The organism is Bdellovibrio svalbardensis (genome assembly GCF_029531655.1).
GTDB classification, from domain to species: Bacteria; Bdellovibrionota; Bdellovibrionia; order Bdellovibrionales; family Bdellovibrionaceae; genus Bdellovibrio; species Bdellovibrio svalbardensis.
Genome location: NZ_JANRMI010000003.1, coordinates 1 through 57,671 on the forward strand (window position 1 = coordinate 1; position 57,671 = coordinate 57,671).

General features: G+C 45.8%; 57 protein-coding genes and 1 tRNA gene (1 of these 58 running past the window's edge). 12 read left to right on the forward strand and 46 right to left on the reverse strand.

Translation table 11 applies throughout. The features are described from left to right. Positions 1–121: 121 nt before the first annotated feature. Both NWE73_RS10075 and NWE73_RS10080 read right to left on the reverse strand, forming a co-directional pair. Positions 122–197, reverse strand: a tRNA-Ala gene (locus tag NWE73_RS10075). 152 nt (positions 198–349) lie between these two features. After that, positions 350–865 carry a hypothetical protein gene (locus NWE73_RS10080; protein WP_277578192.1) on the reverse strand — a complete coding sequence of 172 codons (516 nt, stop codon included), beginning with the start codon at positions 863–865 and terminating at the stop codon, positions 350–352. A 278-nt stretch (positions 866–1,143) separates the two neighbouring features. Between NWE73_RS10080 and NWE73_RS10085 the strand changes: the two genes are divergently transcribed. Then, entirely contained in the window at positions 1,144–1,395 is a 252-nt protein-coding gene (locus tag NWE73_RS10085) for a cupin domain-containing protein (protein WP_277578193.1), read from the forward strand. A 266-nt stretch (positions 1,396–1,661) separates the two neighbouring features. Here NWE73_RS10085 and NWE73_RS10090 read toward each other — a convergent pair whose 3' ends face one another. After that, positions 1,662–2,975: a replication-associated recombination protein A gene (locus NWE73_RS10090; RefSeq protein ID WP_277578194.1), complete on the reverse strand. Its 1,314-nt coding sequence runs from the start codon at positions 2,973–2,975 to the stop codon at positions 1,662–1,664. Between the two features lie 142 nt (positions 2,976–3,117). Between NWE73_RS10090 and NWE73_RS10095 the strand changes: the two genes are divergently transcribed. After that, on the forward strand, positions 3,118–3,375 hold the full coding sequence (locus NWE73_RS10095) for a hypothetical protein (RefSeq protein ID WP_277578195.1): 258 nt from the start codon (positions 3,118–3,120) through the stop codon (positions 3,373–3,375). Between the two features lie 52 nt (positions 3,376–3,427). Here the strand turns inward: NWE73_RS10095 and NWE73_RS10100 are convergent, their stop codons facing one another. From NWE73_RS10100 to lepB (NWE73_RS10170), 15 genes are all read right to left on the reverse strand, one after another. Then, positions 3,428–3,988: a hypothetical protein gene (locus NWE73_RS10100; protein WP_277578196.1), complete on the reverse strand. Its 561-nt coding sequence runs from the start codon at positions 3,986–3,988 to the stop codon at positions 3,428–3,430. A 9-nt stretch (positions 3,989–3,997) separates the two neighbouring features. After that, on the reverse strand, positions 3,998–6,151 hold the full coding sequence (pilQ, locus tag NWE73_RS10105; RefSeq protein ID WP_277578197.1) for a type IV pilus secretin PilQ: 2,154 nt from the start codon (positions 6,149–6,151) through the stop codon (positions 3,998–4,000). A gap of 24 nt (positions 6,152–6,175) precedes the next feature. Next, on the reverse strand, positions 6,176–6,883 hold the full coding sequence (locus NWE73_RS10110) for a pilus assembly protein PilP (protein ID WP_277578198.1): 708 nt from the start codon (positions 6,881–6,883) through the stop codon (positions 6,176–6,178). Beyond that, complete coding sequence (pilO, locus tag NWE73_RS10115) at positions 6,880–7,461, reverse strand: type 4a pilus biogenesis protein PilO (RefSeq protein ID WP_277578199.1); 582 nt, start codon at positions 7,459–7,461, stop codon at positions 6,880–6,882. Before pilO ends, NWE73_RS10110 begins: the two co-directional genes overlap by 4 nt. Next, complete coding sequence (locus NWE73_RS10120) at positions 7,458–8,063, reverse strand: PilN domain-containing protein (protein WP_277578200.1); 606 nt, start codon at positions 8,061–8,063, stop codon at positions 7,458–7,460. The genes pilO and NWE73_RS10120 overlap by 4 nt, the downstream gene beginning before the upstream one ends. Then, positions 8,063–9,115 carry a type IV pilus assembly protein PilM gene (gene pilM / locus NWE73_RS10125; RefSeq protein ID WP_277578201.1) on the reverse strand — a complete coding sequence of 351 codons (1,053 nt, stop codon included), beginning with the start codon at positions 9,113–9,115 and terminating at the stop codon, positions 8,063–8,065. Before pilM ends, NWE73_RS10120 begins: the two co-directional genes overlap by 1 nt. A 129-nt stretch (positions 9,116–9,244) precedes the next feature. Further along, positions 9,245–10,036 carry a prepilin peptidase gene (locus NWE73_RS10130; RefSeq protein WP_277578202.1) on the reverse strand — a complete coding sequence of 264 codons (792 nt, stop codon included), beginning with the start codon at positions 10,034–10,036 and terminating at the stop codon, positions 9,245–9,247. Next, positions 10,029–10,799: an ABC transporter permease gene (locus NWE73_RS10135; protein WP_277578203.1), complete on the reverse strand. Its 771-nt coding sequence runs from the start codon at positions 10,797–10,799 to the stop codon at positions 10,029–10,031. The genes NWE73_RS10130 and NWE73_RS10135 overlap by 8 nt, the downstream gene beginning before the upstream one ends. Then, on the reverse strand, positions 10,792–11,535 hold the full coding sequence (locus NWE73_RS10140) for an ABC transporter ATP-binding protein (protein ID WP_277578204.1): 744 nt from the start codon (positions 11,533–11,535) through the stop codon (positions 10,792–10,794). Before NWE73_RS10140 ends, NWE73_RS10135 begins: the two co-directional genes overlap by 8 nt. 6 nt (positions 11,536–11,541) lie before the next feature. After that, a complete protein-coding gene (gene phnD, locus NWE73_RS10145; RefSeq protein ID WP_277578205.1) occupies positions 11,542–12,435 on the reverse strand; it encodes a phosphate/phosphite/phosphonate ABC transporter substrate-binding protein in 894 nt (297 codons plus the stop codon). Next, positions 12,432–15,641, reverse strand: coding sequence for a carbamoyl-phosphate synthase large subunit (gene carB / locus NWE73_RS10150; protein WP_277578206.1), 3,210 nt, complete (start codon positions 15,639–15,641; stop codon positions 12,432–12,434). Before carB ends, phnD begins: the two co-directional genes overlap by 4 nt. A 17-nt stretch (positions 15,642–15,658) precedes the next feature. Beyond that, complete coding sequence (locus NWE73_RS10155; protein ID WP_277578207.1) at positions 15,659–16,306, reverse strand: hypothetical protein; 648 nt, start codon at positions 16,304–16,306, stop codon at positions 15,659–15,661. After that, positions 16,303–17,367, reverse strand: coding sequence for a glutamine-hydrolyzing carbamoyl-phosphate synthase small subunit (carA, locus tag NWE73_RS10160; protein ID WP_277578208.1), 1,065 nt, complete (start codon positions 17,365–17,367; stop codon positions 16,303–16,305). Before carA ends, NWE73_RS10155 begins: the two co-directional genes overlap by 4 nt. A gap of 10 nt (positions 17,368–17,377) precedes the next feature. Beyond that, positions 17,378–18,277, reverse strand: a complete 900-nt coding sequence (locus NWE73_RS10165; protein ID WP_277578209.1) for an aspartate carbamoyltransferase catalytic subunit — start codon at positions 18,275–18,277, stop codon at positions 17,378–17,380. A gap of 35 nt (positions 18,278–18,312) precedes the next feature. Beyond that, positions 18,313–18,990 (reverse strand): signal peptidase I, encoded by a 678-nt coding sequence (lepB, locus tag NWE73_RS10170; protein ID WP_277578210.1) that lies wholly within the window; start codon positions 18,988–18,990, stop codon positions 18,313–18,315. Between the two features lie 258 nt (positions 18,991–19,248). On the opposite strand from lepB (NWE73_RS10170), the gene NWE73_RS10175 reads away from it, so the two are divergent. From NWE73_RS10175 to NWE73_RS10200, 6 genes are all read left to right on the forward strand, one after another. Beyond that, complete coding sequence (locus NWE73_RS10175) at positions 19,249–20,862, forward strand: tryptophan halogenase family protein (protein ID WP_277578211.1); 1,614 nt, start codon at positions 19,249–19,251, stop codon at positions 20,860–20,862. After that, positions 20,862–21,764 (forward strand): cation:proton antiporter, encoded by a 903-nt coding sequence (locus tag NWE73_RS10180; protein WP_277578772.1) that lies wholly within the window; start codon positions 20,862–20,864, stop codon positions 21,762–21,764. The genes NWE73_RS10175 and NWE73_RS10180 overlap by 1 nt, the downstream gene beginning before the upstream one ends. Before the next feature lie 337 nt (positions 21,765–22,101). Then, complete coding sequence (locus NWE73_RS10185) at positions 22,102–22,731, forward strand: 2OG-Fe(II) oxygenase (protein WP_277578212.1); 630 nt, start codon at positions 22,102–22,104, stop codon at positions 22,729–22,731. Next, on the forward strand, positions 22,728–24,071 hold the full coding sequence (locus NWE73_RS10190) for a hypothetical protein (protein ID WP_277578213.1): 1,344 nt from the start codon (positions 22,728–22,730) through the stop codon (positions 24,069–24,071). The genes NWE73_RS10185 and NWE73_RS10190 overlap by 4 nt, the downstream gene beginning before the upstream one ends. Positions 24,072–24,303: 232 nt before the next feature. Continuing rightward, a complete protein-coding gene (locus tag NWE73_RS10195; protein WP_277578214.1) occupies positions 24,304–24,453 on the forward strand; it encodes a hypothetical protein in 150 nt (49 codons plus the stop codon). Between the two features lie 14 nt (positions 24,454–24,467). After that, positions 24,468–25,271, forward strand: a complete 804-nt coding sequence (locus NWE73_RS10200) for a helix-turn-helix domain-containing protein (RefSeq protein WP_277578215.1) — start codon at positions 24,468–24,470, stop codon at positions 25,269–25,271. A 37-nt stretch (positions 25,272–25,308) separates the two neighbouring features. Here NWE73_RS10200 and NWE73_RS10205 read toward each other — a convergent pair whose 3' ends face one another. The 7 genes from NWE73_RS10205 to hpf form a co-directional block, all read right to left on the reverse strand. Then, positions 25,309–26,085, reverse strand: coding sequence for a hypothetical protein (locus NWE73_RS10205; protein ID WP_277578216.1), 777 nt, complete (start codon positions 26,083–26,085; stop codon positions 25,309–25,311). Positions 26,086–26,272: 187 nt separating this feature from the next. Further along, positions 26,273–26,983, reverse strand: a complete 711-nt coding sequence (gene lepB, locus NWE73_RS10210; RefSeq protein ID WP_277578217.1) for a signal peptidase I — start codon at positions 26,981–26,983, stop codon at positions 26,273–26,275. A 5-nt stretch (positions 26,984–26,988) separates the two neighbouring features. After that, entirely contained in the window at positions 26,989–27,792 is an 804-nt protein-coding gene (lepB, locus tag NWE73_RS10215; protein WP_277578218.1) for a signal peptidase I, read from the reverse strand. Between the two features lie 4 nt (positions 27,793–27,796). Continuing rightward, positions 27,797–29,596, reverse strand: coding sequence for a translation elongation factor 4 (gene lepA, locus NWE73_RS10220; RefSeq protein ID WP_277578219.1), 1,800 nt, complete (start codon positions 29,594–29,596; stop codon positions 27,797–27,799). A gap of 102 nt (positions 29,597–29,698) precedes the next feature. Beyond that, on the reverse strand, positions 29,699–30,862 hold the full coding sequence (gene metK / locus NWE73_RS10225) for a methionine adenosyltransferase (RefSeq protein WP_277578220.1): 1,164 nt from the start codon (positions 30,860–30,862) through the stop codon (positions 29,699–29,701). A 163-nt stretch (positions 30,863–31,025) separates the two neighbouring features. Further along, complete coding sequence (locus tag NWE73_RS10230; protein ID WP_277578221.1) at positions 31,026–31,649, reverse strand: hypothetical protein; 624 nt, start codon at positions 31,647–31,649, stop codon at positions 31,026–31,028. A 91-nt stretch (positions 31,650–31,740) separates the two neighbouring features. Continuing rightward, positions 31,741–32,091: a ribosome hibernation-promoting factor, HPF/YfiA family gene (gene hpf / locus NWE73_RS10235; protein WP_277578222.1), complete on the reverse strand. Its 351-nt coding sequence runs from the start codon at positions 32,089–32,091 to the stop codon at positions 31,741–31,743. Positions 32,092–32,433: 342 nt separating this feature from the next. Between hpf and NWE73_RS10240 the strand changes: the two genes are divergently transcribed. Further along, positions 32,434–33,123 (forward strand): substrate-binding periplasmic protein, encoded by a 690-nt coding sequence (locus tag NWE73_RS10240; protein ID WP_277578223.1) that lies wholly within the window; start codon positions 32,434–32,436, stop codon positions 33,121–33,123. A 24-nt stretch (positions 33,124–33,147) separates the two neighbouring features. On the opposite strand, the gene NWE73_RS10245 is transcribed toward NWE73_RS10240, so the two are convergent. Both NWE73_RS10245 and NWE73_RS10250 read right to left on the reverse strand, forming a co-directional pair. After that, positions 33,148–33,927, reverse strand: coding sequence for a hypothetical protein (locus NWE73_RS10245; protein ID WP_277578224.1), 780 nt, complete (start codon positions 33,925–33,927; stop codon positions 33,148–33,150). Between the two features lie 171 nt (positions 33,928–34,098). Next, positions 34,099–34,953 carry a hypothetical protein gene (locus NWE73_RS10250; RefSeq protein WP_277578225.1) on the reverse strand — a complete coding sequence of 285 codons (855 nt, stop codon included), beginning with the start codon at positions 34,951–34,953 and terminating at the stop codon, positions 34,099–34,101. Positions 34,954–35,063: 110 nt separating this feature from the next. On the opposite strand from NWE73_RS10250, the gene NWE73_RS10255 reads away from it, so the two are divergent. Both NWE73_RS10255 and NWE73_RS10260 read left to right on the forward strand, forming a co-directional pair. Continuing rightward, on the forward strand, positions 35,064–36,527 hold the full coding sequence (locus NWE73_RS10255) for an AAA family ATPase (RefSeq protein ID WP_277578226.1): 1,464 nt from the start codon (positions 35,064–35,066) through the stop codon (positions 36,525–36,527). 92 nt (positions 36,528–36,619) lie between these two features. Then, positions 36,620–38,182, forward strand: coding sequence for a S8 family serine peptidase (locus NWE73_RS10260; RefSeq protein WP_277578227.1), 1,563 nt, complete (start codon positions 36,620–36,622; stop codon positions 38,180–38,182). Between the two features lie 29 nt (positions 38,183–38,211). Here the strand turns inward: NWE73_RS10260 and NWE73_RS10265 are convergent, their stop codons facing one another. From NWE73_RS10265 to NWE73_RS10355, 19 genes are all read right to left on the reverse strand, one after another. Continuing rightward, positions 38,212–38,781 carry a 5'-methylthioadenosine/S-adenosylhomocysteine nucleosidase family protein gene (locus NWE73_RS10265; RefSeq protein WP_407652952.1) on the reverse strand — a complete coding sequence of 190 codons (570 nt, stop codon included), beginning with the start codon at positions 38,779–38,781 and terminating at the stop codon, positions 38,212–38,214. After that, complete coding sequence (locus tag NWE73_RS10270; RefSeq protein ID WP_277578229.1) at positions 38,777–39,274, reverse strand: adenine phosphoribosyltransferase; 498 nt, start codon at positions 39,272–39,274, stop codon at positions 38,777–38,779. Before NWE73_RS10270 ends, NWE73_RS10265 begins: the two co-directional genes overlap by 5 nt. Positions 39,275–39,603: 329 nt before the next feature. Next, the gene (gene rpoN / locus NWE73_RS10275; RefSeq protein WP_277578230.1) at positions 39,604–41,043 is read right to left on the reverse strand and encodes an RNA polymerase factor sigma-54; all 1,440 of its coding nucleotides are present in this window, start codon (positions 41,041–41,043) and stop codon (positions 39,604–39,606) included. 53 nt (positions 41,044–41,096) lie between these two features. After that, positions 41,097–41,819 carry an LPS export ABC transporter ATP-binding protein gene (gene lptB / locus NWE73_RS10280; protein WP_277578231.1) on the reverse strand — a complete coding sequence of 241 codons (723 nt, stop codon included), beginning with the start codon at positions 41,817–41,819 and terminating at the stop codon, positions 41,097–41,099. Next, entirely contained in the window at positions 41,816–42,832 is a 1,017-nt protein-coding gene (gene lptC / locus NWE73_RS10285; RefSeq protein ID WP_277578232.1) for an LPS export ABC transporter periplasmic protein LptC, read from the reverse strand. Before lptC ends, lptB begins: the two co-directional genes overlap by 4 nt. Before the next feature lie 172 nt (positions 42,833–43,004). Beyond that, a complete protein-coding gene (locus NWE73_RS10290) occupies positions 43,005–43,604 on the reverse strand; it encodes an ExbD/TolR family protein (protein ID WP_277578233.1) in 600 nt (199 codons plus the stop codon). Further along, positions 43,604–44,080 (reverse strand): ExbD/TolR family protein, encoded by a 477-nt coding sequence (locus NWE73_RS10295; protein WP_277578234.1) that lies wholly within the window; start codon positions 44,078–44,080, stop codon positions 43,604–43,606. Before NWE73_RS10295 ends, NWE73_RS10290 begins: the two co-directional genes overlap by 1 nt. Before the next feature lie 9 nt (positions 44,081–44,089). Then, positions 44,090–44,755, reverse strand: coding sequence for a MotA/TolQ/ExbB proton channel family protein (locus NWE73_RS10300; RefSeq protein ID WP_277578235.1), 666 nt, complete (start codon positions 44,753–44,755; stop codon positions 44,090–44,092). Positions 44,756–44,848: 93 nt separating this feature from the next. Beyond that, entirely contained in the window at positions 44,849–46,942 is a 2,094-nt protein-coding gene (locus NWE73_RS10305) for an AgmX/PglI C-terminal domain-containing protein (protein WP_277578236.1), read from the reverse strand. Beyond that, positions 46,939–47,274 (reverse strand): hypothetical protein, encoded by a 336-nt coding sequence (locus NWE73_RS10310; RefSeq protein WP_277578237.1) that lies wholly within the window; start codon positions 47,272–47,274, stop codon positions 46,939–46,941. Before NWE73_RS10310 ends, NWE73_RS10305 begins: the two co-directional genes overlap by 4 nt. Positions 47,275–47,308: 34 nt before the next feature. Then, positions 47,309–48,178, reverse strand: coding sequence for a tetratricopeptide repeat protein (locus NWE73_RS10315; protein ID WP_277578238.1), 870 nt, complete (start codon positions 48,176–48,178; stop codon positions 47,309–47,311). Continuing rightward, complete coding sequence (locus NWE73_RS10320; RefSeq protein ID WP_277578239.1) at positions 48,178–51,378, reverse strand: tetratricopeptide repeat protein; 3,201 nt, start codon at positions 51,376–51,378, stop codon at positions 48,178–48,180. The genes NWE73_RS10315 and NWE73_RS10320 overlap by 1 nt, the downstream gene beginning before the upstream one ends. A gap of 2 nt (positions 51,379–51,380) precedes the next feature. Beyond that, a complete protein-coding gene (locus NWE73_RS10325; RefSeq protein WP_277578240.1) occupies positions 51,381–52,964 on the reverse strand; it encodes a tetratricopeptide repeat protein in 1,584 nt (527 codons plus the stop codon). Further along, complete coding sequence (locus NWE73_RS10330) at positions 52,961–53,782, reverse strand: outer membrane beta-barrel domain-containing protein (RefSeq protein ID WP_277578241.1); 822 nt, start codon at positions 53,780–53,782, stop codon at positions 52,961–52,963. Before NWE73_RS10330 ends, NWE73_RS10325 begins: the two co-directional genes overlap by 4 nt. A gap of 13 nt (positions 53,783–53,795) precedes the next feature. Then, positions 53,796–54,527 (reverse strand): outer membrane beta-barrel domain-containing protein, encoded by a 732-nt coding sequence (locus NWE73_RS10335; RefSeq protein ID WP_277578242.1) that lies wholly within the window; start codon positions 54,525–54,527, stop codon positions 53,796–53,798. 3 nt (positions 54,528–54,530) lie between these two features. Then, entirely contained in the window at positions 54,531–55,010 is a 480-nt protein-coding gene (locus tag NWE73_RS10340; RefSeq protein ID WP_277578243.1) for a KdsC family phosphatase, read from the reverse strand. Positions 55,011–55,226: 216 nt separating this feature from the next. Next, positions 55,227–55,634, reverse strand: coding sequence for a hypothetical protein (locus NWE73_RS10345; RefSeq protein WP_277578244.1), 408 nt, complete (start codon positions 55,632–55,634; stop codon positions 55,227–55,229). Between the two features lie 151 nt (positions 55,635–55,785). Continuing rightward, positions 55,786–56,997 carry a hypothetical protein gene (locus tag NWE73_RS10350; protein WP_277578245.1) on the reverse strand — a complete coding sequence of 404 codons (1,212 nt, stop codon included), beginning with the start codon at positions 56,995–56,997 and terminating at the stop codon, positions 55,786–55,788. A 12-nt stretch (positions 56,998–57,009) separates the two neighbouring features. Then, positions 57,010–57,339 (reverse strand): hypothetical protein, encoded by a 330-nt coding sequence (locus NWE73_RS10355; protein ID WP_277578246.1) that lies wholly within the window; start codon positions 57,337–57,339, stop codon positions 57,010–57,012. 196 nt (positions 57,340–57,535) lie between these two features. Between NWE73_RS10355 and NWE73_RS10360 the strand changes: the two genes are divergently transcribed. Continuing rightward, positions 57,536–57,671 carry the 5' portion of a DUF7844 domain-containing protein gene (locus NWE73_RS10360; protein ID WP_277578247.1) on the forward strand. Its footprint extends 1,781 nt past the window's final position, so the window shows 136 of its 1,917 coding nt (coding positions 1–136); the start codon lies at positions 57,536–57,538; its stop codon lies beyond the right edge, outside the window.

Below are 57,671 nucleotides of genomic sequence, written 5' to 3' on the forward strand. Positions count from 1 at the left end.
CAATATCGTTTGCCGCTTTTCAGCGGCGCCGAGGAACAGACTTTACTCTGTTTTTTGTCCCCGTCAACATTCTTTTTTTTATTTTTTCGTCGTAAGACAAAAGTCCAAAAGAAAGAAAACTTGGTGGAGGCAACAGGGATCGAACCTGCGACCTTCTGAATGCAAATCAGACGCTCTCCCAACTGAGCTATGCCCCCAAAGTGGAGATGGTTTTCGCGCAACCCCCGCAAAAGGTCAATGGCTTTTTTTCGAAAGTTTAATGACTCATTGCAAACTGCTTAATAAATAAACGAGGTTTTTGGCCTCGTTTATTGCAAATTTGAATTTAAGTATTTGATTTTACTGAATTCTAGGCGCTGGCTTTGAATTTTGACGCAAGTAGTCTGTTTAACCACTTACGTTCAGTACTTAAGTCAAAACCCACCTTTTCGCCACCGGCGATGATCGCCATGTAGACCTTTTTAAGGATCTCAACCTCTGTATCCAATCCATTATCAGCCCCCATTGATTCCTCAATAGCTTCATAGACACTGACTAGATCTGGGGTTGTTACCACTTTAGGGATTCTGCCCATATCCAAACCTAATGTTTCGATAGGTTTGAATCCTACAAGTGTCTCTGTAAGAAGGACTTTTGATCCATTCTTAAAGTTCACCTGAATGAACGGCTTTCCCTCTGAATCTGCACGGTGAAGAACTTCACCGAGATCTTGAGAACTGAAAGTAAATAGTTTGCTGTCCAGATCCTGACGAATCTGCACTCGACCCGACTCATTGATCTTCGCACGAAGACCCTTTGATGAGTCGACAAAATTCAAGATGTGATCTAGCTCAGCGTGTGTCGACTTTGACTTAGAGTTACTCAAAATATCCCCCCCCTAATATTAGGGTCCTTCCAACAATAGAGGTATCGACAATCTATGGAGCTACTTAACGGGAAAACAAAAAAAGATGAGAATCAGGTCTCTTGCCCTGTCGCAATTTGAATAGAAAATCGCAAAGTCGTTTCAAGACGAGATCATTTGCGGTGTGACTTGTTTCTCCCGTTTCGATTTGAGATAACAATATTCGATATTAACAAGGCAGAGATATGATCATCACACGTTGGCAAGCACCTATAATACCAAGCAGAGAACAAGTTTATATGATTCTTGAATCAGAAGGCTTAGAGCCCTATGAGGAAATCTACGAGCCACAGACAAAGGTTCCGGATCATCGCCACCCTTTTGCTGAGGTACGAATTATCGTTTCTGGAGAAATGCTTTTTAACATCTCTGGCAATCAGTTTGTCTTGCGTCCTGGTGACCGCGTGGAAATTCCTGCGAATACAAAACATGCACACACAGCGCATGGAACTGTGCCTTGTGTTTGCATCTGCGCACTGAGAGCTATTTAGTTAGTTGGAAATGATCGACGACTGATCGAAAGGTCAGTCGTATACGCTGAGCTTGTTAAATTCCAAACAAGATTCCCCAAAAGAGCCCCCGTCATAATATGACATCACTTAGTAAGCTGAATACTTGTCACCCAAGATCAACTCCGATCCACACATCCCTCTGTGGGTGTAAGCAATGAGCATCTTTCACGCGTTTTTAATGCGACGAACTTCAGTCAGGAACTCCGCCATTTTCAGTTAGCATGTCTGAGTTGAAAGCTTTGCCGCTACTGTCCTTCAGTGCGGCGGTTTTTCATCCAATTTAAATATTCGCGTATGGTTTTTTCGAAGCCGTGAGTTGTGGGCTCATAGAGCTTTGTATCTTTAATTTCTTCAGGCAAATAACTTTGCTCGGCCCATCCTGTTGGATAGTTGTGCGGATATTTATAGTCTTTGCCGTAGCCAAGTTCTTTGGCCAGAGCGGTCTTTGCGGACCTTAGGTGCAGCGGCACCGGTAAAGTTCTGGTTTTTTCCACGAGCTCTCGCGCATGATTTAAAGCCATATAAGAAGCGTTGGATTTGGGACATGAGGCAAGGTAAGTGGTCACCTGAGCCAGAGTGATTGCGCCTTCGGGCAGCCCGATGGCTTCAACAGCTTGAAGTCCCGACATCGCCACAGAGATGGCTCTGGGATCAGCATTCCCGACATCTTCGGAGGCAGAGATAATTAAACGTCTTGCGACGAAAACAGGATCCTCTCCGCCATCCAACATTCTCGCTAAGTAGTAAACTGCGGCATCGGGATCGCTTCCGCGAATACTTTTTATGAACGCCGAAATCAGGTCGTAATGCATCTCGGAGCTTTTGTCATAGCCGAGGGGGTTTTGCTGAAGAAGCTCGCGCATCTCATTGACGTCGAGAAGCTCTCCCGCAGAATCTTTTGTGAAATTATAGAGAATCTCGAGACTATTAATAAGTCTTCGCGCATCTCCGTCGGAGTATTGCAAAAGATTCTCTATGGCTTCTGGGATCAGAATCTGATCGAGAGGTTTTTTATAGTGAGCTCCCGCGCGTTCAACAATCTGTCTAAGATTTTGTTCACTGAGGCGCTCAAAGACAACCACGCGGCAACGACTTAGGAGGGCGCGATTGAGCTCGTAGCTGGGGTTTTCGGTCGTAGCCCCCACCAGAACGAGATCCCCTTTTTCCACGAAGGGAAGAAGAACGTCTTGCTGAGACTTGTTAAAGCGGTGAATCTCATCAACAAAAAGAACGGTTTTTTGTTGAAACTGCAATCGGCGGTCTTTTCCCTGCTCCCCCACCTCACGCAGCGCCTTTGCACCCGTGTCTACGGCGTTCAAATTTACAAAGTGCGCGTTGAAGTGTTGTGACAGCGCGAGTGCAAAGGTGGTCTTTCCAGTGCCTGGAGGGCCCCAAATAATGAGACTTGGCAAATATCCTTTACGCAGCATCTGCCCCAGTTTTGAAGAGGCGCCGATGGTTTTTTCTTGGCCAATGATTTCATCGAGATTCTTCGGCCGAAGGATCTCTGACAAAGGGGAGGAGGAAAGCGCGGATGCGGAGGCTGAAAACAAGTCCATGCCTGCCTTATAGACCAACATTGCCAGAAAAGATACCTCGCTCAAACCAATTATGCTCGGTTTTATGACAAACACCGTTGCTGGAGGATTTACTTTGGAGGTATTCTCCCCCTCGGGAAAGCAGTTTAACCAAGGAGCCTTTATGAAGTTTCAATGTTTACTCACAGGCGTTTTTTTACTCAGTCTTTCAGCCCATGCCGCGGACAGCACTCCTAAATCCAGCTCTAACTTTTCAGATTCCACCAAGGTCGAAGTGGTGGCATTGCCAGATGCGACTGGAAATATGACTCTAACGAATGTCGTGCAAATCAAACAGCAAGATGGAACTATCTGCTATGCCATCGTGCAAATTGGAAATAGCTCTAGCTATCCAAATTCTATCTCTTGCTTGCGCCCATAAAAAAAGCTGCGTTTTTTAGGCGCAGCTTTTTTAGTTTCATTTTTAAAAATCTTTAGAAGGCGTTTTGAACGTTGAAAATAGTGGTCGTTTTAACGGGCTCCTGTTCATCACTTCCAGCGGCTTGTTCGTAGCCTAGGATTTCCATTGTCGCCGTGGTGAAAAATGGAGTCACCGAACTGATACCTCCGCAATAAAGAGGACAGTTGGTTGTAAAGGTCTCTGTCCCCGCTGGGACTTTCGAGTCATGGATTGTACCTGTTCCCCACCAATTGGCGTCATTACTCAAAGCTGCCAACGCATCGCCCCCCACCTTGCACTCAAAGGGAGCGCTGGAACCCGGGATATTCATCGTGATTGTGATCAAGCTGATATAGAGGTCCTTATCCACATTCTTCTTTGTGAAGGTGATGCGTGGGATTCTAAAATAAGCCGCTGAGATGTCTGCACTGGGAGTGGTGCCCGAGGTGGCTTGCTTGATTGCCAAACAGCTTGTGGCCGGGCTGGGAATCAGCTGTGCCGTTGATACGGAGGAGCTGACGGAAACACTCTCCTCCCCTGCGGCACAGGCGGTTAAGAAGCTTGCTAGGAGACCGAGCAGAATGAATGCTTTCATGGTGACCTCCTATAGATCTTTCGTTGTAGAGCCACCGTCAACTTGTCCCATAATTCTTGGGGTGATGAAAATCAACAGTTCAGATTTAGTCTTACGGATACTCTTGGTTTTAAACAACCAGCCAACCACTGGGACCTCACGGAACCATGGAACTCCCGTTTCACCATCTGTCGCATCGCTTTGGTAGATACCACCGATAACAGCGGTTTGACCGTTCTTCACAAGAACACGTGTGTTCGCTTCACGAGAATTTACTGAAAAGCTTCCCAATGCGGCATCCACGACAGCTCCTTGGAATTGTCTGTTTACTGCAATTTTCATTATAACAGATCCATCAGAAGTTACCTGTGGAGTAACCTCTAATTTGAGGGTCAATGGCTTAAACTGGAACGATGTCTGGTTTGATGTCCCATTAATCGTCACCTGCTTAACTGGCACCTCAGTAGTTTGATTGATGTCAGCCTTTTCATTGCTCATTGTAAAGATACGTGGAGATGCCAATACCTTCACTTTATTCTCGGATTCAGACAAGGCTAACGCCGCTGTAATACTTCCGAAAACGTCCAGTGTACCGATATCAAGACCGAAATCTAAGTTGGTACCACCGGAACCCTTGCCTGGATTGACTGCAAACTTAGGAGTCATGTTCACCGGGCCACGACTTGAGTTGCCCAGTTTGATTGTTGATCCCGAAGACGACCAGCTCACACCGATGTCGCGAGCGAAGTCTTCCTGAGCTTCTACGATCTTACCTTCAATCAAGACTTGTTGTGGCTGAGTATCAAGACTTGAAATCAACTTAGCGATTCTTTCCAAGTTGTCTTCAATATCTGTGACAACGAGAGCGTTCGTACGCATATCGCCGACCACTTTACCGCGATCGCCGAGGAAGTCTTTGATCTTCTTTTCGAGCTCATCCACTTTCGCGTAACTGATTGGGAACATGCGAACTTTAAGAGGCTCTAGATTTTTACGAGCGGCTGCCAACTTGTTTGCATCATCCTCTTCGGCTTTCAAGTCTGCAAGAGGAGCAATACGCAAAACGTTTCCTTGGCGAGTGTAGCCCAATTTACGTGCGCGCATGATCACAACCAAAGCTTGGTCCCAAGGCACCTGGCGAAGTTTGAGGCTGACGTTGCCTTTAACTTCGTCGGAAAGAACCATGTTCACGCCGCTTTCTTCTGTGATGAAGTTCAAAGCGTCACGGATGTCCATGCTGTTTGTTTCGATGGAAATTTTCTTACCGTAGAATTGACTGTTACCCGCCAAAAACTCTGTCAGGCTTTGATTTGGCAAAATCTGTGACTCACCTGATTCTTGATTCTCATGGTCAACCACTGGCTGAGGTGCGGAACCTGATGCCACGATCAAAAGGCTGCTTCCTTCTGTCTGCACCGCTGGTTCTGAAACTCCTTCGCGCATTTGGATAACGAAACGAGCTGTTGTAGACCCTGGATTCTGGTAGGCATCGATAGCACCTACCGCCCCTTTGATATCGCGGGTGTTCAATGAGCGCTTCAAACGATCAGGAAGAATCGCATTATCCACTTCAACGATGTATTGATGAAGATCCGGATTCGTACGTGTTGTGAAAGTCAAAGGACGATCCCCTTGAACGATCACAGTTCCACCTGTTTCGTTGGCCTTAAATTTCAAATCTGTGATTGTTGCAGGAGTTGCGGCATTTTGCGCCACTGGCTGTGCTGCTGGAATAGATTCCTGCATAGGAGCAGGAACTGTTCCATGAGCTGGTTCCTGGGTTGGAACCGGAGCCGGAGCATCTGCAATGCCGCTGTTCGCAAACGGATCTTCCGTTGGCGCAGCCTCTTCAATGACTGGAGCCGGTGGTTGCTGAGCTTGCTTTTCAGCACCGGCTTGACTGACTTCCTCTTCAATTGCCAAATCCTGGTCTCCTGCGGGAGCCTCTGCCGGAGGAGGTTCAGATTTCGCCTTCGCTTGTTTGTCTTCTGGAGTCTCATCAAAGTCTGAGAATTCATCAGTCGCGCCAGAAGAAGATCCGCCATCAGCAGAAGCAACTTCAGCAGTAGAATCAGTATCATCAAGGGACAGATCGTCGCCGCCACCACGAGAAGGATGACTTGCACAAGAAGTCAAAGTGGCAATCATTGCACTTACGATCATAAATCTAATGAATCCGTTCATTAGTTCCTCCTTACAAAGAGAATTTTATTTTTTAAATTCCATCACGCGGGTTTCTTTAGTGGCTTTGCCGTCATCGTATTTCGTTTCTACGACGACAATTTCACCCTCGCGTATAGCCGCAACAAATCCTTCACTGCGACCAATTTTTGAGTTCTTAACAACAGTATAAACTGCACCATCCGGATCTTTCACCATCGCTCTTGGGGTTTTGACATCCCACAAGATTCCCACGATCTGCAAACGATCCACTTCCCAACGCTGCAAAGGCTCCAAAGGAACTTCTGTTTTTTCCACTTTCCCTGTAGGACGCGCCATACGGAAAGGCTTGAATGGATCTCTTTTACCCGTTGGATCATAGATGTATTCATCACGCGGCATTGTTCCCGTTGTCGCTTGAGGCGCTGTCACTGAATCGCCCAATGGCATTTCTTCAGTCGGCGTCGGAGGCGGTGGCGGAACTTGCTGAGCCTCTCCAGCCTTCGGGGCTGAAGGGGGAACTGCTGGCGGAGCTGCTTTACCTGGTGTCGGACTAGCCGCAGGTTTCACCCCCGTTTTTGCCGCAGGAACTTGCGTTGCTTCAACTTCTTTCAAAAACTCTGGAGGAAGATCTCCCGATGAAGGAGCTTCCTGAGAGTGAGCCGGAGCCATGAACTTCATGCTCACCGCAAAGGCAAGCCACAGTCCCAACGAGGCTACTAAAATGTAAGACATCATCCATCTTACCGACTTCACTGTTTCTCCGCTTTAGGCTTTTCAGGGGCGAGCTTATAACCCACCACTTGCCCGTCAAATTTCAATTTTTTCGCACCGGTTCCTGGATCAGTAATCGTAATATCTTTCACTCGAGACATGCGCTCAGCGGAAGAAACCAAGAATACAAATTGAGCCAGCTCCGAATAAGTTCCCTCAAGGCTGACCTCGACGGGTACTTCTTCCACAACCTCTTTACGGATATTATCACCCGGCTTTTTCGATTTAACATTCACACCGGCATTCCGGGCAAAACCATCGATCGATTTATTAATATCAATCGAGTACAAAGCTGATGGCAACCGACGCGAGATCTCTTGATACTGAGTGCTCAAGCGACCGACCTTATCTTGCATTTCACGTACTTGCTTCAAAGTCGCATCTGTATCTTTCTTTTTCGCCTCTTCAGTTTTTAGCTGCTCATTAATTGTGGCAATTTGACCATCAACTACGGCGCCGTCGTCATAAAGAGTGAAATAGAAAAAGCCACAGATCGCCAGACCGATGATAAAAGATTTGCCAAATGTATAAGCAGAAATTGTTTCAAAAAACTTATTCATAATGGCTTCTCCAACAGACAGCTAATCTCAAACTTTTTGAGACTGACCCCATCAACCAGAGACTCGCTTGAGTTCACCAGATTTACGTCCATCAAAAAGACACTTTTTGTCAAAGCCTCTAGAAAACCAGAGACCTCAAAATCACTGAGCGCAAGTCCTTGCACAGTCACTTTTTCCGGAGTGATTTTAATTTGTGTGATCCACGCCTTTTCAGGTATCACTTGTTGCAGCAGATCCAGGACCCGAATTTCACGATGACGATCTTTTGAGATCTTATCCAAAGCCGCAATACGGGCTTCGATCAAAGCTTCGTCTTCTTTAAACTTCTTAATCTCTGCAACTGATGCACTTTGCTTCGCATTGTAGGCTGTCAACTCATTCAACATTTGCGTCTTGGCGTTGAGTTCGCTTTGCTTTTGCGGAACATTTTGCTCTTGATAAGCATAAAGCGCCAAGGCCGGGATCAACATGATCACAAGACGCTTTAAAGCCTCCTTGCGAGTTTCTTCCGGCGATAAGAATCCATCCGTTGAAATTCCCAAAGAAGCATTAACTGAAGCTGTTGTTCCTACACCGGAGGATGCTAGATTGATTTTAATCATTAGCTATCCCCCACTTCACGAAGGGCTAAACCCGTAACAACCCCGGCAAATGAACTGATTTGCTCAAGATATTCTGGAGAGAACTTTTTAGGATTTGCCTTCACTCTAATAAACGGATTGAACTGCTGCATTGGAATTCCTGTCACACGTGCGACAGTGTCAACCAAGCCCGATGTTGAAGAGCTTCCACCTGTATAGAAACAACGATTCAATGTAAGGCCATTTGTGGTGGCACTTAAGAAATCCAAACTACTGCGAATCTCTTCAGTCACGGCTTCATTCGTCGCGCTGATCACTGCATGCACATCGTCTGGAACTTCTCGCTTTGAAACCGCACTCAGCTTTAAAGCTTCAGCTTCTGGAATAGTCACACCCATCGCTTTATGGATCTCATTCGTGTAGTTGGCACCACCCACAGGGATATCACGGCAGAAAATCACTTCGCCGTTTTGAATCACCACGAAGTTTGTGATGGAGGCACCAAAGTTCAAGATCCCAACAACTTCACCTGGAAGTTTTCCATAGTTCAATTCAAAAGAGTTCGCCAGAGCAAAACCACTCACGTCGAGCACGCCACAAGTCAGCCCGCTGATCTCGATAACTTGAGTGTATTGAGTGACTAGTTCATTTTGAGCGGCGATCAAAAGGACGTCCATCGTGTCAGGCGAGCTGCTTCCTGCCAGAATATGATGGGCTAAGCTGATGTTATTGATATCAAAAGGAATATATTGTTCAGCTTCAAAACGGATTTGGTCTTTGACCATCTTTTTATCCATTTTTGGAATCGTGATTTTCTTAACGATAACCGCAGTTCCCCACATCGCCGTCGCAATGTTTTTTCGCTTGGAACCAACTTCATTAATCAAAGACTGAACAGCCAATCCGACGGAAGCAATGTCGACAATTTCACCGCCAGAAACGGCGTTCGGAGGAGTTGGCGCAAAACCAAAAGAAAGCAGTTGGGCTCCTTTTCCAGAGAAGTCCATTTCAGCCAATTTGATTGAACTCGTACCGATATCGAGTCCGATGACTTTCTTTGATTTAAAAAACATTACCTAGTTGCTTCCCCAGTTGTGTTCCACGCTGACAATTTTAAAGACCAACGTCTTTAGACGCAGGTCTAACATATTAAAATTATTTATGGTCTGGAATAGAATGTCAAACAAGGGTCTAGCTAGAAGTTAGATTAAGCCCGGAAGAAAAAGGTCTAGGTACCACAATGCGATAGTCTGGCCGCCAAACAGGTAGATCACCGCACCTAAGGCGAGGTAAGGACCGAAGGGAATTACAGTCTTTAGTCCAGCCTTTTGTTTTCGGGCAGCGATGATACCAATGACACTTCCAATGATGGCAGAAGACATTATAACAAACGGAATGGCCTTCCAACCCAACAAGGCACCGATCCAGGCAAGGAGTTTAATATCTCCCCCACCCATGCCTTCCTGCTTAGTCATCAGATAGTATACATAAGCCATTCCCCACAAAAAACCACCGCCCATGAGAACACCCCAAAAGGCTTCCATGAATTCACGCTGAGGGTTTAGGGCCGCCCCAATCAATCCAATCACGATCCCCGACAACGTAAACTCATCAGGCAAAATCATGTGATCCAGGTCGATAAAAGTGCAAACCACGAGGCCGAATATGAAGATTAAGTACTCGGGCAAGTTCCAGGTCCAACCCGCATAATGATAGCTCAAAGCAAAGAGAACACCGGTGATAATTTCAACCAGAGGATAACGGAAGGAAAACTTCGCACCGCACTTTCGACATTTCCCTTTGAGAATAAACCAACTCAGAATTGGAATATTATCGTACCACTTGATCGGAGTCTTACAGCTGTAACAATAGCTGCGCGGCTTAACGATGCTTTCCTCTTTTGGAAGACGCAAAATGATAACATTGGCGAAACTTCCAAAGATTGCACCCAGGACAAAAAACATCACATAAAAAAAGGTATCCAGCTCAGACAATGTCTTTTCTCCTGAAGAAGAAGTTAGTGAAAACAAGATAAATCAGGAACCAGCCAAGCATATGCCCGAGCATCCATAGAATATTCGCAAAAGGAATTCCATTTTCGAGGAAGTAATCTGATTTCCAGTTCAAACGGTACAGATTCGGCACGACCCAATGAAGAGCTTTCACTGCGGTCACGAAAATTGCCTCTTTGCTTTTTTCGGCAAAGAAAGCCAGATCGGAAAGCCAGTGACCCAGCAAGAAAATGACAAAGCCCGATGATAGCGCCAAAACGGGTCTAACCACAAGACTGAGGCCGATCACCAGGCAAAGCAATACGGCGCTTTCCATCCACAGGCTCAAGCAGATCTCAAAGAAAGTCCCCCACCTTTGAGGCTCGTTCCACAGGCCCAACAAGAGTGCCAACAGAATTCCCAAAGAAGTGACCAGGATCACATTCAAAGCGAGGACACCAAAAATTTTTCCTAAAATAAACTGATCTCGGGTCACAGGGCGGGAAAGAATCAACAAGCAGGTCTGCTTTTCAATCTCTTTAGCCAAAAGATAGGCCCCTGAAAACAACGAGACCCCCAAAAGAGCGACCTGAATTCCCAGGAAACCAAAGTCTGCCAGAATTTTTCGCTGTTCTGCCAACGATAAAGCACCCAATAAAAAACTGAGGGCAAAAAGAATCACGGCAATGACGACAACAACAAGGAAAACTCTTTCACGAAGCATTTCACGCAACGTGGTCTTAGCCAAAGTGAGAACTTTAAACATCCATGGCCCCCTTGTTTTTCAAAACTTGGAAGGCCTTTTCGAGGCTTTGGAATTCAGACATGAATGTCGGCAAATCCCCTTTATAGAGAATCTGTCCTTTATTGATAACTACAAGATCCGAACAAAGCTCTTCCATGTCTTGCAAGAGATGGCTGCTGAAAAATAAGGTCATTCCTCGCTTTTGCTCTTCACGAAGAATGTCTTTAACCATCGCACGACCATCAGGATCCAGTCCCGACATGGGCTCATCTAGAATCAAAAGATCGGGACGAGTGAGAATAGCCTGAGCAATTCCCACCCTTTGCAGCATGCCCTTTGAATAGGTGCGCAAGCGACGATCTTTTGCTTCAAGAAGATCCACCTTGCGCAGGCTTTCTTTCGCGCGTTCCGCGAAGTCTTTGGTCACGGATCCATAGCAAAGGTTCCAGTGCAGCTTCAAAAACTCTTCGCCGGTGAGGAATTCGTAGAGGTAAGGACGTTCAGGCAAATAACCGATACGGGTTTTGACTTCATTCCCAATTTCCTGACCAAAAAAACGAATGGTTCCACTGTCAGGGTGAATGAAATCAAAAAGACATTTAATAGTCGTGGTTTTACCCGAACCATTGCTTCCAACGAAGCCTGTTGTTTGACCTTCTCGAAGAGAAAACGAGACATCGCGCAAAACGTGACGGTCTTTTTCAAAAAGACCCCCGCGAAAGGTTTTATTAAGTCCTTCGACTGTTAATGCTGCCATTCTTGCTTAAGGTTTTAGCTCGATATTAAGAGCCTTCACCATCTCCTTAACAGGATCATACTGTTTAGAAGTGGCAGGCATCAAGGTCTGCGTCCCCAAAATTTCAGAATAAATCTTTTTATCTGTCGCTTGATCAAGAATATCAATCAGCGCAAACATCAAAGTATGGGTGATCTTAGGATATTCATCATAGAAATCCTGACGAACACAGAAGGGATCGTTAGGAATCGGTGCACTTTTCCAAATAATGCGGTATTTTTGCTTCGCTCCAAACTGAATCCAAGCGCCTTCTTTACCCTGCTCATCATCACTGAAAACAGCCGCTGCATCGACCTTATGAGCTTCCAATAATTGAACGGATGCACTGTGATTGCCACTGAAAATCACTTCTTTGAAGGACTTGTCATTCAGTCCTTTTTTCTGCAGAGCCACTTTAGGATAAAGATATCCAGAGGAAGACTGCTCATCGACAAAGGCGATGGTTTTACCCTTCAGATCTTCCAACTTTTTAATTTTGGATTTCACCGGAACAATCACCGTCGCATAATAATATGGATGATTCCATACTTTCTTAAGGAGCACTTTGGCTTGAGCTTGCTCTTCCGCGTGTACATAAGTCGATGAAGAGAAGAAAGCAAAATCCACTTTTTTCGTCTTCATCGCCTCAACCAAGCCAGCATAGTTTTTGGAAACGTAAATGTTCACGGGAATATTGATCTTCGCTTGAAGCTCTTTTGCCAAAGCCAAACCCTGCTCGCGTAAAATCTCGGGATTGCCACCAGGAATCACACCAATAGTGATTTCCGAAGGAGCTTTTTCCACAGCAGCCACCAAAGTTTGAGCTTGAGCGCTGGAAAAGAAGAGAACCGATGCTAGTGCGAGAAGAGTTTGCTTAATCAAAATGCCTCCATCGAAGGTAACGCTTCGACTGATGATGACTCATTTCTGGCATTTTTCAAGGCAAGAACAAAGGCCTCGGCCGCATCACTTTCAGTGAGGCATGGAATATTGTAGTCCGTGCAAGCTCGACGAATGTCGAAGCTGGCTTCAATAGCACGGCGACCTGAAGTCGTGTTAACTACAAAGGCCACCTCTCCCGAACGAATTTTATCCACACAATGAGGACGCCCCTCATCCACCTTCTTCAAGGACAGGCAGTTGACTCCTTTATCGTTGAAGAAGGACGCGGTTCCGGTGGTCGCAGAAACTCCGTAGCCCATACGCTGAAGTTCACGCGCCAATGGCAACATCATATCCTTGTCTTTATCTCTGAGTGAGAAGAAGACCTGACCTGATTTTGGAAGTCTTATGTTACTTGAAAGAAAGGCCTTCGCTAAAGCTTCGGAGTAGTCCTTGCCTCGCCCCATGCTTTCACCCGTAGACTTCATCTCTGGCCCTAGAATCGAATCTGCTTCAGGGAACTTCTTGAACGGAAACACCACACCTTTTACGGAAACCGCCGGCGCGTTTCTCCAATTCAAACCTTCGAGATGAAGATCTTTCTTTTTCTTGCCCAACATCGCCGCCACGCCCAAATCAATCAGTGGAATGCCTGTCGCTTTTGCCACGAAGGGAACCGAACGTGAACTTCTTGGATTGGCTTCGAGAATATAAACGATATCATTTTTTACGGCCAATTGAAGATTGAGATGCCCGATCACACCAATGCGATTTGCCAGCTGAATACTTAGGTCTTCGATACGCGCCGAAGTTTCTGGCTTCAAACGTTGCGGCGGAAGAACCCCCATCGAATCGCCGGAGTGCACTCCCGCAGCTTCGATATGCTCAACCACGCCACCAATCAGAGTCCAATCGTCTCCGCGCACCAAATCCACATCCACTTCCAAAGCACCGGCCAGGAATTGATCCATCATGCAAGGTTTGTCGGGTGAAATATAATCTGCGTGTCTTTGGAAGTAAGAAATCAGCTCATCGCGATTTTCAATCACCTCCATGCGGCGACCGCCCAAAACATAACTTGGACGGCAGATCATGGGATAATCCACTTTTTTTTCATTCATCAAAGCGTCTTCCAAGGAACCTGACATCGCAGAATTTGGAATCGCAAAATTCAGTTCTTGGCAAATCTTCGTGAACAAACCGCGATCTTCCGCCAAATCAATTGTGGCCAAGGAAGATCCAAGAAGTTGATAGCCGGCCTTCACCAAATCAGGTGCAATGTTAATCGGGGTTTGCCCACCCAATTGAGCAACAAAGCCTCGAGGCTTCATAAAGCGCATGATTTCGATCAAACTCTCAGCCGTCAAAGGCTCGAAGAATAAGACATCAGATGTGTCGTAGTCGGTCGAAACGGTTTCTGGGTTTGAATTCACCATAACAACTTTGCTGCCATTTTTTTGGAATGCCTTTACGCCGCGGACACAGCTGTAGTCGAACTCAATCCCCTGACCGATGCGATTCGGACCGCTACCGATAATAACAACAGCGTCCTTTGCCTCAATCGAAGCTGAAACCGTCGACCAGTAAGATGAATAGAAGTAAGGCGTCGAAGACTCAAACTCTCCAGCACAAGTATCCACTTGGAGGTAACTAGGGAAAAGTTTGTTTTTTTCTCGCAGCTCACGCATTTGAATTTCAGTTTTACCAACCAAAAAACCCAACCGGGCATCCGTGAATCCTTTGCGCTTCCCTGTTCTTAAAAGGTCTTGATTGTCTTCGTTAAATTCATTTTTGAATTTTTTCTCAAACTTAATCAGACCTTCAATTTGCTCTAAGAAATAGGGATTAATGCCGGTCAGTTCTTCAATCTCTGCCACGGTTTTTCCATCACGGAACGCTTGGAAAAGATGATAGATACGATGACTGTTGGGATAGGAAACTTTGCCGATCTCCAATTCAACTTCTGATATAGCTTGAGGGTCTTTTTCCAGGCTGGACAACGCTTTCATCAAGGACTCTTGCAAAGTGCGCCCAATGCCCATCACTTCCCCGACGCTTTTCATTTGTGTCGTCAAAGAGTCTTTGGATCCTTGGAATTTTTCAAAGGCAAATCTTGGAATTTTAATAACAACATAATCCAACGCAGGTTCGTAGCAGGAAGGAGTGACTTTGGTGATGTCATTCTTCAATTCCTCAAGGCTATATCCCAAGCACAGAAGGGCTGCGATTTTTGCAATCGGAAAACCTGTCGCCTTGCTTGCCAGAGCGGAAGAGCGACTTACACGCGGGTTCATTTCAATAACCACGCGTTGGCGGGTTTTCGGATGAACAGCGAACTGAATATTCGCTCCCCCCGTTTGAATGCCCACTTCATTGATGATCTTGCAAGCTTCATCACGCATCGCCTGATATTCGTGATCACTCAGGGTCTGCTGGGGCGCCACAGTGATGCTGTCGCCGGTATGAACTCCGCAAGGGTCAAGATTCTCGATGCTGCAGACAACGACGAAGGTGCCCTTATAATCGCGCATCACTTCCAGTTCATACTCTTTCCAGCCAAGAATACTTTCCTCAACAAGGACTTCTGAAGTCGGGCTTTCATGAAGCGCGCCCACGAGCATTTTCTTATATTCTTCTGGAGAATAGGCAATCCCGCCGCCACCACCACCCAAGGTATAATTGGGGCGAAGGATCATCGGATAACCGAGATCGTCAGCAACTTGCAAACCATGCTCGAAGGTTCTGACCAAATGACTTTTCGGATATCCGGCGCCAATTTTATCCAAAAGACCACGGAAGATTTCGCGATCTTCGCCAGCTTTGATAACTTCCGGCGTGGCCCCGAGCAGTTGCACCTTATATTTTTGCAGAATGCCCTTGGCATGAAGCTCAAGAGCCAAATTCAGAGCCGTTTGTCCGCCCAGAGTGGGAATGACTGCATCAGGCCGTTCTTTATCGATGATTTTTTCCAGATAATCGACCTTAAGAGGCTCGACATAAACTCTGGTGGCGACTTCAGGATCAGTCATGATCGTCGCTGGATTGGAATTCACCAGAATGACTTCAAGCCCCTCTTGCATAAGAGCTTTGCAGGCTTGAGTGCCGGAGTAATCAAACTCGCAGGCTTGTCCAATGACGATGGGTCCGGAGCCAATAATTAAAACTTTCCTGATATTGGCTCTATTTACGTTATTGGATCTCGGCACTCTTCCTCCTCGATAGATTAAATCCCTAATTTACCCTCATTGGAGTAAATCATTTCGGGTCTTACGTGTTTATACTGTTCAAATTTGTATCTCATCTTGATCAGTCTCAACATCATCACATCCGGATCCAAATCTGGATCTTTGCGATGGCGTTTAACTTCGCTCAAGATGAACTTCTTGGCACTTTCCGGATGGAAGCAGAAGCCGCGTGTGAAGATAAAAGAATCTCCCACAGGAATCAGGCGCACTTCAAAAACCTCATCAGGATCAAAACCAAAAACAAAAGGAGATGCTTTCACGACCAATTTTTTGTTCGCAAGCAAGTCTTTGATATATACATCGCCATTTTTAATTTTGATAAATTCGAACAAAGAGTGGCGGTGCTTCTTCAAAATTTCGATAATATTCAGCTCTTCTTCAGAGAATCGAAGTTCGCGCACCAAGTGGCAAGCTTCAAGCGGAGTTTGCTTGTAGCCCAGAAGTTCTCTGGTGAAAAAGTACCAGTCATAGAACTGTGCCATGCGAGATTCAAAATGCTCTGAATTTTCGTCTAAAGTGCCTGCATTGGCGAAAAATTCGCTCTTTGCTGTCGCCAGCTCGTCCTTAAAGGCCTCACCGACAAAGTGATTGAGAATCTTTTCTATTACTTTTTCATATTCGTTCATAACATCCGCTCTACAAAATAGCTAAATAGCCCAGATGCTTCATGCGGTCCTGGGCAACTTTCCGGATGATATTGTATTCCCAAACACTTTCTTTTTTCACTATAAAAACCTGCCACACTGCCATCATTTAGATTTAATTGAGTCACTTTAACGTCAGCAGGCAGGCTTGACTGTTCGACCGCGTAACCGTGGTTTTGACTGGTCATGTAAATTTGCTGTAGCAGACTGTCCTGAATCGGGTGATTGCTGCCACGATGACCAAATTTCATCTTGTAAGTCTTCCCACCCAGGGCCAGACCCAAAATTTGATGCCCCATGCAGATTCCAAAAATGGGTTTCACTCCTAAAAGCTCTTTCACCGTGCCGATCGCCACTTTGACATCGGCCGGATCGCCGGGACCATTTGTCAGCATGATGCCATCTGGCTTGTAGTCCATGATCTCTTGAACTGAGGCTCGACTGTTGAAAATCTTGATTTCAGAGCAGCGATTCTGCAATTCACGCAAAATGTTTTCTTTGCTGCCAAAATCCAAAACTGCAACCCGAGGTCCCACCAAGTTGTCGCCCTTGCGGACTTCCGCTTCCTTGCGCGATGCCTGGTAGACCCAGTCTTTATCGATGGTTTTTTTCGCAGCAATCAGCGTCCCGGCTTTTTGCTTTGCTTCGTCTTCTGAAGCGGCTTCGACCAAAGCTCCCCACGGAGTTCCTCCGCTGCGAAGTCTTAAAACCAGCGCACGAGTATCCATTTCAGTTGCCAACGGAATGCCATTTGAAGTGAGGCGAGATTTCCAAGCATGGTCGCGTTCACTGTCTTGCACTTCCAGACAGATAAATCCTTCAATCCACAATTTGCGAGACTCCCACACGGCATCTTCGACGCCGTAATTGCCCATCATCGGGGCGGTCATTACCACAATTTGCGAAAAATAAGAGGGATCAGTGGCAATTTCTTCGTAACCCGAGTGAGAAGTGTTAAATACAACTTCGCCAGCACGATCTTCACCGCCCTGCCAAGCTCCTTTATAAACTTCTCCACTTTCCAGAACGAGATACGCTGCCATAAATGCCCCTCTATAACTCAACTAAAATACTGTGTAGCAATGCTTGACGAACAAAAACTCCGTTGGAAACCTGATCCAACACCTGACAACGAGGATCCTGCAAAATGTCGCTATCCAGCTCCGTGCCTTGATTGATTGGCCCGGGATGCATAATCAAAGCTTGCGCCGATAAGCTCTGCAAATTCTTTTTTGTAAAACCAAATTGCTCACGATAATCCGCCAAAGAGTATTCAATCGCATGACGTTCGAGCTGAACTCGAAGAGCCATGGCAACGGAGGCCCATTCCAGCCCTTCTTTCAGTGAAGAGAAAACCTTCACTGTCGGTGTCGAAGGTAAAAAGTCTTTCGGCCCACATAGAGCCACTTCATAGCCAAGTTTCGTCGCAAGTTCAAAATGAGAAGCGGCAACTCGGCTATGACGAACATCTCCAACGATGAGGACTCTTTGTCCTTCACATGTGCCCAAATGCTTACGAATTGTGTAGGCATCAAGAAGAGCCTGCGTAGGATGTCCCACTTTGCCCCAACCGGCATTAACAACTGGCATTGAGAGCTTTCGAGCGACATCACGAAGATCTAAATCGTCTCCGCTTCGAACCACCAAGAACGAGGGCTTCATCGCGGCCACATTTAAAACAGTATCTTCAAGAGTTTCACCCTTTTCGAGACTGGTTCCCGCTTTCCCGTCTAAAAGCAATGGATAAACTCCCAGGCGCGCACAAGCGGTTTCAAAGCTCATTCGCGTTCTGGTGCTGGCTTCAAAAAACAAAAGGGCTCCGGTTTTGCCGAAGCCCTTTTCAAATGACAATTTATTTTCAGAAATCAGATCAGCGAAAGAGAATAGAGTGCTGATTTTTTCTTTTTCGAGGGAAATTAGATCTATGAGGGAGTTCGTTTTCCTAGATGACATCTAGAACCTTAGCCTAGGGACCTCGAACCATGTTGTCAATGCACGGGAAGAAAAACTCTGTTCCAACGCACCGAAGGATAACGCTCGCCGCCCCATTTTTGCTGCCAGTCCAAAGATAACCAAATTAAAACAACTTTGCCCACCACTTGGGAGGCTGGAACTGTGCCCCAGTACCGCGAGTCGTCACTGGCATCGCGATTATCCCCTAACAGGAACACTTCACCGGGCGGCACGATGATTGGACCAAAATCTTTGTCCTCATCATGTTTTTGAAAAATCACACGCCAGCCAAAGTCTTTGTACTGTTCTTGAAAGACGTCAAAAAGCTCGTGATTAGGATTGTCCACTTTCGTGTCTTGAAGCTTTTCGTATTGGAACGCCTCTTCATTCAATATCAAACGACCTTGCTTAATTTGCACGCGGTCACCAGGTAAGCCGACGACCCGCTTGACGTAATTGATCTCTGGCTGATTGGGATAACTGAAGACCACCAAATCGCCCCGCGAAGGAAAACTGGTATCTAATTTTTTTTGCGTAAACGGAAGCTGCAAACCATAAGCTATGCGAGACGAGAAGATGAAATCTCCAGGCTTCAAGGTCGGCTGCATAGAACCCGTGGGAACCTTATAGGCTGTGATTAAAAAACTGCGCACAAACAGTGCAAAAAGCACAGCCACCAATAATGTTAGAAAATATTCCCGCCAACGAGTCATTAACGAAATCTTAACTAACTTTTAGGGGGATTGAGTAGACATTCTTTAGGCTTGGACACTGGTCTAATAAAACATATTCATATTTACAATGCGAACCTTCTAGACCCGATCGTGCAAGAAATCCATGGCTGAGTGGCCTCCAAATGGCTATTCCCAGCCCTCCACCGCCCTTCCTGCCAAGAGCAGGAAATTGCTTTGCAATCTGGGGCATTCAATAGCAAATTGCTTAAAAAAATCCCATACCTAAATGGATAGAATATGACTTCGACAGCAGACCATATCGACAGTGCTTTTGACCTTAGCTATTTAGACTTTCCCAAATGCCCAAAAACTGAAATTAAGACCATCGGCATCCTGGGCGGGGGCACCGCAGGCTACCTAACAGCTTTGGCACTTAAAAAACTTCACCCAGGCATTAAAACTTCCGTTATCGAGTCCAGCAAAATCCCGGTTATCGGCGTGGGTGAATCAACAACGACTGAGATCGTTCCGTTCCTGCACAGAACTTTGGGTATTGATCCACAAACTTTCTTCCATGAAGTTCAACCGACTTTGAAATTGGGAATTCGCTTCGACTGGGGTTGTCCCAAAGATGAAAACGGAGATTACCACTTCAATTTCAATTTCTTCGCCGGTCACCAGCAGGAGTCTTATTACTACGAAGACTCCATCAACAATGCGAATTGGGCCTCGGTTTTGATGGACGCAAAGAAGATTCCGGTGGTTCGCGAAAAAGACGGGTCTTTGACATCTCTTTTGCCGAGCATCCCGTTTTCATACCATATCGACAACAAAAACCTGATTCGCTTCCTGAATAAAACCGTAAAGCAAAGAGGCATCGAGATCCTGGATGCTGAAGTTGTGAAAGTGAACTTGGACGACAAAGAGTTTGTTTCGTCTTTGGAAACAGACGATGGCCAAAAGCTTTCTTTCGATCTTTATATCGACTGCTCTGGCTTCCGCTCAAAGATCTTGGGTCAGGCTTTAAAGACGGAATTTATTCCCTTCAATTCAACTTTGATCAACAACCGCGCTTTGACCTTCGATACACCTAACAATAACGTGATCGCCCCTTATACGGCCTGCACGACGATGAATAACGGCTGGTGCTGGACTATTCCGATGAGAGGTGAAAACCATCATGGCTATGTGCATTCAACTCTTTACTGTGACGAAGCGACTGCTTTAGCTGAAGCACGCGCGAAGTTCGGTCACTTTGAAAACTACAAAATGGTAGAGTTCCGATCAGGACGTCACGCTCAAGCTTGGAATAAAAATGTTTTTGCAATCGGCAATGCTTACGCCTTCGTTGAGCCCTTAGAGTCGACAGCCATCCAAACAGCAGTCCACAGCATCATGACTATGTGTAAGTTGATGCCGAACAATCACTCTGATTACGCTTCCATCGCGGGTATCAATCAGGAGATCGCAGCAACTTGGGACACCTTCCGCTGGTTCCTGGGAATTCACTACAAATACAACAAGCAACTCGATACGCCGTACTGGAAGTGGTGCAATGAGAATACAAATATCGGTGATGCTCAGATGGTTGTGGACTTGTTTAATCAACGTCCACCACTCAGCGCGAGCAACTTCGGTACAAACTCTCCTTATACCGCTCTCGAGGCTCTGGTTTTCAATAGCTATAGCTATGACACCCTTTTGTATGGCCAGAAAGTTCTGAGCAAACCGCCCGTCAAGCCTGCGATGTCAAAAGAAGAGTACTTGAGCAGAACTTACTCTTATCAAGAACTCACGAAGAAGGCTCTCACCTTGCATGAACTTTTCGAGGGTGATCATCTTTTCGAAGATGAATTGCTCGAACAACTCTTTGACGATCCAGACACTTGGATTGTTGAGACCGAAGCTTAATACAGAGACGACTAGGTATGATGACTTTTCCCGTCTACGTTCTTTTGGGCCTCATTCTTGGGCCCAGCGGACTTCATCTTTCAGCTCCTCCGGCGTTGCTATTTAAAATCTGCGCGGCCGGATTCCTTTTTGTTTCGGGCATGGAGTGCTCGTTCCAAGGAATGGGCAGACACCTGAAAGTCGTCTTGGGAATCAGTCTGGGTTCTTTTGTAATCCCTTTGGCTTTAGGCCTCTTCGTTGCTCCCCTGTTTCAGTTCGAGGACTTTGTTAGCAGCTGGGTCTTTGCCACTGCCTTGTCTGTTTCTGCACTTCCCGTGATCATTCAAATCCTGCGCGAAAGAAGCCTGCTCAACCATCTCTTGGGACACATCATTATTGCGGCCGCGAGTCTTTGCGATATCGCAGCTTGGGCGTGCTTTATGTTCGTACTACCTCAAGAGCAGCAAGCCACATGGATCTGGAGTCACTTCCCCGTTTTATTTTTCTTCCTTGGCCTCTTATGGAAATTGTTTTTGCCCCTCCCGGGCTTGTTCTTAAGAAATATTGAAATTGCAAGCCGATGGATTTTTGCACCGATCTTCTTTATCGGAATCGGGCTGCAGCTCAATATTTGGAAGTCTTTCAATCTTTGGCTGGCCTTAGGCACCATTGCGCTGGCTTTCGCTGGCAAAATAATCGGCGGACTTTTGGCTGCGAAGCTTTTAAAACTTCCGAAGCAAGAAGCCTGGATCATTTCCGTGGCCCTCAGTGCTCGCGGAGCGATGGAAGTTCTTTTAGCGCAATTGGCTTTCCATAGCGGCTTGATCAGCGAAATGTGGTTCACGATCCTGGTGATCATGGCCATCATCACCTCCCTCACCGCAGGGCCTTGGCTGCGCTATTTGCAAAAGAAGCCGGCATAGCTTTCTCTCATTATTAAATCCAAGAATGGAGTCTTTTAAATAAGACTCTGCGCCCTCTAACAGACGCCATCTCCAATAAAAAGGCAATTGAGGCCGTTTTTCGTGCTTTTCTCCGCGGTCCGCCCCTTGCTCTAGAGGTCCGCCAACACGGGAATGATCCCGCCAACAAGGAGAAAAACCATGATCTATACATACGAAGAAAGAAAAGGCTCAAACGCCAACGGTCGTCGCGACCTAGACAAAGAGGAAATCCCTCAAGCTCTTCAAGAACTTCTGAAGAAAAAATAACCTCAAAGGACGAGCTGCCCTAGCTCGTCCTTCTTCTTAAGGATTTACAATGTATCTCCAACTCTCTCCTAAATTTAGAAAAGAAAATCAACTCCACCTAAAAACAGACACTTTAGTTCATGAGGCTCCTTGGCAACATTTCATCTTGGATAATGTCTTTGCATTAAATGACTTTATTAATCTGCAAGAGAGAATTCTTTCTCAAAATCATGAATTCAAAATTGGCAGTGAAGATCCGGAGCAGATTCAACTGCGTGCTTTGCCCGATATGGCTTTAGCAGAAGCTCTTTTGTCTGAAGAATTTCAGGGCTTGCTGGAGAAGGTTTCAGGCTCGGCCCTTTCAATTTATAAATCGGGAGCTTTGCAATTGCGCCGCATGACGCCTGACTCACCTGCATTTCCCCCGCATTATGACTTCATCGATCACCGTACGCTCGTCATGCTTTATTATCTGGGTCGAGATTGGACACCCGCGAATGGTGGGGAACTTTTACTTCACAAGGAAGAGGGGGCCGCAATCGATGGACCCGATACAAAGTGGATATCACCGATAGCAAATCGAATGGTTCTATTTTTTTGCGATGAAACGAACTGGCACAGTGTCCGCCAAGTCATTAATTGGAATCGATATTTGGTTTTCGCCGAATGGAGCGTTGTCTCTAATGAGAGGATTTTATGATCAAGATTGTTTTTAATCTTTTAAATAAAAAATTTATTTTTACTATGTTTGCGCTGATCACTATTCAACAAATACTCGTCGCAATGGGTACGGCTTGTTTAAGCCTGAGTGGACAAAACTTGAATAAGCCTACCCACTTTGTTTTATTTATTACCGGATTTCTTATTTTGTCGATTCTTCCCCACTTCGTAACTATTTTTCTGCGGAAGACAGAGATGCAGGGCTATTTCCAAGCTTACTATTCATTTATTGAACTACGCCTTCTCAAATTTGCAGGATCTGCGAAGATTTGGCCTAACCATCAACAAAAGGAAAAGTATCAAACAGCTATTGGACCTGAGGCCGAGAACTATCTAACGGCCATCGCTTTTTCGATCTTTGATATCTTCCTATTCTTACTGACTATTGCCCTCAACATCTTAGCGATCTCTTTGGTGGTCGATTCCCGCTTCATCCTGGCGTTCGCTGTCTCTGCGATAGTCTCCTACTGGGTCTTTAGTAGACTTTCATCGTCGATTGATCAGCTGATTGAACGTGAACAAGAAAACAAAATGAGATTCCTCAGCTATCTTTTGAAGTCATGGGATAATGTTTTCCTCAAGAACTCTCAGATCAATCAAAAATATATTAGCAAGCTCGAAGGCCACTTTGAACAAACCTACGAGCTTATAGGCAAGGCAAACTTCCAAACCGAGTTGCTTGTCTTAATTCTAACCATCGCTTCTTGTCTGCCCGTTTTCGTCTTAATTATCTATCTTACCGTTACTCATCTTCAAGATGCTTCGTATTTGGCAGGCCTCATGGTCACTATTCCCAAACAGATCAGTATTCTTTCCAACTATCGCTCCGTCTTTCAGCAGGTCACAAATTTAAATACCTTTACGACTCGTTTTAGGAGCTACTGGGAGAGTTCTCATCTGACCGAATCAGACCTTTCGGGAAGAATTAAGCCTGAGAAAATTCGCTTGAACGGACAAGCCTTCGACTCGGTTGAACAATTGATCAAAGATCTAGATACAACAAAAAAGGGACGCATACTAATCACTGGAAACAATGGAGCTGGAAAGTCCACGTTACTAGTTCACCTCAACGCTTTCCTTCCGGAATCCTTTTATCTGCCCTCCAGCCCATCGCTGGAGATTGGTGATCAATTGGGAAGTGAGTCGACGGGAGAACGCATTTTAAAACATTTGGAGTTTGTTGCAAACAATCCGACTCCAGTTCTTTTGCTGGATGAGTGGGATGCGAATTTAGATAACACCAATAAGGAGTTGATAAATGAACGAATCGATCAGCTTGCAAGACAGAGCTTGGTGCTTGAAGTTCGCCATCGAAGTTAAATATGGCTCCTCAGGCTTTAAAGTTCTACATGGTGCCAACTTCTAACTGAACAGGCTGCCGCGAAAACATCGGTATCATTAAAAGACCTTATAGGCCTATTTTAAGCCAATTTTAGTTCTTTAGTATCATTTTGTGATACCATAAAGACAGCCATTGAGAACCTGTTTGAGTTCGGGCAGCTTTAGGAAAGAGCAAGGGACTGATCCCGAGCCTTCTTAAGGGGAATCGAAAATGCAAACGCTGACAGGACTTATGATGAATCTGTTCCAACAACTTATGAGCGGCCGTAACAACTTGAAATCGCATTCTTTCCACAACCTCCACAGCATCGGCCGCGGCGTGGTCATCGTTGTTGAAGAATACGATTACTCGGCTCACTAAGAAGGAACGCAAAAATGAACGAATTCAAAATTCAACAACTCAAAAGTGTCATCAAAGATCTTTTAAAGAAGAAAAAGATGACCTATGAAGATGTCGCCAATGAACTGAACTGTTCAGTTCCCACTGTCAAAAGAATCTTAGGCGATGAAGAACTCACCCTCTCTCGATTGCTTGAGTTATGCGATATTTTAGAAGTGAATCTGACCGATCTGGAAACGTTGACAAAAACGACCTCTGACAAAGTGGAACGATTCACCGAAGAACAGCAAATCTTTCTGGCGAAGAACAAAAACTTCTTAGCTTATCTTGTGCACCTTTTTGACGAGACTCCGGAGCAAATCGCTGAGAAGTACAAACTCACGCAAAAATCCACGGACAAATATCTGTTGGGCTTAGAGAAGAACAACCTCATCAAAGTAAATGCGAAACTTAAGGTAAAACCCGCCTTCAAGCAGCTACCATCCTTGGAGAATGGCCCGTTGGCGAAAGCCTATTACGAAGGCTTCATTCAAAACTCGGCAAATTTCTTTATTCAGAATATTTCAGAACGCCTTTATTCTCCAAATGATGGAAAAGAAACACCCAAGGGCTTTTCAGTGCAGAATATCGTGGTGACAGAAGAATCCTATAAAGCTTTTATCACAGAAAATTTAAAGAGCTTTGAAAGCTTCATCAAGCTTGCCAGCTACGAAGAAAAATCAAAACCCAAAGAGCAACTTAAGTCGGCGGTCGTTCTGCAGGCATTCACGATTGTGGAACAAGATTACAAAGGGCTGGAAATTCTGACCAAGGCGCTTGGTGAGATTATCAATATTTGAAGGCAGCAAGCGAAGGCTGCTGCCCTTTTTGAATTTTCTAGAATTCAAACTTAAATCTGATCATGAAGGCCCCAGTCACTCCCCCAATTCCCGTTGCCACGGCATCCTGAGAGTCGACTGTGTGCTTGTCGCGATGATGACTGTCGTAGACCTCTTTTAAAATTCCAGCGATAATTCCAGAGGCAACACCAATCCAAAACGATTTGTTTTTACTCACGTCAAAACCATAGTAGGCAATGGCGGCACTGGAAGAGGCGATAAGACTTCCCACAATGGCATGAAGAACTTTGTCATTTTGATCTGGATAGATGCCTTTGGCCAATAGACCTGAGGCGAGAGTGCCGGCGGCGACAGCAACAAAAACCTCGCCCCCTTCTTCGAGATTGAACTCTCGGGAATCTGCCAACGAAGAATTTAACTGAAGAATCTGCAAATCCAAAAGAATGTTATACTTATCCAGGCTTGCAACAAATTGGACCGTTTCAGGGCGGCCTGATATATCCTCTCGAGTTTCGCACTGAAAGTTCAAAAGTGTGATCTCACCATCTGTTTTTGATTCTACAGATTTAGAGTATCTATAGTTGTCCATGCTCGGCTCACACACCTTTTTAAAAAGGGCAGTGGCAGTTTTCACGGATCCTGGAATTTTACGGTCTGAAATTTTAATTTCTCCTGAACTCATCATCAGGGATCGACTCAACAAGTTTGCTTTCTGAAGATATGCGGGGCTTGGAGACGATACCATCTCCCCGGCCCATGAGCTCGTTGTGAAGGCCGTCAAAAAAAGAACTACAAGAATTTTTGATATAGTCACAACAATCCTTTCAAGGGCCTTTCTTAACAAGAAAGACGTAAGAAGGATGGTTTATAGCATAGTATAGCTCACATCCGACTCTGAACTTGGAGGACTTAGCGAAGTTTCATGAGTGTCTGACTATTTGACAGTGCGTACTCGCAGCAGCACCAATAGCGCAGTTGCGACACCAAAAGTGTGTCCGTACCTATTTGAGTTTTTGGAAGAAGCGGTTCCAGCGGAGTTGTGATGGATCGCATACGAAGGTCATGGATGGCAAAGTGGCATCGCACGAAAGCCAGATTAGCCAAGCTTTACCCACGATATAATCGTTTTTAACGAAACCCCAGTAGCGTGAATCACTCGATTGATCGCGGTTATCACCCATAAAAAAGAAGTGACCATTGGGCACCTTGTAAACTTTAGGAGCAATGCCTTCCACCACTTCGGGAGTCATAAAGCGCACGACGTGGGGATTTCCATCTATAGATTCATTGTAATAGGCAAAGCCGGACTCAGCATTGGTATAGGCAAGCGGAGACAAATCCCACTTCATACCATTTACGGTGATATGACCGTCTTGTACAACAACCTCATCCCCCGGAAGTCCGATCAAGCGCTTGATGTAATAGACATCGGGATTTTCTGGATATTTAAATACAACGATCTCCCCGCGTTCGGGCTTAGACCACTGGAACATCCACTTATCACTGAAGGGAAAATGCAGACCAAATGCAAACTTCTTAACAAGGATATGATCGTGAACAAGAAGATTGGGAATCATACTTCCCGAAGGGATCACAAAGGGCTCATACAGAGCCCAACGCACACCCAGCACCAGAAAAATAGGAAAAAGGAACGTTAGAATCGCTTGATTCCACGTTCCCTTCAAATTTTTTTGAGGTGTTGGTTGGTCCATCAAATCTAGTTAACTTGATGGAAGAAGCGACTCCAACGGATTGTCGTTGGATTGCAAAGGAAAGGAAGTGCTGGAATAGTTTCTTCACAGCTTAGCCATACGAACATCGCACGACCTAAAATGTTTTGCTTAGGCATAAAACCCCACACACGGCTGTCTGAAGAGTTCATGCGGTTATCACCCATCACAAACAAATGATCTTCAGGAACAGTCACCGGGCCGAAAGTTTCATAGATGTCGCCCTTACGAAGAAGGATCGAGTGATCTTTGCCTTTTTCCTCGCCTTTGCCTGGAGGCAAAGCTTCGGTGAATTCAACGTAATTGTTTTTACCGTCGTTGATGTTGCCATCACGAGTGAAGTCCGCGTCTCTCAACCAAGCGAAATCGTCGAGGTTGGCAGGCACTTTCTTTTCAACAGGCTTGTCGTTGATATAAAGAGTTCCGTTTTCATAGTAAATCTTATCGCCAGATTCACCGACGATACGCTTGATGAAGAAGGTGCTCATGTCCTTAGGGTATTTGAAGACAATCACTTCGCCGCGTTTTGGTTCGTTGAATTTCACCAACCAATTTTCAGAGAATGGTGCACGCAAACCGTAAGTCAGTTTGTTCACGAAGATATGATCGTGAATCAACAACGAAGGAAGCATAGATCCAGATGGGATCACGTAAGCTTCAACAAAGCCCCAACGAATGAACAATGCAATGAACACCGCTAGAAAAAGAGATCCCCAACCTTCAGTCCAAAAATGCTTATGACGCCAGTCCCATGGTGGTGGTTTCGGCCCACTATTCTTATTGCTACTCATGCTGCTAGTCCTCGACTTTCAAGATTGCTAGGAAGGCTTCCTGAGGAACATCCACAGAGCCGACCGCTTTCATGCGCTTCTTGCCCTCTTTTTGCTTCTCTAGAAGTTTACGTTTACGAGAGATGTCACCACCATAACATTTGGCAGTAACGTCTTTTCTGATGGCCCCTTGAGTTTCACGGGCGATAATTTTTGATCCAATCGCCGCCTGAATATTGATTTGGAATTGTTGACGAGGGATGAGTTCTTTCATCTTCTCTGTCAGTTTACGACCACGAGTGACTGCCTTTGATCTATGTACGATCAAAGACAAGGCATCAATCGGCTCAGAATTGATCAAGATGTCCAACTTCACAAGGTCCGCTTCTTCAAAGCCCAAGAATTCATACTCCAAAGACGCATAACCTTTAGAAATTGATTTCAAACGGTCATAGAAGTCCATAACCATTTCATTCATTGGAAGTTTGTATTCGATGATGACCTTTTTCTCGTTCACATACTCCATTTTAAGCTGGGCTCCGCGCTTGTCTTCGCAAAGCTTCAAAATGCCACCGATGTACTCGGTTGGTGTATGCAAGGTCACCTTTACATAAGGTTCTTCAAATTTCGCGATCATGCTTTCATCCGGCATGCCAGATGGATTTTCCAACATCATGACCGTGCCGTCTGTTTTTGTGATTTGGTAAACAACCGTAGGAGCCGTTGTGATCAAATCAAGATTGAACTCACGCTCCAAACGCTCCTGAACGATCTCCATATGCAGAAGGCCCAAGAAACCACAACGATAACCAAAACCTAGCGCCGCTGACTTCTCGACTTCGAATGACAACGAAGAGTCATTCAAGCAAAGCTTATCCAGAGCGTCTTTAAGACTTTCATATTCAGAAGCGATAACCGGGAAGATACCCGCAAAAACCATGGGCTTGATTCTTTGGAAACCTGCCAAAGGTTCTGGTGCTGGATGCTTTGCGCCTGTGACAGTGTCTCCGACCTTAACGTCACGGATGTCTTTGATACCGCAGATGATAAACCCTACTTCACCGGCCTCAAGAGTGTCTTGCATCGCAGGGAAAGGTTTGTACTTACCCATACGCAAAACTTCATAGTCACGATCCGTGGCCATGAATTTGATCTTGTCGCCTTTTTTAATAACTCCATCCACCATACGAACCAAAACGACAACGCCTTGATATGCATCGAACCAAGAGTCGAAGATCAAACCACGAGGAGTGAGAGTGCGATCTGCTTTTGGTGGCGGAACTTTTTCGACGATTGCCTCCAGAATATCAGTGATACCGATTTTCTCCTTGGCAGAAGCGTGAATGATTCCCGTTGTATCTAAACCAACAGTATCTTCGATCTGCTTTGCAACACCTTCTGGATCTGCCGAAGGCAAATCGATTTTGTTCAAAACAGGAATGATCTCAAGATTATTTTCCATCGCGAGATAAACGTTCGCGAGAGTTTGCGCTTCCACCCCTTGTGCTGCATCGACCACCAAGATCGCGCCTTCACAAGCAGCCAAAGAACGAGAGACTTCATAAGAGAAATCCACGTGCCCCGGCGTATCGATCAAATTGATCTGATACATGTTGCCGTCTTTCGATTTAAAATCGAGGCAGACGGTTTGAGCTTTAATTGTGATCCCACGCTCACGCTCAAGTTCCATGTTGTCCAAGAACTGATCTTTTTTCTCACGATCAGAAAGTGAACCGGTTGCAGAAAGAAGACCATCCGCCAAAGTTGATTTGCCGTGGTCGATATGAGCGATAATTGCGAAGTTACGTATAAACTTAGGATCCATTTGCGCCATTATATAAAAGAAGCGCCGAGTTGCTACAAACAACTCAGCGCAATGAGTTTTTCTACACCCTGGCGAAGCCAGAGTTCAAAACAGTCTCTAGGACTAGATGAGGCCTTTTACGGCCGCTTTAAGTTCTTCAACCTTGTTGAGTTTTTCCCAAGTGAAAGTCTCTTCAGTACGACCGAAGTGGCCATAAGCTGCAGTTGGAGAGTAAATTGGTCTCAAAAGGTCCAAATCCTTAGTGATTCTAGCTGGGCGCAGGTCAAAAACTTTGCGAATAGCTTGTTCCAACACTTCAGAACCGACTTTGCTTGTACCGAAATCATTGATTGAGATGCTCACAGGCTCAGCCACACCAATAGCGTAAGCTACTTGAAGCAAACATTTGTCTGCCAAGCCTGCCGCAACGATGTTCTTAGCAATGTGACGAGCTGCGTAAGCCGCTGAGCGATCCACTTTTGAAGGATCTTTTCCAGAGAACGCGCCACCACCGTGGGCTCCGTGGCCACCGTAGGTGTCTACGATGATTTTACGGCCAGTCAAACCAGCATCACCCATTGGGCCACCCGTAACGAATCTGCCAGTGGGATTGATGTAGTATTTTGTTTTGTTGTCGATCCAATTTGCTGGAAGAGATTTTTTGATAAGCTCTTCCATGATGAATTCTTTGATTGTCGCATTAGAAACATGGTCAGCATGTTGAGTTGAGATAACAACTGCATCAATGCGTTTTGCAACGCCATCTTCATACTGAACTGTTACTTGAGATTTTGCATCTGGGCGAAGCCAGTCTACTTTTCCAGCTTTACGAAGACCAGAAAGGTCTTTCACAAGCTTGTGTGACATCGCGATGCTCAACGGCATCAACTCTGGAGTTTCATTCACAGCATAACCGAACATCAAACCTTGGTCGCCCGCACCTTGATCGTCAGAAAGAGTTTCTTTCACTCCCACCGCGATGTCTGGAGATTGCTGACCGACAGCGACAGTCACTGCGCAAGTTTTATAATCGAAGCCCTTGTCAGAGTGGTCGTAACCAATGCGTTTTACAACGTCACGAGCGATTTCAGAGATATTGATTTTTGCTGAAGTAGAGATCTCACCAGCAACAACGATTAAACCCGTCGTCAACAATGTTTCACAAGCGACGCGGCCTTTAGGGTCAACAGCCAAGATTGCATCCAATACGCCGTCAGAAACTTGATCGGCCATTTTATCTGGATGCCCTTCAGAAACAGATTCACTCGTAAAAAGATAGTTTTTCACTTCTTTTAGTCCTTCGATTTGTTAGCACTCCGTCCGTTTACATACAGCGACGAAGTAGTTGTTTGTCTGCCCTCTGACGAAACGTCAGAGTAGATTCAACACCTCAAGCAACCCGCCTGAAGTAGCCATTCTATTGCGAACGCGCAAGCTATCAAACTCGCATTTAGGGGTCAAGATTGGACTTTATCTGAGATCGATTGCTGTAGAAATAGCTGAGCTCAATGAAAAACAGCGTAAAGCCGCCAATCAAGCTAATGAGCCCCAGAGCCGCTAGAAACTGAACCATCACTTTTCCCAGCTCTGAAAGCGAATCCTGAGGACAAAGGCCCTCTTGGTGCAGATAGAACATAAGCAGCACTCCGCTAGTGGAAATCAAGGTCCAAACTATCGCGTGGGTTTTGTTCGTGAGGATCCCCACGATCATGGGAAGCACCGCCAGCCAGATCAGGGTGGCAGAGAAAAATCCACCAGTGAAAAATGCGAACGAAAATTGAAACACGATTCCGGCAATGACCATGTTATAGGCACTGGCTGCCATCGACTTGGTTTTCTTGTAAATCAAAGGAGAGAACAGATGAATAATGGAACAAGTGAAGCCAATAATAGCCAGCGCGGAGCCCTTTACGAAGAAAGTGGCCACAAAAGAATAAGTCCACATCAAGAGGCCCGTAACAAATGTAATCATCACAAGCAGGCGGTACTTATAAGTTCTTGTTTGATCATCTTCAGTCACGAGCGATGTGAACAGCCAATTTTCAAGAACGTTCTGAGGGCGTACATCTGACATAGGGGCTATTAAACAATAAAAGGCGGCTCAGAACCACCTTTTATTGTTTTGCTGTTAAAATTTGATGAAGATAGATTTTAAGTATCTGAAATTACGCAGCTTTTCTCATGCGTAAAAATGTTTCCAAGCGCCCTTCTTTAGTGAGCTCTGGCTTTTTATGATCCTTAAATTGCTTTGTGTTCTTAAGGAACTGTTTTTCCAGCTTTTCCACCGCGGAATCCACGGCTGCGTAGATATCCATCCCAAAGGCTGAGGCTTTAAAATATTTTTCTTTGGTGTTCACAGAGACTTCAACACAGAACTCATTCTTCTGTTTGCTAAAGTAAACGCTGCCGTAACCATCTCTAAGCAGGAACTTCCCGATCTCTGACATTCTTTCCTCTGTATAAGTTTCAAGAGAATCAGAATGATCAAGATGCTTAAAGGTATAGTTGAGTTTCATGTTTTTCTCCTCTGGCCGCCCCTTTCAAGGCAACCTGTTTATCTTGAATGACTTATCGGTCCAGCTCGACCAAAGATGAGCCTTATTTTGAGACCCCTCAAAATTTATTTCCGGTTAATTTTAGGGGGGTAAATTTCAAAATATTTGCGCCGCTTATTCAGACTTTTTTCAGGATTCAGATCCCTCACTGAGACAAAATTTAACAGAAAGTGTGAAAGTTTCAGACGTTTCCTTGTCCAGCAACAGTCCCGTCACTGCCAAAATCACACAGAACAGGGCTCCCTTGACCACCCCCAGGAGCGCTGGCAACGTCAATTCATGCTTTGGGGTCTCTTCACCTTTTTGACGATATCACTTTCTTCCTATGGGGGATCCATCACTTACGTCACAGACCCCTTTCCTCCTTATATCTATGAAAAGGAAAATCTCCCCCAAGGCTCGGTGACAAAGACGCTGCCCCTCATCCTGGGGATCAAGCCCGAGGAGATCACCTATAAGTTTGTCCCTTGGAAAAGAGCCTTGCTGGAAATAGAGCAAGGAACCGCCGACATCATCGGCCCCATGCTGGTGGATCCCAAAAAAGACTATCTGTGGTTTACCCAACCAGTGATGGCCGGGGAAGTGTCTTTGTGGTCATCAGTGACAAACAAAAAGGCGAAGGATCTGAATTGGCTGAAGCCCGAAGACCTCAATGGTTTACGACTGGGATTTATTCTGGGCTATTTCTATGGAGAGGACTTTGAGAAGTACTTAAAAGATCCAGGTGTTCAGACGATCCACATCAAAGACGTCGAGCAGGCGCTGAATATGTTGAAGAAGGGTCATATCGATATTTTTGTCGGCTTGGATGCCGTGTTCGTCGACTATGCCTCTAAACCGCCCTTTCAACTTAAAGACTTTAAGAAAGTCGGCAAGCCGGTCTTTACCGGAGAATACACGTATGGGATTTCCAAAAAATCCCCTCTGGCAAAACAGCTTAAAGTTATCAATGCCCGCATCGCAGAGCTTCGCAAACAGAAGGCCGCGCAATAAGTTGTTGAGCTCTGGCGCAAGAGCTTATTTCTTTTTAAGTACAAATCGCACAGACAGGATCTTCCCTTGATAAGGAACCTGCAAAGAGGCAAAGGAACCTTCATGCAAACGTTGTACTGGTGTTTGCCCAAGGGCCAACTCTTTTTCGCCAACAGCTTTGCCGGTGAAATTCAAAACGGTGGAAAAAGATTCCAATATATCCGGGCGATTTTCTAAACGATAAGAAAATGAATCCACAAACATTCGAACGCCCTGACGTTGTTCCAACTCCTCCGGTGCTGAAAACCTTGCGGAGCTCACGGAAAAATCGGTGCTCAGATTGAACAACTGCTCGATCTGATAATCGCTGTACCCTGCCCAAGCGCAGTCTGAATCCACACACCACTCTGCTTGCAGAGTCACTGCTGGAACTTGTCCTGGAGGAAGGTAAAAATCTGGCAGAGCGGAAACTCTGCTGTATACCAAACAATCTCGCTCCCCAAGACAGATTTCCTGATTTTCACCGACAAATTGAGTACTGAAAGTTTCTGGCTGTTGAGTCTCCAGATTCAAAAGCTGCCAAGCATTGCCATCTTTTTTTTGAATCTCGTATTTCACTTTGTAGTAATGAGCCCCCAAGGAAATCAAACGATCGACATGTGTGGGACTTATAACAATCCAGGAGCGGAACAACCCTGCGTAACCGCCATCATCGGCCATATAATCCCGCGCCAGCCAATAACCTTCTGCACTCTGCGCGTGGGAGGATACACTCAAAAGACACAGCAATAAGAAACTCATCAATGGGGCTAAAACTGATTTCATAGACTTCAAGGCTAGCTTGGCTTTCCCACACAGTCACAGCGCATCGTGATAATAAATTCGCGCCAATCCCTCGCAATAATTTGTGGTACTCTCAGAATGACTTTGAATAAAAGCAAAAAAGCCCACCTTCACAGACGGGCTTTTTCCGATTTTAAATTCATCTTTTGCTTTTTAACGTACGCCGTTGGATTTCTTCGCCAAAGATTCTGCCACTTTTCCTGCGACAGCTTCTTCCGCTGCGAAAGCACCCGCTGCGGCAACCCCGGCAACACCACCGCGTGCTTTCCAGATCATCTTTTTTAACTGAATCAGCTTTCCTGCTTCAAGGCGCGTAATCTTCAGAACACTTCCGCCCTCAGCCGCGTGTTTATTCAAGAAATCACTGACTGCATTTTGAGTTCCGGCAGGTTCATCCACTTCTTTTGTGAATTCATACCAAGGTACCTTGCCGCCATGTTTTGCATCGGCGGCCCGCGCATAAAGTCTTTTCGCCTCAGCTTCACTCTGTTCAGCAAAGTCTATGTATCTCAAGTGGGAGCTGAGGTCCGGTCCTCGCAACACCTGGCGAGTCACGTGATTCCCGTTCACAACTTCGGTGACAGTCTCATACTTGGGCACCAATGCATCGATGGCCTGAGCGTTGTAACTCGCAGCCTGACTGACTTCAGATGCGGCCTGACTTTCCAAGGAGGCTACGTGGTGATCGCGGTTGGCCGATTCACTCAGGCGATACACCACCTTCACACGATCTCCTTCAGTTAAGGCCGATGCCAAACGTGAAATTCGCCCGTTATCGAGTCTTTGAGGATTATGAATCACATCCATCACGACTTCTGTGTTCCCTTTTTCAAAAGCCTTCGCCGCTTTAAATTTAGAGAGAGCATAAATACCAGAGCCTGTCGCCACACCCACGCCGGCCGCGACAGTTCCGCAGCGCTCAAGGTTTTTATCACAAATTGCCAAAGCTGGGATTTGTGCCATCAATGTCATCAAACTCACACAAACTCCAAATTTTGCCATTCTCATTTTGATATCTCCTGGTTATTTATTTCACAGTCTTATATTTCAAAGGCTATGCCCTTTGTTCGGACCTCAAATTGAATTCATTTCGTTTGAAATTTTCTTACTAACTCAAAATGAAACAGACTGTCGAAGCTTGGCAATTTTCGCGCGTCATTGTTGTGGCCTCTGACAATAGCCACAAGATTCTAGCCTTGGCTGAGTCATCAAAGAATCCGACATATTCTTCAATGAGATTGTGCCTTGGTATTCTCGCAATTCTACTCGCCCACAGCCTAACTCTGGCCGCGGACTATCCGGCAGCTTCGGGGTGTTCCCCGCAGTCTTTGGTGAATTCGGGCTTTCGCAAGAATCTCACTGACATTGCTTATTCCCTAGAGTCAGAGCAAGCGCCTTTCAATTTCGCCTGCCAAAATGCGAATGCCACCGTGGGCCGCCCCAAGACGAGTCTTTTCAATCGCGATGTTCCCTTGAAAGATCAAAAAAGTTATCGCAGTGTCGATTTCCTGAAGCAGATCGAAAGCAAAATTCGCAGCAAAATCCAAGACAATAAGAACATGGCAAAGGCAGTTAAAACCTGTCTAAAACAAGACTCTGCTAAATGTGCAGAAATCAAGGATTGGACGACGAACGCCCTTCCTGACTTCGTGGGTACCGCCCGTTTTCATCTTTCGCTCGCACAAAGTGCTCATCAGATAAAAACTTGGTTTGGCAAAACCTCCACGAATATCAATACAGACCTAGACAGCTTGGGAAGTCCAAAGCTGAAGCACTGGGATCCTCTGTCTGCTCAAGAAAAGGCACAAGCGCAAAAGGCCATGAAGATCTATCAGGAACAGATCCGCAAAGAGCATAAAGACAGCACCGCAGAGGAAAAAAAGGAAGCTCTGCTGGTTCTGCGTTATCAGCACTTTGAACAGTATCAAAGCATGATGGCGCAACTGCCTTTTTTGCAATACATCCAGACCGCAAAGCCCACTCCGAAAGACATTCTAAATGCCGTCACGGAACTTGAAACTAACATCGCCACAGAAGAAGCTGAACTCAACAAGATCACTAAGGCCCTCGCCCAAAATCCACTGGGAACAAAGTCGCTGGATCTTTTGCGATATGCCACTCTAGTTGAGGAGACCTTGTTGGAAAAACCGCAGTACTGCGCCATTGCCACGTCCCTAGTTTTCACCAGCGACAATCGTGAACTAGGAAACGCTCTGGCGATCGGACTGCCTCTTCTTGCCGTGTCGATCTTTGCACCTCCCATCGCAGCCTCTATGGGCGCCAGTGCTTTGACGGCCTCGGGGGTTGGTGTGGGTATTGGTGCCACGGCCGGAGCGGCCTTTATCTATGACAGCCAAAAAATTCTGGATCAGGAACGGACTCGCTCTTTCTCTCAGTTTTATGGAGATGAATCAGGACTTGAGCTGGAGCAGGTTCGAGTTGCTGAATCCATGCGTGACTTCCAAGTCATCACAATGCCCTTGGCTTTGACTGGTACAGGAGCCTTGGCAAAAACAGCTTTGGTCAAGAGGGGTGCCATCAAAATGGCCTCGCAAATTCCATTAGCCATGAAGAAACCCTAAGACCCGTATAGAATTTTGACACTCACGAAAAGCCTTCAAAACAGGGATAGCCCCCTTTACTAAAACCCCACAAAAGGTGAACTTCCAAGACAATGAAGTTTGGCTTTTTTTATTTTATTCTCGCTCTACTAACTGTCAGTTCGGCCCACGCCGAACGCTTTGTCGTGATCATGAAAGATCGCCAGAGCTTTGCCCGAGCGCAGGGACTTGCGGGCCACGTAGAGGCTCGTCTTAAAAATCTCAACACCCTGATCGTCAATGCGACCACTTCGGCAGAACTGACGGCGCTGAAAGCTTCGCCGGGAGTGATTCACGTCGAACAAGAATACTTTCATGCACCTCCTCCCCCTGTTTTAAGCCGGGCTACCCTCGTAACGAAAACCGTGCTCACTCCTTCGCAGCCTTGGGGCATTCAAGCGGTCAAAGCTCCTGAAGCCTGGGCCGTATCTAACAAGGGTGAAGGCATTCGTGTCTTGGTTGTGGATAGTGGTGTCGATGCCACTCATCCTGCGATTGCACCGAACTTTGAAAAGGGTCGCGATTTCACGTCTCGTTGGAATAGCAATGACTTCTCGGACCTTACTGGTCACGGCACCCATGTCGCGGGGACTATTGCCGGGGTTGAAGATGCACATGGATTCTCTGGAGTTGCACCGAAAGCTCGCATCCTTGCAGGCCGAGCCTGTCTGCCCACCGGCTGCTCGAGCGCTGCTGTTTTGGATGCTATCAACTGGGGTATTGAAGAAAAAGTGGATGTCATCAATCTTTCCTTGGGAAGTCCCAGCTCTACTTTGGCTGAACAAACCGCTTTGCAAAAGGCAGATCAAGCTGGCATTTCAGTTGTCGCTGCCTCTGGAAACTTTGGCATTGCCCAGGTTTTCCACCCCGCAGCTCACCCCACTGTGATTGCCGTTGGCGCTGTGGATAGAGATCTGCAGCAGGCTGTGTTTTCCCAGTACGGTCCCGAACTGTCTTTGGTCGCCCCCGGTGTGGAGGTGGTCTCGTCCATCCCCGTCGACTCTGGTCGTGACAGCACCGTGACTGTGCACGCAGCATCAGGTGCATTGAAAGCTCCGGCTTATTTCTTTCATGGCACCACACCCAAGTTTGGAGCTATCACCCGACCTGTTGTGGATTGCGGTAAAGGAACTCCCGCAGATTTCAGCAATAAAGATGTTTACGGAAAATATGTTTTAGTTTCCCGCAGTAAAACTCCATTTGAAGATCAGATACGCAATGCCATGAGAGTCGGAGCTTACGACGTTCTTATCTACAACAATGAGCCGGGCCAGACCGACTCGCGTCTTTTCGATAGTGAGAATGCACTTTTTGCTTCGGCCCATTTGCTAGAGCAGGAAACGGGGCTCAGAATTTTGAAAGCCTTAGCCACAGAACCTCAGCTGCAGTTGACTGTGGATACTGTGGCGGCAAGCTACCAAGAGACCTTCGGGACGTCTATGGCAACACCCCATGTTTCTGGCGTAGTGGCATTAGTCAAAGCGGCGAATAGAAATTTGTCCGCGGCAGAAATTAAGAAGCTGATCATGAAAACCGCCACACCCCTTGGTCCCAATGAGGAAAACCGATACGGAGCGGGGCTGGTCAATGCGGAGACCGCAGTGAAGGCGGCCATGGAAATCAAACAAGGCAAATAAGACTGATGACGGCATCTCTGCCGTCTACCTTAAGAAAATGCCACCATCTTTTTAAAATATTCCAACAACCTTTGTGACCCTGGAATGAGGTTCGCGGCCCAATCGTTATGTGCATTATGATTTGCGCCATCAGTGATGTATTTAAGAGAAATCATCTGCACACCCATTTTGCGGCAGACTTTGGCAATCGCATAACCTTCCATGTCGACCAAATCAGCCGGCAATTTCGAAGTACCAGTTTCAAAGTTGTCACCGGTGCTGCAAACTCCGTGAGGCAATTCCGGAAAATAAGGAATGAGATCAATCACACCTGGAATTGGATCGAAAGGAGTTTCCCCGATCTTAAATCCCAGCGGAGTAATATCCATATCTCTTTGCACAAAACTAGAAACTTCGATCAAATCATGGGTGTTAAACTTCCCACTACCTGCAGTCCCCAGATTGATGATGACCTTACACCGAGTTTTATGAATCACATCCATAGCTGTGAGGGCCGCATTCACCTTGCCGATGCCAGTATAGTGAACGGAAATATTCTCTTTTTCGAAAAGCCCTTGGGACTCATTCGGAAGAGCCATCAATAGTGCAACGTCTTTAATATTGAACAAGGGAGAAAACCTCTTTGTTATTAAATTTCATTTTATTGAGGAACTTGAGATTCACAAGCACCGCAACAGCCTCGACCTTATAACCAGCAGAGCTGCTTAAATCAATAGCCGCCTGCAAAGTGCCACCAGTGGCCAAAACATCATCCACTATCATGATTCGTCCAGAGCCCAAAGGAAGCTCAATCTCGGCCGTTCCATATTCGAGGGCATAGCTAATTTTCTTGGTCGGAGGAGGCAACTTCCCTGCCTTACGAATCGGCAAAAAGCCCTTGTGATGAGTCGCCGCCAAATGCGATGCCAAAATAAACCCACGAGACTCAATCCCCGCAAAAAAATCAATCTGTGACAAATCCACATCACGCACAAGATTCTGCGAAACAAAATCAAGAGCCTTGGGATTTTGCAAAAGCGGCGTCATATCACGAAAAAGAATCCCCTCTTGAGGAAAATCAGGAACATCACGAATCAAAGACTTCAAATCCACAGCAACTCCTTGCCAGCAAAGGGAATCTCCAGAAAAGGTACCCAGTTACTTTTACGATGTAAAGCCAAGGATTGAAAAAAGAAAAAGGCCAGAACCACGCACAACACACTAAATATAAGTTCTAAACCAAGTAAAACGAATTTCAGCTTTAAGGTTTTCTTTTAGGTTCCTAGAGGCTTTAAAACCGAGTTCCACAGTTAAGACAAAAAATCTAAGGAAAAGCAGCGTCGTCGAACCAAACCAAAAACTAAAAATCCCCGCCCAATAAAGAGCGAGGACTGTCTGAGAGTTTTAAAGCCTCTAGGAACCTAAAAGAAAGCCGTTCAGCGCTAGAAGTACTTCTTACGCTGAGAAGAAGGAAGAATTTTAAGCATATCGCGGTATTTGGCCACCGTACGACGCGCGATCTGAATACCTTCCACCTTGAGAAGATCCACAATCTTTTGATCCGAAAGTGGATTCTTGGTGTCTTCTTTGGCAACCAAATCTTTGATTTTAACTTTCACTGACTCACTTGCCAATGAATCGCCATCAGAAGATGAGATTCCAGAGTTGAAGAAGTATTTCAATTCATAAATACCTTGGGGTGTATGCACATACTTCGCGGTCGTCACACGAGACACCGTGGATTCATGCATGCCGATATCATTCGCGATATCTCTAAGAACCATCGGCTTCAAATGCTCAGAGCCCTTTTCAAAGAACTCACGCTGATGTTTCACGATGGACTCAGCAACTTTATAAATCGTCCTTTGTCTTTGGTGAATCGACTTGATCAGCCAAACAGCTGAACGAAGTTTTTCCTGGATATAATCCTGAGTTTTATCGCCCGTGGATTTTCCACCCTTCAACATGTTTTTGTAGAAGTTGGAAATTTTCAAACGTGGCAAACCGTCTTCATTCAATGACACCACGTAGTCTTCGCCTACTTTGTAAACGTAAACATCCGGAGTCACATAATGCGTGTCGGAACTTGCATAAGCTCTGCCTGGCTTCGGATCCATCGCGTAGATGATTTTACACATCTCGATGACATCTTCCACTTCGCGGCCCATGGCTTTGGCGATCGCATCGTAGTTTTTCTTTTCAAGATCTTTTAAGTGATTGTTCAAAAGATGAACAAGGTCATGGGTATCTTCTTGCAATAGCTTTGCTTGAACCAACAAACACTCTTTCAAGTCACGCGCGCCCACTCCTGGTGGGTCAAATTCGTGAATCAAAGTCAGAGTGTCTTCCAAAAGACCCAATTCGATTTTTTCCTCTTCAGCGATTTGCTCAAGAGGAACTTTGATATAACCGTCATCGTCAATCGCACCGATCAAAGCATCGGCAGCTTGCTCTTCCTCTTCAGAAAAGCCATTCATTTTCACTTGCCAGTAAAGGTGATCATGCAAAGTTTGAGACGCCGTGATGACGTTCTCATAATTCATGATCTCTTCAGAACCCGCCATTCCGGATTGTGGAGGCTTTTGGTTGGCTTCAATATAAGATTCCCACTCGAACTCATCTTGCTTTTGTGGGTCTTGTGCATGTTGGTCATTGGCGGCTTCGCCAGCACTTGGATCTACTTCGGCAATAGCTTCTTTCGTACGCTGAAGATCATCGTCTTTCAGCATCTCTGCTTCTTCAAGAATTGGGTTTTCTTCAATCTCTGAACGAACTGCTGACTCCAACTCCATGCGCGACATCTGCAAAAGCTTAATCGCTTGTTGCAACTGTGGAGTTATGACCAGAGATTGGCTCAGGTTCATGGTCTGTCTAAGAGCCATTGAATTCCCTTTCTTACTAAACGCTACTGCAGCTAAGGCTTTGCGCCCGCGCCCTAAAGTTTAAAGTGTTCACCGAGGTAGAACTTACGAGCGAGTTCAGAATTAGCGATTTCATCAGAACTTCCGCTAACCTGGATCTTCCCGTCCTTCAGTATATAAGCATAATCGCAAATACCTAAAGTCTCACGCACGTTATGATCCGTGATAAGAACTCCTATACCTTTGGCCTTAAGTTCGCGGATGATATTCTGGATATCGGCGACCGCAATTGGATCGATCCCCGCGAAGGGCTCATCCAAAAGAAGGAACTTAGGAGACCCGGCAAGAGCCCGAGCAATCTCCACACGGCGACGCTCCCCTCCCGATAAAGAGTAGCCAAAACTATCGCGAATATGCCCGATGCGGAAATCAGCGATCAGCTGCTCCAACTTTTCCGCGCGCTGAGCCCCGCTATAGCCATGAGCTTCGAGTGACACCGTAATGTTTTCGGCGACCGTCAGCTTTCTAAAAATACTTGGCTCCTGAGCCAAATAACTTAGACCAACGCGTGCGCGTTTATACATAGGTAAATTAGAGATATTTTCTTCGTCCAGATTGATCGAGCCGGTGTCGGTTTGAATGATCCCTACGACCATATAGAAAGAAGTTGTTTTACCAGCTCCATTGGGACCCAATAGCCCCACAACTTGCCCCGACTCTACTGAGAAAGAAACGCCATCAACGACTTTACGTTTTTTGAAGGCCTTTGAAATGTCCTTGATGGTGAGCATACTCATCGTTTTTTATTCTCCATCTTCGCACGTACTCTTTCGATCTTAACCTTTTTTCCGCCTTCGAGAAAGATGATTTCCTCGCCGGTCAGTTCATCATTGTTTTGAATGATCCGAGGACTGCCTTTGAAGACATACTTATTTGCTAAAAGGTCTAGGTTGACCGTCTGAGCCGTCGCGAATTTATCGGCGTCACTAACCTTGACGCCCCCTTTGACTGCTACGGAACTTAAAATGGAAGCACCGCTGTCATAAAGGAATGAGGCCTCGGGGCCCTCAAGCCGCATATTATCGTAGGTCATGCGGACTTTCCCTAAAAAGCGGGCTTCTTTGCTCTTACCACTAAACTCAGCGCCATCAGCGGCGACGTCAAAGGTTTTGCCTTCTTTCATCGGCTTTTGCGCAGTGACGTTTTCCTTGATGATCATTTTCGATTCATCAACCAGAACCTGCATGCTGCGGCCCTTCAAGACAAGTCCCTCACCAGAACTGTCCCTGGGACCCTTCATTGTCACCTGTTCGGGACTCTGAATGATTCTTTTTAGTGATGAGTAATACACCGAAGGCGTCATGAAACTATAACCGTTTTCAGACTTTGTGGTCACATTGCCAATGATACTGAGATCTTTCGACTTTGCATCAATAGACCCTTGATCACCGGTGACCGTAAATTCAACTTTTTCTTTGTTGTAAAAAAGAACGCGGACTTGATGAAGTTTCCAGGTTCCCGCAGATTGGCTGCCTTCTGCAGAATTCGCAAAAAGCTCCCAATCGCGAAGGCCTTGCTGACTTTCCACCAAATGCACACCGCCCATGCGCTGTTCGGCAACCGTGGAGGTCGGCTCAACTTCGCCCTTGCCATCTGCGAGATTCTGCTCGCGACGACGAACCTCCGCCTCAATGCGGGCTCGAAGTGCCTTATCGTCCTCATGTTCAAGTTTTGAAGGAAATACGATCAGAACTTCTACGAATAGAAAAATCAAAAGCCCAATAAAGACGAAGTTCTTGATGTTTTTCATATTAAAAAGGCCCAGCTCCCAACTTACTCAAACACTGGCGAATCACAGTCAAACTTTAAGGAAGTTCTAGTGAAAGTAGCTCGATAAAGTCAGAGTGTAAACCACTTACTTCGATCTAGCCAAGGCGAGATGCTCCGAGAAATCCGGAGCATTCGGAAGCGGTTCGGCGAACTTAGTTAGTCGCCGGTTCCTGAGGCATCTTCGTCACCGCGAAATTGATTTCGCCGGCACCAGCCTCTGTGACAGTGAACAAAACTTTTTTAACAGTTAGGAAGTCCACGCCCTTATCGGCCTGAATCGTCACCTTGCTCCATGCATTAGGGTCCTCAGCACCGTCTTGACCCTTTGTTGTTTCCACAACATCACGGATTTTGTTTTGCAATTTGCTTTCAGCTTCATTTTTAGATTTAGCCAAAGCTTCTGTCAGCTGATCTTTTAGCTTAGGAATATTCCAATCTTCCGCACCCAAGTTTTTAACTTCGTCGAAAGTGGCAACAACATCCTTGTCCAAAAGAATTTCCTTATTGGAAATTGTGACGACATGGGCTGGTTTTAGCTCCCGCACACTCGTCGCTTTTGGAAGAGTCACTTCTTTAGGAATGTACAGGATTTCACCTGTTGTGTTGTAATTTTGCAGAAGAAAAATCACCAGAACGGTGAACATATCCACCATCGCCGTCAATGACAGGATCGCGGTTACGCCACGCTTGCTCTTTTTCTTACTTAAAATATTGTGATAGCGGTGTCTTTCGCCCGGTCTAAAAATTGCCATTAGTTCGCCGCTCCTGTCGCTACGGATATTGCTGAAAATCCTGAACCCAGAAGGTTATCCATAGCCTTAATAAGCTGTTCATAAGGCATCGCATCCGCCACGCTCAAAACTGCATCCACTTTTTCTGGATAAAGCTGCTTCACTCGCTGCAATTGTGCGATCAGACCTGCGTCATCAAATTGGCCATTCTGCATGGGAAGACTGATCACTTGTTTCCCAACAGTTAAAACATAACCGATCTCTTTCACATCAACTTTCAAAACAACATCTGCCATTGGCGGAGGTGTTGGATTGGGTTGCGTGTCAGATTTCTTCCCGTACAAAGAACTGCCAATCTGAATCATAGATACTTGAGTCCAAACTGCAGTGATGAGCAAGAACGTGATGAGAACACTCATCAAGTCGATAACCGGAACGAGATTCAACTCGATATTCCGTTCCCTGCCGCTCGAACCGCCACCATCTATGTGAGCCATGTGAAACCTCTAGTCTCTAATCTTTTCTCTGTTAGCCACTACTAGATTCAAAAGAGTCATGCTTGTCTCTACGACTTCATTCTCTGTTTTTTGAATACGATGCTGGAACAAACCGTAAGCGATGATACAAGTGATCGCCACGCCCAAGCCAAAAGCCGTACAATTTAAGGCATGCGAGATACCTTTTGAAAGTTCCAAAGCTTTTGTCGCTGGATCGGCCGCTGCCACCGCACGGAATGAACCGATCATACCAATGATCGTTCCAAGTAGACCGGCAAGAACCGCGATGTTACCGAAAACTGCCAGGAATGAAACCCAGCCTTCAACTTTTGGCATCTCTCTCATAACTGCCGCATCCATCGCCACTTGAATTTCTTCATCAGGGCGTTTGTTCATCGCTTGCACCAAACCTGCTTTCACAGTGTTTGTAAGAGGAGCCGGGCGAGCGTCACAGAAGCTGACAGCTTGGCGAAGATCACCAGCTACAACCATGCGGAAGATTTGGTCTGTGAATTCTTTTTTATCCACAGAAAGGTTTTTTAGCTTCATCAATCTGTCTACGATTACGATGATCGCAAGAATCGCGATAACCGCAATAATGTACATGACGAAACCACCCTCAGCGAAAGCGCGCTGAAGAAAATTCATGTTGTCTGCTGTTACTGTTGGGTTCATGGAGTTCTCCTTAAAAAACTTTTCATTAAATAAATCTACTAAAATACTTACTTCAAACGCCCCTACTCCAGCAGCGCTGGAGTGCAGGCCAGCCTAATTCTGCTGATTAAATACGAATGGGTACGCTTTCACTTCAGCCACAAGGCCTTGCGGAGGCTCTGGGAAAATCCAACTTGCCAGACGGTCGCGGATACAATTCTCGACCACGGAGTTGTTCAAAGACGAACTCTTAATGCTGACATTACGAGCTTGTCCTTTTTCGATGATCTCCCATCCCAAGACGACTTTACCTTCAAGTTTGCGGCCCTTCTCCAAAGTATTCAGCGCTCTTTCGTAGCAACTTTTTACTTCATGAAGTTTTGCACGGATCACACGACGAATCGCTTCTTTATCAATGGTCGCATCGAACGATTCTTCCATTCCACCACCCGCAATGGCGACAGAGCTTTTCGAACCGAAACCATCAGCCGCACCGTAGGCAGATTGACCTGAAGACCGTCCTTTGGTTCCAATGCCGGCAATACCCTGAGTTGCAGTTCCCTTGCCGCCAGCACCCGCATCTTTAAACTTAGAACCCAGGTCATCGCCTGCACGATTTTCATTGAAGCCCGAAGCACCGGACGCCTTATCAGCCATTCCCAAAACTTCGCCTGCTCCCGAGTAAGCTTTGTCGATGTTGGCGCGATTTCCACCGCCCCCGAATGCGCTGAACAGTCCCACTTTAGAAAGATCTTTGTTGGCAGACTGTGCATTCGCCCCAGCGGTGTTACCCATTTTGACGGCTCCACCCTGACGAGTCGATGTGAACTTCTTCGTACGATCCTTGGCATTTGGTTTTGGCGCCACTTCATTAGCACGCGCTGCCACTTGGCTTTGCGCTGCCGCCGGAGCCTGAGGCCCTTTTCGTTGCGCTTCCTTATTTGCATCCGCAACGACCACTTTCTTTTCAGGAGGTGGCGGCGTCACCGCCTCTGGCGGTGGAGGCGTCGGAGTAGGCTTCGGTGCTGGAGGTGGCGGAGTCGGTGCCGGGGTCTTATTGAATATGACCTGGGCAATCCTTTGAACATCCTCCTGCTTATTCTCCTGCCAATCTTTCGGAGTGGTTGCTGAAATATACAGTGCCAACAGAGACACCATCACCACAGACATCACCAAACCTGTCAGCTCAGAGCCGGATAGCATCATAGAAGGCAACATTGGAACCACTGGCCCTTGCGGTACGTAACGAACATAAAGGGTCAGATTTCCACCTGGCAAAGTCACACAAAGCATTTCATTTTGATCGAGGCGAACTGTATGCCCCGCACCACCGCGTTGTGCTTTTCCAGTACGGGTGAGGTCATCGACCTGCTGCAAACCCGCCGCTGAAACCATTTCAATATTCATGTCAGCAGTCGTATTGATTTTAAGACCGCCAGTAAAATCAAGAAGAGCGAAACCTTTTGGAGCCAAGCCATCAGGCAAAGCCACTTGGCGGTCACCACCAACGTTCACCTTCACCGGGTTTGTCCCCTTGAAGTGATATGTAGTAAGAATGCGTTCTTTCCAAGCAACGATGACTTGAACGACCGCGCCCTTGCCGGGCTTCAAATAAGTCTTAAGATCTTGAATCTCACTTGGAGGTGCAAAAGTCTTGACTGATTTCTTTTTCTTAAACTGAACATGACCAGCCTTGATCTCAGGTCGAACCGGAGTCACCGGGATTGCTGGCTTCTCTTCGACTCTAGGAGCTTCCACCGGAATAGCCGGAGTCGCCTTGATCTCTTCAGTTTTGACAACCGCCGCCGGTGGCATATTCGTCTCCGGCTTTGAAGTTGGCATAACCGGAGTTGCTGCAACCGATGCCACAGCTTCAGTCGTCACCGCTCCAGGAATAGTCTTTGGCTTTGGAACGCCAACAAAGAATGAAATTTTGAAAGGCCCCACTGAAAGTTCATCCCCCGTAGAGATGCTTTCATCAAGGACGGCCTGTCCATTTTTGAATGTTCCCGACTGAGAACCCAAGTCACAAATGTAGAAGCCGTTATCACGACGTTCAATCATACAGTGAATCGGCGAAACCTGATCGGAATCCAAATCCACATTCACGTCAGCATCATGTCCGATCACGATTTGATCTTGATCGAACTGCTTTACACCAACAAGCTGATTATCTTTAAAAATTCTAAATATTATCGGCGATCTCAATTACCACCCCGAACCCGCTGTACGTCTTCTGCTGATCTTCTCATCTCGGGCAAAAAGTTTTCTCTAAGTTTAATCAAACGTTTGTAGTTGAAGTTCTTCTTTTGAAACAAATAGAAGAGCTCCGGCTTTTGTGTCGAACCTTCGACCAATTCGTCTTCAAAGTTCAATTGCGCACGACGTTCCTTGCGCACCGTTGTTGTGCTGGTTTTATTTCCCAAAGTTGTGCTGCTAGTCGTCTGTGTCAGCATAGGCTCATTTTCCGCAACTTCACTTTGGGCATACGAGAGCTCGCAGGTAAAAACTACCGCCAACAGAACCATTATGATCTTCATATTTTGCAACATAGTCCCTACCCGACCCTTCATCCTATTTTAAACCAGCTTTCGCCTTAGTTTCCAAAGCAATAATTTTATTGCGAGTATCTGCTGGTCCACCTACAAACTTTAGTCTGTTAATCAGATCTAAACCTTCTTGGTATTTTCCCATGCGTTCCACCAACAGCACCGCATAGTTGTACATCGCTTCCTTGTTGCTCGAATTATCTTTGAGAATACTCTTATAAAGATCTTCTGCTTTTTCTGTCTTACCGTTGGCAGTCAATGCAATGGCATAATTATTTAGAACGCGAGGATCGCGAACGCCCTTTCTGTAGGCTGTTTCCAGCACAATTCCCGCTTTTGCAAAGTCGCGATCTTGAACGTAAATTGCGCCAAGATTTGCAGCCGCTACCGCATCATCATTGTCGATATCCAAAGCTTTACGGAATGACTTTACAGCCTCACGGCGCTCATTTTGCGCCAACTGGACTATACCAAGGTTTGAATACAATTCTGCCGTCTTCGGACTTGCAGTGATTGCCTTATTAAGAAGATAGCGCGAAAGATCGAAGCGGCCTTTTTTATAGTGATACATCGATAGCGCATTCAAGGCTTTTGCATCATTCGACGACTGAGCCAAGATCTGTGTTGCCGTGGAGTAGATTCGCTCATCACTCTGGGACTTAATCGCCTCATTCAGACCTGCATATTGCGATGGTGCCAAAGGAGCCTTCGGCTTTTCAGGCTCGGGCTCTGCGGCAGCAACGGGTGCTGGCTCGTCTTTTTGAATCACAGGCGCCTCAGTAACCCTTGTAGAGCTTACTGAATCTGTCTTAGTCTCTTTAGTAGGACTCGAAGAACAAGCCACCACCGAGGCATACAAGGCAATGAGTGTCAGAGATTTATTAATTCTGTTCATTACTGACCTATCCAATTCACAAGACGGATATCAGAGCTGATTTCCCCGCCATTATAGTAAGTCTTTGCATCAATTCTATTCATGTATTCATAAGCCGTGCGATAAGAGTCGTTGTAAACCTCAAGCTCCCATCCACGCTCTACTGCAGCTTTGAAGCTGTCTTTAGCTTTTGCATTGAAAGGTTCCGCAAACTTCTCGACGCCCGCTCTATACTGCTTTGTCTCTTCCGCATTCAATCCTGATGGTAGTGGTGCATTGATGATAGCCTGAGCCATGTTTTGATTGGCTTCACCCAACACTGTCAATGCACTCACAATCTCTTCCGCACTGTCAAATTTGATCACTTCGACAAGTTCGCCAGAAAGCTTCGCCAGCAAATTGACTTTTTTGTCTGCAGCCGCTTTTTGTCTGGCCGGATCTTTCGGGAAGTTGATAGCTTTCATTTCAGAGAATGTTCCCATCGCCTCTTCCAATTTCAACTTCGCCGCGTAAGCTGCCCCTGGACCTTTTTTATTCGGAGCCAAACGCTTTTGAATCGCCAAGGTTTTTTGCTTCCACTCTTTTGCTTTCGTGATGGATCTTTGCTTGCTGTAGAGTTCGCTCACCCAGTAGGCCGCCTCAACGACCTTCTCAGGACTGCGGCCTCCGCCTTCGACATATTCGGTGTAACGAGCAATCGCCGCGCCGTTTTGTCCAGCTTTACGGTGAATCTGCGCCATACTAAATGTCACTTCCACGTTGTCTGAGTGCTTTTTGTTCATTTTGGTAAAATCAGTATAAGCGCGAATAGCTTCATCAGATTTACCCAAAGCTTCATAAAGAACAGCCGCATTAAACATCAAGTTCGCCGACAATGGATCAGTCGGGTTTTCTTGAGCAGATGACTTGTAGAGCTTTGCTGCTTCCTCAAACTGCGCGGAATCCTGGTATTGCTTTGCAAGTAAACGACGAGCCTTGGACTTAAACTTGTCTGCCGCTGGATCTTTGGAGTTGAGCACCCCTTGGTAAGCGGAAATCGCTGGCCCCGTCATCCCGGCTCTATCGAAGTTAACCCCAGCATTGAACATAGCCGTTGTTGCCAAAGTTGATTTTGGATTCTGTTTCGCAAAAGACTCAAAGACTTGAGCACTCTCGCCATATTTCTTCTCGAGCTCCAAATCCTGACCACGCTTAAAGGAGGCTTTTTCAATCACCCCGCGGATGTCCGCTCCCGCCTTTGACGAAGCAATCGAAGGAACAGCCAGAAGTTCAACACCCACTTTTTCAAGACCTGCATAGTCTTTCTTCAAGTTGTAAATATCCAGTAGAAGATTGGCAGAGTATTCCGCATATTTTGTATTTGGACTTTGTTGAACGATCTCTCGGAAATATTTGGTCGCCTCATCAAAGTGATTGCTTTGATAATACAAGCGGCCAATACGGAATTTGATCTCTGTCGATTTTTCAGAGTTCGGGAACTTCTCGACATACCATTTGCCGGCAGAAATGAAGCGTTCGACTTTAGGTTCCAAAGGAATTGGATCGACCGAGTTGCCCACACGTTTTTGCATCTCTTGGTCGGATGGAATACTTCTTTCAACTGACAGGATTAAGTTCTGCGCCGCTTTGCCATAGAACTTGCTCTGTGGCGTGTTATCCACGACCCACTTGTATTGCATCGCTGCTTCGTCGTATCTCTGCATATCGTAAAGCAATTCCCCGTAGTAGAAGTGCATGTCTGATGCAGATCCTGAATTTGGAAATTCTTTTAAATATAACAAATAGCCTTCATTAGCTTGCCCTTGAGAGTAGGGAGCTCGCGAATTCTGGGCGGTCTGATGCTGTTGCAAAACGTAGTTGCGCAAAGTGGTTTCACGAAGCTTGTTCGAATTTTCGATCAACTCCGAGTTCCCTTTATTTGCAGCATACCAAGATCCGTTAGCATCAAAGTCTTTGACCCAACTGTAAAGCTCGTCTTTGAAACGATTGTTGTTCTTACCGTAGTAGTAGTTTTGAACGATTTGATATTGATATTCAAAGGCCTTCGGAGAATTCGGATTTTGTGTGATCAATAGCTTGAAGACATCGCGAGAGGCGTCTTTGTTGCCTCGGTCCGCGTATTGATACGCCAATCTTTCCAAGTAAGGATTGGTATCACCGTTGACCAAGCCCTTAAAGTAAGATGCCGCTTTCGCCGGATCGCCGCCCTCAGCATAGAAAGTCACGATATCACGAAGGGCTTCCCCCTCCAAACGAGTGCGATTAACAACCTTCGCACCTGCCACTTGCTCGCCAGTTTCCGCTCTGCCTGTTTTAATGATGTACTCAAGATATCCCATACCTTGTTGAACACGATCCAAACGGAACAAACACCATGCACCCTTGTATAGGGCAAAAGTGTGCAGACGATGTCTTTTATCTTTAATGAGCGGTGTGTACTCTTTGTAAGCTTGCGCCCATCTTTCATTTTCAAAATAGTATTCAGCCAGGGCAAAATGAGCTTCGCCGACAAAAGCCGAATTCGGGAAACGCCGGGTCAACTCTTCATAGTAGTGAGCGCCTTGTTTGACCTCACCCAATTCAAAGTAATTGTAGCCCAAGAAGAACAAGGCCTGGCTCATTTTTTCGTCGCGAGGGAAATCGCGCTGGAACCACTCATAAAGCTGCACGGCCTTTTTATTATACTCACGCGCCTCAGCCGTGTTCAAAACTGGCTTGGTTTTCAACTTTCCTGATTGGAAAGCACGAAGTTTGGCATCGTATTCGTCCTGCTTCCGCCCGTCGATCAAACTGGCTTTCTCAACATAAAGCTCTGCCAAGCGCAGCCACAACTCACCACGATTGGGGCTGGTTTTAAACTTTTGGGTCAATTTGTACAGCTCTTGAATCTGCTGATCCAAGATGCGTTCATACTTAATTTTATCTCCGCTGCCACTGTCGCGCTTCATGATTTCTGAAGAACGTGGCGGCTTAACAGATTCAAGATTCACCGTATTCACAGGCTGACTAAAACCAAGGCTTGCCGATGGCAATGATGTGTCCGTTTTCGACATCTGCGCTTTACCGCTAGTGCCTTGATTGGCTTGAGACAGCAGCTCCCCGACTGTTTTTTTCTTAGCATGAGCCACCGGGCTCATGAACAGCACAGAAAGAAGACTTGTAGCAAGAAGATGGTGATAGTTACTCCGACGGAGTCGGATTGTAAGCCAGTTGAATTTCATAATTACTCGCAACTCTGTTTTCCAAGGTAGTGGTAGTTTCCAACTTCATCGAGCCAGTACTCACCCTGGAATGGATAGTACTGATAGCCATTTTGAATATAGAACTGACGATCGATTTTTTCGTCGATTTGTCCGTCACCAATATCTTTACCAGCGATTTTCTTTTTAATGCTTTCTTTGCGACCGTTGATCATCTCGTAACGGATGAATCCAGCTTGCTCATACAGGTCGCGCAACTCAACACGCATGTTTTGCAGGTGAGCTTTGACCATCTCGCCTATCGCCAGCTTGGTGTTTTTGCTGCGATTCGCGATGATCTTCAAGGAGTACTGCCCCAAAGAAGAAGCCTTGAACGCGTAATTGCTCTCAACACGCGCCTTCTCTTGCGCCAGTTTTTCGAGGTAATGAATCGAACGCTTCACGTCGCCTTGATCCAAAACATTTTTAAGTACGATGTAGGGAAGACGAAGAGCCGCCGTCTTATCTGAATTCTTCATCGAATAAGCTTTTTCAACTTCGTTGTAATACATTGTCGGCTCCCCTGATGATTTCAGGAAATCGCCAATTTTTGTACGTACCGGGCCATAAGTTTTTTCGAAAAGGCCCAAAACCTTCTCCATTTCGTCGTACTTACAGATGTAGAGGTAAACGATCGAACGCAGAAGCAGACTTTCCGGCATATAGAAATCTTCATAGTAAGCCGAGTGCAATGTTTGGAAGTTACTCAAAGCCGAACGGAAACGAGCCGCACGAAGCATTGCCCATGATTGTTCAAACACCGCATCATGCCACATCACTGTATCACGAGGAACCTGAGAGTAAGCTTCGATGGCCGCTTCCCAATCCTGTTTTTGATAAAGAGCACGAGCCAAAGCCAATTGCGCTTCAACTCGATTTGGATCCGTCACAGGAGCTTTTCTTCTAGCATCTAACATTTTATTGTAAGTGCCGACTGCGATTGCAGGCTGATTGGCTTCCATCTCTGCCAAGCCTTTATTAAATAATGCTTGGAAGTAGTAGCTGCTGCCTGGTCCGACGCGGTTGAAGAGATCCTGGGCTTTTGCGTACTCCCGATTGCGCAATTTAATCTCGCCCAAACGGAAGTTGATCATATCTTTCTGATTCGGTGGAATGTCGGTCACATCAACACGAGAAATCGCATAGTTTAGGATCGTATCATCACCCAAGCTGTCCGCTACGATTGAAAGTTTTTCGATCGCTTGCTTGGAATATTTGGGATGATTCATACGGATCACATCGACAAATTGGAAGGCCGCAGTTTGATAAAGCTTCAGCTCCATCAACATCGTCCCCAAGATGTACTTGATTTGCGCTCGCTCAGAAGCCAATTCAGGTCGGCGCGCCAAAGAGAACAGTGAGTTGGCTGCCGCCTCGTACTGACCACTTTGCGCCTGACGAAGAGCATTGCTCAATTGGAATTTCAACTGGCTCTCGCGTGAGTTACCCGCCCCTGCAGAAGCAGTCCTTTTGGGAGCTTGTTTCAAGCTCTTCTTTCCAGGCTGCGCTGAAGAAGCCAAAGGCATAATCAAACTTGTAGAAATCAGGAGTAATAATAGTTTTCTCATCGGTAACTAGCCTCCGGGAAGAACCAGCTCATACCCACAGTAAGGAAGAGGTTGTTAAATGAATTCGTTGATTTGGTGCCGTTCTGATCGACCACGCTGGCATTAAAAAAGTTCCAGCTAAAGTCCCAGCGGAAGGCCACTGACTTAGTCAGAGCAAACATTTGGCCCGTCGCCAAATGGATCGTGCCTGAATTTTCATTCGTTGAAGTATTCGTCGTGCCATAACCGGCAGAGAAATACATATCAAATGGCAAGATGCGCTCATTGAACCAAGTCATTTTACCGTAGATAGGAACATACATTACGTCCACACCGATATAAGACTTCGGATAAGCCAAACTTTCGGTTTTAACATTATTGTTGTCTTGAAGTTCCTTGGTGGACTGACGCTCTGAAGTAGTCAGACCAAAATAATTCAGCTCCAAGCCCCAAGTTTCATTCAAGAAGTAAGCAGCCTTCGCCACTCCGCCAAATGTATTGAAGAAAGGGTCATTTGTGACAGTCGTCACCCCACCAAATAACTGAAAGCGTCCTGTTTTCGGCATGTAACGCTTTTGAACGATCGAAATTTCTTTAAACGGCGCCAAAGTTCCAAGACCTTTAAAGTCAGTCAATGGAGCACTTTCTTGCGGCGTCTCTTCAGAAGAGTAAGAAGGAGCAGCATTCGCTGGTGCCTGCTTACCGGGAGCAGCTTTATCAAGCTCCAGCTCAATAACATCCAGATCATCGCCTTCGGCTTTTTGTGTCTGCGCCTTCACAACCCCAGGAGCTGCAAAACTAAGAAGGAGCAAAGCTGTTAGTAGACTCTTGTTCAACATCTTCTATCCCCTCTTAAAATAAATAAGACAAACCCGCATCAAGGGTCGTTGTGTAAGTAACTCGCTCTTGGAACTGATCAAAAGTCGGCGGTGGTTGTGTTGTTGGTTTCAATTGATTGTTACCCAAGAATGGAATCGGCGCTTGATTCGCGTACAAGCGAAGGTCAAAGCGCAGCGCCCAATTGCGATTGAAGAAAAACTTTTGCCCTAAACCCAAAGCAATTGCCGGATACGTCTTATGCTCGTATTGAATCATACCTGCCGAAGCTGAACCGTAAAGCAGTGTATTCAACACCAAGGACTTCGTCAGACTCATTTTGCCATAGAAAGCCTTGATATTATAATCCAACATATAGCTCGCCAACGGCTGTGGTGCGCGACTGAAATCCAAATTATATTGGCTGTTCAACTGATTCGCATAGCTGGAAAGACCCGCGAAATTTTTGGCGTATAAGAAACCCAATGCATGGTCTTCATTGAAATTATAGTAAAACGCCACACCCAGCTTACTGACGTTCGCTATTGGTTCCGTCATCGCATAGCTATAGAAAATATCCGCATCCCAGCGTTTTGCTGTGACAATATTTCTATTCTTCACACTGACAGATTTATCAAATACCGGAAGAACAGACTCCGTCGCCAATTCCTCTTGAGGAAGTTCGACGACATCCGCTGCGAACGCTGTATTGTGTAAGAGGAACGCACAAATAATGACGATCCCAGCTTTAAAAACGTTTCTTAGCATGAATTACCTACCTGAAAAGGCCCCATGTTTATAGATGTAGTCACAAACTTCTCGGACCGCCCCGCATCCACCAGGTCGACGAGTCACGTAATCTGCAATTTCCAAAACCTCATCCACGGCTTCTGGCACAGTCGCACCAAAAGCCACTTCTTGAATCATCGGAATGTCAAAAATATCGTCGCCGATATAAGCCATTTCCGACGGAGAGATCCCAGATTCCTTTTGTAATTGTAAGAAAGAAGGTTCCTTGTCGAGGGCCCCTTCGTAAAAGAATTGAATGCCAAGGTTTTTCACCCGCACTCGAATGTCTTCTGCCTTGGTGCCAGTGATCACTGCCAGAATGTAACCAGCATCAATCAAACGTTTGATACCAACGCCATCTCGAATAGAAAAAAAACGGCGCCATTCTTTGCCGTCATACCATAGCCGAGTGTCAGTTAAAACGCCGTCCACATCGAGGACTAACATCTTGATATTTTTCAATTTTGAAATTTCTATTCCCACAAAATCATTGTGGGAAATAATACACAAGGCGGCAAGTGTCCCTCTGTGATACAGGACTTTGGTTGGCCAAGACTTAGGTCGACTTTCGCAAGAATTATGTTCCAATCACCTCGGAATACACCGATTCGATGAACAGATTAGGTAAAACAGACAAAAATGGCTTTAGATAATAGCCACATTGAATTTTCTTAAGTTCTATTTTGAATTCCGAGACTTCAATTCGGTTTCCAACTGAGTGACCCTTTTCTCAAGCTGCTGGATGCGCTCGTTCGTTTGATCTGACTTGGAGTCTCCGGCCAAAATTCCAACACCGAGCTCAGCACGCTGCAAATTCAGACTTTGCAATACAGCGACATCTTCCTCGCTCACTTGGCCAGTTTTTTCGTATTGTTTTTTCATGCGCAAATCCTGCTCATGAATCTGCCGGCTGATTTGAGTCACCTTGTGCAGGTTTTGATAGCTCTTTTTAAGCTTTGCCAAATTAGGTGGAAACTCCCCGGTTAGGACCGAGTAACCAGCAACGAACAGAACTATGGAAACAATCAGACTGGTTAAGATGGAATTAGCGATCTTGCCTAACAGCTCTACAAAGGAATTCGTCATTTTGTGCTCACTCGCTTTCGAAGGAAGATAGTGACACTTTAGCATGGCCAAAGAAAAAGGCCACTCGCAAGTCTTTACGGATCGCCAAAAAAATAAAAAGCCCCGATCTTGCGATCGAGGCTTCATAACAATAGAGATTTTTAGAAACAAATTATCTTTTAGCTGCAAGCTCAGCTTGAAGAAGTTTGTAACCTTTCAAGTAAGCTACGTACTCATTAGCCATCGTCGTAGTCTTGTTCGATGTACGCAAGTTTTGAACTTCGCATGAACCAGATTTCAACAAGTTAACAAGTGGGATGCGTTCACAAGTAAACTTCGCTTGGCAACCTTTGAAGTCACATTGCAAAGACTTCGCACCGTATGGATCGTATTCCATTTTGCCAGTTGCAGCTGCGTTTTCAAGGGCCGCACGGCACTCGTCACGCTTGTTTGCAGGGCAAAGGTAATCCAACACAACGTCTTTGTAGTCTTCCAAAGAAGAGTTCTCACGAAGTGCCTTTACAGAGATATAAGATAGTGCTGCGCGAGCCATTGTCTTGAAACATCTGTCTTGCGTAATAGAGTTGTTCACGCAAAGCCATTTGTAGAAACCAAGACCGCCTTCGTTGAATGAACCCCAGAATCCGTGATAAGCAAAGTTATCCGGGAACAGGCGAGAACATCCACCAGCATAACAGCCAATGTTCTTTTCGAAACTTTGTCTGTTCACTTTTACTTTTGCAGAGTCTTTAGGTTTACGATCGTCATCGTTATGGAAGCCTTTGTTGTCATACAAGTATTGGAAGTCTGTACCTGTGAAAGAACCCGCTACAGGAATACCCCATTGGAATGAGAAGATACCTGCAAGGAACTGCGCGCTGTTGCAACCATGAAGGAATGCATAAGCATCACTCGTAAAGTGACTCGCAAGTTTCTCGTAGCCGTCAGCTTTTGGATCCAAACGATTCAACTTTCCGTCAAGGATCACACCGTAGTAAGCAACACTGTGTGAGAAAACATCCACTGACGCAATTTTACTGAATGAACTCATTTCGTTGAATACGTCTTTTGACCTAAATGATTTGCCCTTTTCAGTGATGTTGGCAAAACCAAAGTTCTTAAGATCTTCAATGTCTTGGTCTTTTCCAGTTTCATTCACTGAAATCAAATAGACCTGTTCGTTCGGATAAAGTTCATTGTACTTTTTGGCTTGAGCGGCTGCCGCTTCTGTCAAAGCATTACCCAAGTCAGTTCCATTACCCACGATCAAAATATGTGTGCGCGTATTTGGGTCGACTGTTTTTGGTGCCGCAGTAGCGGTGATATAGGCAAACGCCGGCGCCGCTACAAACATTGAAATCAATGAGGTTAAAAGATATTTCATAAAAAATAGTCCTTATTGTTGTTGAGAAGCTAGAATTTCGATGATTTGCGCATCGGAAAGATCTTTGGCACTTTCATCATGTTGACGAACGATCGAGATCGATTGTTGAAGAACAACTGAAATCTTTCCGTTTTCTCCAGACAATACGCGACTCAAAGCCTCTTGGCGTCCCATATCAAGGATCAACTTCTGGCACGTGTAATCTTCCATGCTACATTCAACTTTAGAATAAGATGAAGAAGACACACTCTCAGTAACTTTCGTAGTTACGGATTTATTCGCAGCCAATGCAGAGTGAGCGGCACCGATCATAACTAGAGACAACAATAATACTTTTTTCACAAAAACCTCCTAATGTTATGATGACCATAAAGCAATGCGTGTGCCCGCCCAGAACCTATAGATTCATTTTGAGACAGGGATTCCCAGAAAAAGACAACAATTGCAGTCACTTTGTCTTCCGGTTAGACACCTAAAATCCCTCCAAAAGCGCTTTATCTTATATAGAGGGGTGTGATCTTTGCTCTGTAAACCAGTTATGAAGAAGCACTTATATCTATATATAGTCTCAAGTCTCATTTCAGGCCTGTTTGCTTCCGTAGGTTTAGCGATGCCTCGCTTTACTATTGAAGGAAGTACGCTGACTTCAGCCCAAAAGACTCAGATCGCTGGTC

Bases quoted from the DNA above. Each gene is read 5' to 3' on its own strand.
- NWE73_RS10085 (WP_277578193.1), top strand. From the start codon at position 1,144: ATGATTCTTGAATCAGAAGGCTTAGAGCCCTATGAGGAAATCTACGAG.
- NWE73_RS10090 (WP_277578194.1), bottom strand. From the start codon at position 2,975: ATGGACTTGTTTTCAGCCTCCGCATCCGCGCTTTCCTCCTCCCCTTTG.
- NWE73_RS10095 (WP_277578195.1), top strand. From the start codon at position 3,118: ATGAAGTTTCAATGTTTACTCACAGGCGTTTTTTTACTCAGTCTTTCA.
- NWE73_RS10100 (WP_277578196.1), bottom strand. From the start codon at position 3,988: ATGAAAGCATTCATTCTGCTCGGTCTCCTAGCAAGCTTCTTAACCGCC.
- pilQ (WP_277578197.1), bottom strand. From the start codon at position 6,151: ATGAACGGATTCATTAGATTTATGATCGTAAGTGCAATGATTGCCACT.
- pilO (WP_277578199.1), bottom strand. From the start codon at position 7,461: ATGAATAAGTTTTTTGAAACAATTTCTGCTTATACATTTGGCAAATCT.
- NWE73_RS10120 (WP_277578200.1), bottom strand. From the start codon at position 8,063: ATGATTAAAATCAATCTAGCATCCTCCGGTGTAGGAACAACAGCTTCA.
- pilM (WP_277578201.1), bottom strand. From the start codon at position 9,115: ATGTTTTTTAAATCAAAGAAAGTCATCGGACTCGATATCGGTACGAGT.
- NWE73_RS10135 (WP_277578203.1), bottom strand. From the start codon at position 10,799: ATGTTTAAAGTTCTCACTTTGGCTAAGACCACGTTGCGTGAAATGCTT.
- NWE73_RS10140 (WP_277578204.1), bottom strand. From the start codon at position 11,535: ATGGCAGCATTAACAGTCGAAGGACTTAATAAAACCTTTCGCGGGGGT.
- NWE73_RS10155 (WP_277578207.1), bottom strand. From the start codon at position 16,306: ATGAACGAATATGAAAAAGTAATAGAAAAGATTCTCAATCACTTTGTC.
- carA (WP_277578208.1), bottom strand. From the start codon at position 17,367: ATGGCAGCGTATCTCGTTCTGGAAAGTGGAGAAGTTTATAAAGGAGCT.
- NWE73_RS10165 (WP_277578209.1), bottom strand. From the start codon at position 18,277: ATGTCATCTAGGAAAACGAACTCCCTCATAGATCTAATTTCCCTCGAA.
- lepB (WP_277578210.1), bottom strand. From the start codon at position 18,990: ATGACTCGTTGGCGGGAATATTTTCTAACATTATTGGTGGCTGTGCTT.
- NWE73_RS10175 (WP_277578211.1), top strand. From the start codon at position 19,249: ATGACTTCGACAGCAGACCATATCGACAGTGCTTTTGACCTTAGCTAT.
- NWE73_RS10185 (WP_277578212.1), top strand. From the start codon at position 22,102: ATGTATCTCCAACTCTCTCCTAAATTTAGAAAAGAAAATCAACTCCAC.
- NWE73_RS10190 (WP_277578213.1), top strand. From the start codon at position 22,728: ATGATCAAGATTGTTTTTAATCTTTTAAATAAAAAATTTATTTTTACT.
- NWE73_RS10195 (WP_277578214.1), top strand. From the start codon at position 24,304: ATGCAAACGCTGACAGGACTTATGATGAATCTGTTCCAACAACTTATG.
- NWE73_RS10200 (WP_277578215.1), top strand. From the start codon at position 24,468: ATGAACGAATTCAAAATTCAACAACTCAAAAGTGTCATCAAAGATCTT.
- lepB (WP_277578217.1), bottom strand. From the start codon at position 26,983: ATGGACCAACCAACACCTCAAAAAAATTTGAAGGGAACGTGGAATCAA.
- lepB (WP_277578218.1), bottom strand. From the start codon at position 27,792: ATGAGTAGCAATAAGAATAGTGGGCCGAAACCACCACCATGGGACTGG.
- lepA (WP_277578219.1), bottom strand. From the start codon at position 29,596: ATGGATCCTAAGTTTATACGTAACTTCGCAATTATCGCTCATATCGAC.
- NWE73_RS10230 (WP_277578221.1), bottom strand. From the start codon at position 31,649: ATGTCAGATGTACGCCCTCAGAACGTTCTTGAAAATTGGCTGTTCACA.
- hpf (WP_277578222.1), bottom strand. From the start codon at position 32,091: ATGAAACTCAACTATACCTTTAAGCATCTTGATCATTCTGATTCTCTT.
- NWE73_RS10245 (WP_277578224.1), bottom strand. From the start codon at position 33,927: ATGAAATCAGTTTTAGCCCCATTGATGAGTTTCTTATTGCTGTGTCTT.
- NWE73_RS10250 (WP_277578225.1), bottom strand. From the start codon at position 34,953: ATGAGAATGGCAAAATTTGGAGTTTGTGTGAGTTTGATGACATTGATG.
- NWE73_RS10255 (WP_277578226.1), top strand. From the start codon at position 35,064: ATGAAACAGACTGTCGAAGCTTGGCAATTTTCGCGCGTCATTGTTGTG.
- NWE73_RS10260 (WP_277578227.1), top strand. From the start codon at position 36,620: ATGAAGTTTGGCTTTTTTTATTTTATTCTCGCTCTACTAACTGTCAGT.
- rpoN (WP_277578230.1), bottom strand. From the start codon at position 41,043: ATGGCTCTTAGACAGACCATGAACCTGAGCCAATCTCTGGTCATAACT.
- lptB (WP_277578231.1), bottom strand. From the start codon at position 41,819: ATGAGTATGCTCACCATCAAGGACATTTCAAAGGCCTTCAAAAAACGT.
- lptC (WP_277578232.1), bottom strand. From the start codon at position 42,832: ATGAAAAACATCAAGAACTTCGTCTTTATTGGGCTTTTGATTTTTCTA.
- NWE73_RS10290 (WP_277578233.1), bottom strand. From the start codon at position 43,604: ATGGCAATTTTTAGACCGGGCGAAAGACACCGCTATCACAATATTTTA.
- NWE73_RS10295 (WP_277578234.1), bottom strand. From the start codon at position 44,080: ATGGCTCACATAGATGGTGGCGGTTCGAGCGGCAGGGAACGGAATATC.
- NWE73_RS10300 (WP_277578235.1), bottom strand. From the start codon at position 44,755: ATGAACCCAACAGTAACAGCAGACAACATGAATTTTCTTCAGCGCGCT.
- NWE73_RS10310 (WP_277578237.1), bottom strand. From the start codon at position 47,274: ATGAAGATCATAATGGTTCTGTTGGCGGTAGTTTTTACCTGCGAGCTC.
- NWE73_RS10315 (WP_277578238.1), bottom strand. From the start codon at position 48,178: ATGAACAGAATTAATAAATCTCTGACACTCATTGCCTTGTATGCCTCG.
- NWE73_RS10320 (WP_277578239.1), bottom strand. From the start codon at position 51,378: ATGAAATTCAACTGGCTTACAATCCGACTCCGTCGGAGTAACTATCAC.
- NWE73_RS10325 (WP_277578240.1), bottom strand. From the start codon at position 52,964: ATGAGAAAACTATTATTACTCCTGATTTCTACAAGTTTGATTATGCCT.
- NWE73_RS10330 (WP_277578241.1), bottom strand. From the start codon at position 53,782: ATGTTGAACAAGAGTCTACTAACAGCTTTGCTCCTTCTTAGTTTTGCA.
- NWE73_RS10335 (WP_277578242.1), bottom strand. From the start codon at position 54,527: ATGCTAAGAAACGTTTTTAAAGCTGGGATCGTCATTATTTGTGCGTTC.
- NWE73_RS10345 (WP_277578244.1), bottom strand. From the start codon at position 55,634: ATGACGAATTCCTTTGTAGAGCTGTTAGGCAAGATCGCTAATTCCATC.
- NWE73_RS10350 (WP_277578245.1), bottom strand. From the start codon at position 56,997: ATGAAATATCTTTTAACCTCATTGATTTCAATGTTTGTAGCGGCGCCG.